Origin of the sequence: Nonomuraea sp. NPDC004580, from assembly GCF_040609855.1 — a bacterium.
Lineage (GTDB): Bacteria > Actinomycetota > Actinomycetes > Streptosporangiales > Streptosporangiaceae > Nonomuraea > Nonomuraea salmonea.
This window is the reverse complement of sequence record NZ_JBEXLH010000022.1, coordinates 57,672-112,979: the sequence shown is the minus strand read 5'-3', so window position 1 is coordinate 112,979 and position 55,308 is coordinate 57,672. Positions and strand designations below refer to the sequence as shown.

Below are 55,308 nucleotides of genomic sequence, written 5' to 3'. Positions count from 1 at the left end.
CTCATCAGCCCCGGGCAGTCGTCGGCCGGCATCATCCCCGCCGACATCACCTCCTCCGGCCGCATCGGGCTGGTCTCCAAGTCGGGCACGCTGACCTACCAGCTCATGTACGAGCTGCGCGACCTCGGCTTCTCCACCGCCGTCGGCATCGGCGGCGACCCGGTCGTCGGCACCACGCACATCGACTGCCTCCAGGCGTTCCAGGACGACCCGGGCACCGACGCCATCGTCATGATCGGCGAGATCGGTGGCGACGCCGAGGAGCGGGCCGCCGCCTACATCGCGGCCAACGTCACCAAGCCCGTCGTCGCGTACGTGGCCGGGTTCACCGCGCCGGAGGGCAAGACCATGGGGCACGCGGGCGCGATCGTGTCCGGGTCGTCGGGGACGGCGCAGGCCAAGAAGGAGGCGCTGGAGGCGGTCGGCGTACGGGTGGGGAAGACGCCGTCGGAGACGGCCCGGCTGCTGCGCTCGGCCCTGTCCAGGGCGGCCGCCTCGTGACCCGCCCCACCCAGCCCCAGGCGGGGCCCCGAACCGGGTCCCCGGCCACGCCCCAGGCCCGGCCGCCGGACGGCGGGCTCGCGTTCGACGTGAACCTGTCCATCCTCTTCACCGACCTGCCGCTGCTGGAGCGCCCGGCCGCGGCGGCCAAGGCCGGGTTCGACGCGATCGAGCTGTGGTGGCCGTTCGGCGGGCCCGACCCGAGCGGGGCAGAGCTGGCCGCGCTGCGGCAGGCCGTCGAGGACGCGGGCGTGCGCCTGGTGGGACTCAACTTCGACGCCGGCGACATGGCGGCGGGCGAGCGCGGCCTGCTGGCCAGACCGGACGGCTCGGCCCGCTTCCAGGCGAACATCGACGCCGCCGTTCGCCTGGCCGGCGAGCTGGGCTGCACGGTGCTCAACGCGTTGTACGGCAACGGCCCCGGCACCGACAGGGACCTGGCCGTGGTCAACCTGCGCAGGGCGGCCGACGCGGCGGCCGGGATCGGCGCGACCGTCGTCGTGGAGGCGCTCAACAGCCACGAGAACCCGCGCTACCCGATCACCTCGTCACAGGCCGCCTTCGAGCTCATCGAGCAGGTGGACCGCGCGAACGTGGCCTTCCTCGCCGACCTCTACCACCTGCACAGGATGGGCGAGGACGTGCTCGCGCTCATCGACCGGCACGCGGACCGGTTCGGGCACGTGCAGATCGCCGACGACCCCGGCAGGGGAGCGCCGGGCAGCGGGCGGATGCCGTACGGGGAGATCTTCGCCCGGCTGGCGGCGGCGGGCTACCGCGGACACGTCGGCCTGGAGTACCGGCACGAGTACCGGCACGAGTACCGGCACGAGGGGCCGGGCGCGTTCGACTGGAGGCGAGCATGAACATCGGCTTCATCGGCCTGGGGATCATGGGCAGCCCGATGGCGGCCAACCTCCTCAAGGCCGGATTCGCGGTGACCGGCTACGACGTCAGCGCCGAGCGAATGCGGCGGCTGGCCGAGCTGGGCGGCAAGGGCGCGTCGGGCGTGGTGGACGCGGTGGCGGGCGCCGACGTCGTGGTCACCATGCTGCCCGACTCGCCGCAGGTGGAGGAGGTCGCGCCGCTCGTCATCGAGTACGGCAGGCCGGACCTGCTCTACGTCGACATGAGCACGATCAAGCCGGAGACCTCCCGCGAGGTGGCGAGGAAGGCGGCGGCCGTCGGCGTACGGGCGGTGGACGCCCCCGTCAGCGGCGGCGAGCGCGGCGCCGTGGACGGCACCCTATCGATCATGGTCGGCGGCGCCCCCGAGGACGTGGAGGCGGCCAGGCCGGTCCTGGAGCGCCTCGGCACGACCATCGTGCACGTGGGCCCGGCAGGGGCGGGACAGACCGTCAAAGCGGCCAACCAGCTCGTCGTGGGCGGCATCTACGGCCTCGTCTCCGAGGCGATCGTGCTGCTGGAGGCGTCGGGCGTCGATCCGGCGGCCGGGCTCGACGTGCTCGCGGGCGGCCTGGCCGGCTCGCGGATCCTCGACCTCAAGCGGCACACCATGGTCAAGCGGGAGTTCTCCCCCGGCTTCCGCATCGACCTGCACCACAAGGACATGGGCATCGCCCTGGCCGCGGCCCGCGCCGCCGGGGTCAGCCTGCCGCTCACCGGGCAGGTCGCCCAGCTCGTCGCGGCGGCCAGGGCCCAGGGACACGGCTCGCTCGACCACTCCGCCCTGCTCAAGGTGATCGAAAGGCTCAACGCATGAAGCGAATGCCCTGCATGGAGGCCGTGGTCGCGGTGCTGGAGTCGGAGGGCGTGGACACGGTCTTCGGCATCCCGGGCGCGGCCATCCTGCCGCTGTACGCCGCGCTCCAGCACAGCTCGATCCGGCACGTCACCGTACGGCACGAGGAGGGCGGCACCCACGCGGCCGACGGCTGGGCGCGGGTGACCGGCAACGTCGGCGTCTGCGTCGGCACGTCGGGCCCGGCGGGCACCAACATGATCACCGGGCTCTACACGGCGCTGGCCGACTCGATCCCGCTGATCTGCGTCACCGGCCAGGCGGCCAGCTCCAAGCTGCACCAGGAGGCGTTCCAGGCGGTCGACATCGTGGAGATCGCCAAGCCGGTGACCAAGTGGGCGGTGCAGCTCAAGGAGCCGGCGCAGGCGCCGTGGGTGTTCAGGGAGGCGTTCAGGATCGCCCGCTCGGGACGGCCCGGGCCCGTGCTCATCGACCTGCCGATCGACGTGCAGCGCGGCACCTGCCTGTACGCCCGCGAGCTGGACGCGCCGCTGCCCGTCCCCGTGCCCGAGCCCCTGCCGCAGTCCGTGCGCGCGGCCATGGACCTGGTCGAGGAGGCCAGGCGGCCGATCATCCTGGCCGGCGGCGGCGTGATCATCGCCGAGGCGTGCGACGAGCTGCGCGCGCTCGCCGAGCACCTCCAGGTGCCGGTGCAGGTGACGCTCATGGGCAAGGGCGCATTCCCCGAGGACCACCCGCTGTTCGCCGGGATGGCCGGCATCCAGACGCAGACGCGGTGGGGCAACGCCGCGTTCCTGGAGAGCGACCTGGTGCTGGCCGTCGGCGCCCGCTTCGGCGACCGGCACACCGGCGACCTCGACGTCTACCGGCGCGGGCGCAGGTTCGTGCACGTGGACATCGACCCGCTGCAGATCGGCCGGGTCTTCGAGCCCGATCTCGGCGTCGTCGGGCACGCCAGGCCGGTGCTCGCCGCGTTACGCGACGAGGCGCGCCGCCGTGGAGCGCCGCGCGGGCCGTCCACGTGGGTGCGCAGGGTCGGCGAGCTGCGCGGCACCCTGACCCGCAGGGACGACTTCGACGAGGTGCCGATCAAGCCGCCCAGGGTGTTCAGGGAGATCAACGAGTACTTCCCGCGTGACACCACGTTCGTCACCGCGATCGGGCTCTACCAGATCTGGTCGGGCCAGTTCCAGACGACGTACCTGCCGCGCCGCTACCTGGTCTGCGGGCAGGCGGGGCCGCTCGGCTGGGAGGTGCCCGCCGCCATGGGCGTCAAGCTCGCCCATCCCGAGCGGCAGGTCGTGGCCGTGGTCGGCGACTACTCCTTCCAGTTCCTCATGGAGGAGGTGGCGGTGGCGGCGCAGTACCGGGTGCCGTTCGTCATCGTCATGATCAACAACGAGTACCTCGGACTGATCAGGCAGGCGGAGCTGCCGTACGGGATGAACTACGCCGTCGATCTGCACTACGGGGAGGGCGGCATCGACCATGTCAAGGCGATGGAGGCGTTCGGCTGCCCGGCGCGCCGCGTGGAGCTGCCCGGCGACATCCGCGACGCCCTGGCCTGGGCGAGCGCCGAGGCGGCGCGCGAGCGGCTGCCGGTGCTGGTGGAGGTGATGGTGGAACGCGAGGCGAACGCCGCCATGGGGCCCTCGCTCGAAGCGATCAAGGAGTTCGAGCCGCTGCCCGAGCTCATCACCGCCGACTGGTCGGACTAGGGGGGATGGACATGCGGCTCAAGCCGGGCACGTCGTGGCGGGAGGCGTACGAGCGGTGCTGCTCCGCTGCCCCCGAGGCCTTCCACGACGACCGCGTGCTGAACCACTGGGGCGGCATCTGGCACCGTGACGGGCGGCCGGTGCCCGGCTTCTCGCCCCTCGACGGCACCGCCATCGCGGGGCCGCCGAGGCTCGACAGGGCGGGCGCCGGCCGGGCGGTGGCGGGCGCGGTCGAGGAGCACCGGCGCTGGCGGCACACGCCGCTCGCCGAGCGCAGGGCCATGGTGTCGGCGGCCGTCGAGTCGATGGCCGCCCACCGCGACCTGCTCGCCCTGCTGCTGGTCTGGGAGATCGGCAAGCCGTGGAAGACGGCCTGCGCCGACGTGGACCGCTGCCTGGACGGCGTGCGCTGGTACGTCGAGGAGATCGACCGCATGGTGGACGGGCGCACCCCGCTGCCGGGCCCGGTCAGCAACATCGCGAGCTGGAACTACCCGATGAGCGTGCTCATGCACGCCATGCTCGTGCAGGCGCTGGCCGGCAACGCGGTGATCGCCAAGACGCCCACCGACGGCGGCCTGTGCTGCCTCACCCTGGCCTGCGCGCTGGCCGTGCGGGAGGGGCTGCCGTTCACGCTGGTCAGCGGGGGAGGGGCGGAGCTGTCGCCGGTGCTCGTCGGCTCGACGTCGCTGGGGTGCGTGTCGTTCGTCGGCGGCAGGGACGCCGGGGCGAAGGTGGCGACCTCTCTGGCCGGGCTCAGGGGTCTCGGCCGGCGGCACGTGCTGGAGCAGGAGGGGCTCAACTGCTGGGGCGTGTGGGAGTACGGCGACTGGGACCTGCTCACGAGGCAGATCCGCGCCTCCTTCGACTACGGCAAGCAGCGCTGCACCGCCTACCCGCGCTTCGTCGTGCAGCGCTCCCTCTTCCACGAGTTCCTGGCCGCCTACCTGGAGGCGGTGGGGTCGCTGCGCTTCGGCCATCCGCTGGCCGTGGCCGATGCCGACGATCCGCTGCCCGAGCTGGACTTCGGGCCGCTGATCAACGCCTCGAAGGCCAAGGAACTGACCGACCAGGTGGACGAGGCGGTGGCCAGGGGAGGGGTGCCGGTCCACCGGGCATCGCTCGACGACGGACATTTCCTGCCGGGCCAGGATATTTCGGCGTATTTCGCGCCGACGGCGCTGCTCAACCCGCCGCCCTCCTCACCGCTGCACCACGCCGAGCCGTTCGGCCCCGTGGACACGATGGTGCTGGTCGACACCGAGGCCGAGCTGCTGGCCGCGATGAACGCCAGCAACGGCGCCCTGGTCGCCACGCTGTCGTGCGAGGAGGAGACGACGTTCCGGCGGCTGGCCCCCGAGGTGCGCGCGTTCAAGGTCGGTCACAACCGGCCGCGCTCGCGCGGGGACCGCGACGAGCTGTTCGGCGGGCTCGGCGCGTCGTGGCGCGGCGCGTTCGTCGGCGGCGAGCTGCTCGTCCGCGCCGCCACGAGCGGCCAGGACGGCGAGCGCCTGCCCGGCAACTTCCCCGGCTACACGCTGCTGCCCGGGGAGGGCTAGAAGGCTCCGAAGCGGGTCGCCGCCAGCAGGACGAGGAACGTCAGCATGGCGACCCGCAACAGCTTCCCTCCGGCGCCCAGCGACGGCCACGACAGGTAGGCCAGCCAGCCGATGAACGCGATCACCGGCAGCACCGCCAGGCCGCCCAGCGGGTTGGTCACCGCGAAGCCGGCCAGCAGCAGGAGCACCATCAGCGCCGGCGCCACCCACCGGGGCAGCTGGGTGAACATCCAGGCCATCGGCACCGCGCTGCGCCGCTCCACCGCCTTGCGCAGGCCGGTCGCACCCGGCGTGAAGAACTGCTCGCCCGGCGGGAGCGGGCGCTTGCCGCCGGGGACGTCGTCGCGCTTGTCCGCGCGCCTCTTCTCAGGGGCCACGCCGCGAAGCCTACGGGAGTTCGCGCGACTCGTGGGGCCCGCGCCTCTAGGCTGGTCGGGTGCTCGCCGTGATCCGATACACCGTTCCAGAGTCCCAGTCGCAGGACTTCGTCAAGCAGGGCCACACCATTCTCGACACCTTCGCACAGCAGCCGGGCTACCAGCGCGGCCGGCTGGCCCGCTCGGTCGACGAGCCCAACCTGTGGGCGCTGGTCACGGAATGGGAGGGCGCCGGCTTCTACCGCAGGGCGCTGTCGGCCGCCAAAATGGTGATGTATCCGCTGATGATCCTCATGCTCAACGAACCCAGCGCGTTCGAGGACGTCTACACCCACGACGCCCAAGACGCTCATGAGGCCCGTGACACCCCGGACGGGACGTAGCGATCAGACGCGCGCGAGGGCGGCCGACCGTGCCCTAAGCTGGGAGCTCATCGAAATTTCTTTCGCCGACCTCCAGCCGGAAAGAGAACCAACCAAAATGGCACGACGCACCGACGTCATGGACACCATCGTCAGCCTCGCCAAGCGCCGCGGGCTCGTCTACCCGTCGAGCGAGATCTACGGCGGACTGCGCGCGTCGTGGGACTACGGTCCACTGGGCGTCGAGCTGAAGAACAACGTCAAGCGGCAGTGGTGGCTGTCGATGGTCCAGTCCCGCGACGACGTGGTGGGCCTCGACTCATCCGTCATCCTGGCGCCCGAGGTGTGGCGCGCGAGCGGCCACGTCGACACCTTCACCGACCCGCTGACCGAATGCCTGTCCTGCCACAAGCGCTTCCGCGCCGACCACCTCCTCGAGGCCTACGAGGAGAAGAACGGCAAGGAGCCCGAGGGCGGCCTGGCCGACATCACCTGCCCCAACTGCGGCAACAAGGGCACCTTCACCGAGCCCCGGCAGTTCAGCGGCCTGCTCAAGACCTTCCTCGGCCCGGTCGAGGACGAGTCGGGCCTGGCCTGGCTGCGGCCCGAGACCGCGCAGGGCATCTTCATCAACTACCTCAACGTGCAGCAGTCGGCGCGCAAGAAGATCCCGTTCGGCATCGGCCAGATCGGCAAGTCGTTCCGCAACGAGATCACGCCGGGCAACTTCATCTTCCGCACCCGCGAGTTCGAGCAGATGGAGATGGAGTTCTTCGTCAAGCCCGGCACCGACGAGGAGTGGCACCAATACTGGATCGACGAGCGCTTCCGCTGGTACTCCGATCTGGGCATCAACAAGGACAACCTGCGCCTCTACGAGCACCCGCAGGAAAAGCTGTCCCACTACTCCAAGCGCACGGTCGACGTCGAATACCGCTTCAACTTCGCCGGCTCGGAGTGGGGTGAGCTGGAGGGCATCGCCAACCGCACCGACTTCGACCTGTCGGCCCACGCCAAGGCCTCCGGCGTCGACCTCAGCTTCTTCGAGCAGGACAGCGGCGAGCGCTACGTCCCCTACGTCATCGAGCCGGCGGCGGGCGTCGACCGCGCCACGCTGACGTTCCTGCTCGACGCCTACAGCGAGGACGAGGCGCCCAACGCCAAGGGCGTCATGGAGAAGCGCACGGTCATGCGGCTCGACCACCGGCTCGCGCCGGTCAAGGCCGCGGTGCTGCCGTTGTCGCGCAACGCCGACCTGTCGCCGAAGGCCCGCGACCTCGCCGCGCAGCTGCGCCGCCGCTGGAACGTCGAGTTCGACGACGCGGGCGCGATCGGCCGCCGCTACCGCCGCCAGGACGAGATCGGCACGCCGTTCTGCATCACGGTCGACTTCGACACCCTCGAGGACAACGCGGTGACGATCCGCGAGCGCGACTCGATGCGCCAGGAGCGCATCTCCATCGACGGGGTCGAGTCCTACCTGCGCCAGCACCTCAACGACTGATCCACGAGGTCTCGGAAGGGCCGCTCGCCGTTCGGCGGGCGGCCCTTCGCGCTGTCCAGGGGGCTTCTGACCTGGGGGTTTCCGCCGAAAAATCGTATAAAGGCGACGGTTACGCTGGTTTTCGCGGTGACTTGATGACATTCGTCCTAAGCCGATCACGGCCGATCCGAGGGACGAGGAATTCATGCGTACACCACGTTTCGCTCTTGTCTTGCTCGCCGCCGCCGCGCTGATGATGACGGGCGGCGCCGCGTTCGCCGACCCCGAACCGTCCGCCCTGGAGCTGCGCGTCGTCGTGGACGACTGCCTGCACGGAAGCGTGCAGCCATGACCGACCCCACTCTCCTGGAACGCGCCCTGTTCGAGATCAAGCGCGTCATCGTCGGCCAGGACCACATGGTCGAGCGGCTGCTCGTCGCCGTCCTCGCCAAGGGGCACTGCCTGCTCGAAGGCATGCCGGGCATCGCCAAGACGCTGGCCGCCGAGACCACCGCCACGGTCGTCGGGGGCACGTTCGCGCGCATCCAGTTCACCCCCGACCTGGTGCCCGCCGACATCGTCGGCACCAGGATCTACCGGCCCTCCAGCGAGACCTTCGACGTCGAGCTCGGGCCCGTCATGGTCAACCTGCTGCTCGCCGACGAGATCAACCGGGCGCCCGCCAAGGTGCAGTCGGCGCTGCTGGAGATCATGGCCGAGCACCAGGTCAGCATCGGCGGCACCACGTACGAGGTGCCCCGGCCCTTCCTGGTGCTGGCCACCCAGAACCCCATCGAGTCCGAGGGCGTCTACCACCTGCCCGAGGCGCAGCGCGACCGCTTCCTCATGAAGATCGACGTGGACTATCCCAGCGAATCGGAGGAGCTGGCGATCGTCTACCGCATGAGCGTGGACCCGCCCGCGCCCCAGAGCGTCCTCGGCCCTGAGGAGGTCGTCGCGCTGCAGCGCAGGGCCCAGGAGGTCTTCGTGCACCACGCGGTCGCCGAGTACGCCGTCCGCCTCGTCTACGCCACCCGCGACCCCGACCGGTACGGCATCCCCGACGTGGGCCGGCACCTCGCCTTCGGCGCCAGCCCCAGAGCCACGCTCGGCCTGCTGGCCGCCGGCCGCGGGCTCGCCCTGCTGCGCGGGCGCGACTACGTGCTGCCCGAGGACGTACGCGACCTCGCGCACGACGTCATGGCACACCGGCTCGTGCTCTCCTTCGACGCGCTGGCCGACGGGGTCATGCCCCGCCAGGTCGTGGACCGGGTGCTGGCCGCCGTGCCGCTGCCGGTCATCGCGCCCCAGCAGCGGACGGACGCCGCATGAAGCCGTACCTGATGGCCGAGCCCGCCCTGCGCAGGCTCGAGCTGACGATCACGAGGAGACTCGATGGGCTGCTCCAAGGCGAGCATCTGGGACTGGTGCCCGGTCCTGGCAGCGAGCCGGCGGAGTCGCGGGCGTACCGGCCGGGCGACGACGTGCGGCGCATGGACTGGAACGTCACCGCGCGCACGAACGAGCCCCACGTCCGTGACCTGGTCGCGGACCGCGAGCTGGAGATCTGGGCGCTGCTCGACGCCACCGCCAGCATGGACTTCGGCACCGTCGCCATGGAGAAGCGCGAACTCGCACTGTCGGCCCTGGCGGCGATCGGCTTCCTCACCCAGCGCACCGGCAACCGCATCGGCGTGCACCTTCTGCACGGCGGCGGGGTCAGGACGCTGCCCGCCAGGACGGGCAGGCCGCACCTGATGGCGCTGCTGCAGGCGGCGTTCGCGCTGCCGCGCACCCCGCCGGGCGTGGCCGAGCCGCTGCTCGGGGTCGCGGCCGAGCAGCTCGGCCGGGTCACCAGGCGGCGCGGGCTGGTCGTCGTCGTGTCGGACTTCCTCGACGCGCCCGAGACCTGGGAGCCGCCGCTGCGCCGCCTCACCGCCCGTCACCAGGTGCTGGCCGTCGAGGTGATCGACCCGCGCGAGCTGACCCTGCCGGACGTCGGCATCCTCACGCTGATCGACCCCGAGTCGGGGCGGCGGCGCGAGGTCGCCACCGGCAGCGCCCGGCTGCGCCGCAGGTACGCCGAGGCCGCGCTCGCGCAGCGGGACGCCGTCTCCGGTGCGCTGCGCCGGGCCGGGGCCGCGCATCTGCGGCTGCGTACCGACCGGGACTGGGTGCGCGACCTCGTCCAGCACGTCATGCGGCAGCGCAGGATGGCCTCGCTCGCCGCAAGTCCCACCCGGCACGGCTCCGCGCCCATGGGAGCCCCCACAGGAGGAGGTGGGGCGGCATGAGCCTCATCGCGCCCCTCTGGCTGCTGCTGCTCGTCCCGGTGGCGCTGCTCGCGGTCGCGTACGTCGTCATGGCGCTGCGCAGCCGCACCTCCTACGCCGTCCGCTTCGCCAACTACGACCTGCTCGACAAGGTCGCGCCGCGCCGGCCCGGCTGGCGGCGGCACGTCCCCGCGGCGGCGCTGCTGCTCATGTTCGCGCTGCTCGTCATCGGCTTCGCCCGGCCGACCGCCGAGGTGCGGGTGCCCAGGGAACGGGCGACGATCATGGTGGCGTTCGACGTGTCCGCGTCCATGGGGGCCACCGACGTCGCGCCCAACCGGTTCGAGGCGGCCAAGGCGGCGGCCACCCAGTTCGTCCAGGGGTTGCCGGAACGCTTCAACCTCGGGCTGGTGTCGTTCTCCGGCTCGGCCTCCGTCGCCGTGCCGCCCACCACCGACCGGCAGGCCGTCCTGTACGCGCTGGAGCGACTCGGCACCGACTCGGGCACCGCCATCGGCGAGGCCGTCTTCACCTCGCTGGAGGCCATCGCGGCGCTCGACACCGAGGAGGAGGCGCCGCCCGCGCACATCGTGCTGCTGTCGGACGGCTCCAGCACCACCGGCCGCACGGTCGGCGACGCCGCCACCGAGGCGTCGTCCCGTGGCGTCCCCGTCACCACCATCGCCTACGGCACCGCGGACGGCGTCATCAGCCTGTCCGGCCGCGACGTGCCGGTCCCCGTGGACGGGCCCGCCCTGCGCGGCCTCGCCGAGTCCGCGGGCGGCGGCTTCTACGAGGCCGCCAGCGGGGACGAGCTGCAGGCCGTCTACGAGGACATCGGCACCTCGGTCGGCTACCGCACCGAACGTCAGGAGGTCTGGCAGTGGTTCGTGGCAGCGGGCCTGATCTTCGGCCTGACAGCGGCGGTGACATCCATGCTCTGGTTCTCGAGGCTCCCATGAGAGGCCTCGGCACCCCCAAAGGCCCCTCCTTCACCACCCCGCCCTCCGCCGGCACAGGACCCGGCGAGGCGGGAAGCACCGTCTCAGGGGTCACCGGCGCGGGAGGCGGGCCGAGGGGAGGGCCCGCGCCGGGCACAGGAGCAGGGCACCTCCTCAGCTCCGCGCCGCCCCCGTCCAGACGCCGCGCCTCGGGGGAAGGCGCGGCGCCGACCGGTTCCGCACCCAGCGGCACGGCTTCCCACGGCGCGGCGCTGGCGGGCTCCTCGACCATGGGCGGCGCTTCCCGTGGCTCGCTGCCCGCCGGGGGCTCCCCTGTGACGGCGGGTGGGCCGTCTGGAGGCGGTCCCTCTCGGGGACGGGTGCTGGCGGCGGCGGCGTTGGTCGCGGTGGTCGCCGGGGCCGTGGCCGGGATGGCGGGTGGGGTGGCGGGGGGCCTCACGGGGGCGCGGATGGGTGAGCGACCCGCTGCGCCGGCGGCGTTGCCCCGGGTGGGGCCCGCCCCGTCCGCGCCGCTCACCGGGCTCAGCGCGACGGCGGCGCGGGTGCTGCCGAGCGTGGTGTCCATCGAGACGGGGACCTCAGGAGGGTCCGGGTTCGTGGTGGACGGCCAGGGGCACATCCTCACCAACGCGCACGTGGTAGCGGGCAGTACGCAGGTGACGGTGGTGCTCGCCGACGGGAGCCGGCTCACCGCGCGGGTGGCCGGGGCGGACCGGGGCGAGGACCTGGCCGTCCTGGAGGTGGATCATCCCGGCGAGTTGACGCCCGCGACGCTGGGCCGGTCGTCCGAGCTGGCGGTGGGCGACCAGGTGCTGGCGATCGGGTCGCCGCTGGGCCTGTCGGGCACGGTCACGTCCGGCATCGTCAGCGCGCTCGACCGCGAGGTACGCCTGGGCGACTCCCGCCGTACGGCGGTGCAGACCGACGCCTCCATCAACCCCGGCAACTCGGGCGGCCCCCTGGTGAACGCCCAGGGCGAGGTCGTCGGCGTGAACACGGCGATCGCCGCGAGCCGGGGCGGCGGCAACATCGGCATCGGCTTCGCCATCCCGATCGACAGGGCGGCGCCCATCGCCGAACGCATCATCCGAAATTAGTGTGCAGGACATGCGACTGCTGGTGGTGGAGGACGAAGAGGACCTGGTCGACGCCATGCGCGTCGGCCTGGTCCGGGCCGGGTACGCGGTGGACGTCGCCTTCGACGCCCTCGCCGCGCACGAGAAGCTGCAGGTCAACACCTACGACCTGGTGCTGCTCGACCTCAACCTGCCCGGCGGCGACGGCTTCCAGCTGTGCCGGTCGGTACGCGCGGCGGGCCAGGGCGTGCGGATCATCATGGTGACCGCCCGCGACCGCCTGGACGACCGGGTGCGGGGCCTGGACGAGGGCGCCGACGACTACCTGGTCAAGCCGTTCGCGTTCCCCGAGCTGCTGGCCAGGGTGCGCGCGCTGCTGCGCAGGGACGCGACGGGCGGCACGGCGGTGCTGGAGGTGGGCGGCCTGCGCATCGACACGGCCAGGCTGGAGGTGTCGCTGGACGGCCGCGCGCTGGCGCTCACACCGAAGGAGTACGGCGTGCTGCACTACCTGATGACCCGCCCGGGCCACGTCGTCTCCACGGAGGAGCTGCTCGAACACGTCTGGGACGAGCACGCCGACCCGTTCACCAACACCGTGCGGGTCACGGTCGGCAACCTGCGCCGCAAGCTCCAGGAGGACGGTCTGATCGAGACCGTGATCAGCCGGGGCTACCGGCTCAAGGAGCCGGCGTCATGATCCACACCATCCGCTTCAGGCTCACGGTGCTCTACTCGGGCCTGCTGTTCGTGCTGGCCACGCTGGTCCTCGGCGGCATCTACCTCGCCGTGTCGAAGACGACCGAGCAGCGCCCTGTCTCGACGGAGTTCGCGAAGACCTACAGCGGCAACCAGTACCTCGGCAAGCGCGAGGTGGTGTTCGTGGAGGAGGTCGAGAACGCGGTCAACGTGGAGACGATGGCGGCGCTGCGCAACTACTCGCTGCTCACCCTGGCCGGCCTGTACGTCGCCAGCCTGGGCATCGGCTGGGTGCTGTCGGGCCGGGTGCTGCGGCCGGTGCGGTCGATCACGCGGACGACGGAGGAGATCCAGGCCACCGACCTCAAGCGGCGCATCAAGCTGGACGGCCCGCGCGACGAGCTGAAGGACCTCGCCGACACCATCGACACGATGCTCGACCGGCTGGAGGAGGCGTTCAGCGCGCAGCGGCAGCTCATCGACGACGCCTCGCACGAGCTGCGCAACCCGCTGACCATCATCAGGGCGAACGTGGACGCCGTCCTTGCCGCCCCCGACGCCAGCGAGGAGGAGCGTACGCGGGCGGTGGCCATCGTGGACCGCGCGACGACCCGGATGACGACGCTGGTGGAGGACCTGCTGGCGACGGCGCGGCGGCAGGGCACGGCGTTCGCGGACACGGAGGTCGACCTGGCCTGGGTGGCGGGGGAGGCGTGCGAGGAGTACGCGGCCCCGGCCGCCGCCCGCGACGTGACGATCGTCAGGGAGCTCGGGACGGGCCTGGAGATGATCGGCGACGCCGACGCACTGCGCCGCTCGGTGGCGAACCTGCTGTCGAACGCCGTCCGTCTCTCGCCCCCGGGCGGCACGATCAAGGTGGCGGCCGGCCGCGCGGGCGGATGGTTGTGGGCGGCGGTCCGCGACGACGGCCCGGGGCTGCGCGAGGCGGACCAGGCGCGGGTGTTCGACCGGTTCTGGCGCGGCGAGGCCAGCCGCCGCGACCGGCACACGGGCCTGGGCCTGGCCATCGTGCGGCAGATCGTGGAGTCGCACGGGGGCAGGGTGGCGGTGTTCTCCAGGCTCGGCCAGGGAGCCACGTTCGTGCTCTGGCTGCCGCCCCGCGAAGGCGCCGGAGACGCCCCGCCGGAGATCAACCCTCTGAGCGCCGCCGGCACACCGCGCGGGTGACAAGGCCGGCACGGGCAGCACGAACACGGCGATCCGCAGTGGGGGTGTGACGTGATTCCGCACCGGCTGCCCGCCTTTCTCAAAAATTGGTGTAAACCAATTGGTCTAATCCAATTTTCTGACTATGGGTCTTAAAATTGGATTAGACCTTTTGTGCCGTGTTCACCAGCACAAACATCGACTTAACGGAGGGGTGCAGTTTCATCATCAATTTCACCGGTAGAGTCCGGTTCAGAGGCGTTCGATTGGAGCTGTGGTGGCCAAGTACGTTTACGATTTCACCGAGGGCAACAGGAATCTCAAAGATCTGCTCGGCGGTAAGGGCGCGAACCTCGCCGAAATGACGAACCTCGGGCTGCCGGTTCCCCCTGGATTCACGATCACCAGCGACGCGTGCCGCCACTACCTGGCGGAAGGCTCCCTGCCGGACGGGCTGGAGCAGGAGGTCGCCGGGCACCTCGCGGCGCTGGAGTCGACGATGGGCAGGAAGCTCGGCCAGGCCGATGACCCGCTGCTGGTGAGCGTACGTTCAGGGGCGAAGTTCTCCATGCCCGGGATGATGGAGACGGTGCTCAACATCGGGCTCAACGACGAGTCGGTGCACGGCCTCGCCAAGCAGGCGGGCGGCAACGACCGCTTCGCCTGGGACTCCTACCGCAGGCTCATCCAGATGTTCGGCAAGACCGTGCTGGGCATCGACGGCGACCTGTTCGAGGGCGCGCTCGACCGGCTGAAGGGGCGGCGCCAGGACACCGACCTGGACGCGAGCGAGCTGCAGCAGCTGGTGGAGACGTACAAGGGGATCGTGCGCGAGCAGACGGGCGCGGACTTCCCCGCCGACCCGCGCGAGCAGATGCGCCTGGCCGTCATGGCCGTCTTCGACTCGTGGAACGCGCCGCGCGCCATCCTCTACCGCCGCCAGGAGCGCATCCCCGCCGACCTCGGCACCGCCGTCAACATCATGGCCATGGTCTTCGGCAACTACGGCGACGACTCCGGCACCGGCGTCGCCTTCACCCGCGACCCCGGCTCCGGCCAGCAGGGCATCTACGGCGACTACCTGCAGAACGCCCAGGGCGAGGACGTCGTCGCCGGCATCCGCAACACCATCCCGCTTCAGGACCTCGAACGCATCGACCCGAGCTCCTACCGCGAGCTGCTCGCCATCATGGAGACGCTGGAGAACCACTACCGCGACCTGTGCGACATCGAGTTCACCATCGAGCGCGGCAAGCTGTGGATGCTCCAGACACGGGTCGGCAAGCGCACCGCCGCGGCGGCGTTCTGCATCGCCACCCAGCTCGTCGACCAGGGCCTGATCACCATGGACGAGGCCGTCACCCGGGTCACCGGCGACCAGCTCGCGCAGCTCATGTTCCCCCGCTTCGACGGCGGCGCCGAGAAGAAGAAGATCGCCAAGGGCATGAACGCCTCCCCGGGCGCCGCCGTCGGCAAGGCCGTCTTCTCCTCCGAGCGCGCGGTCGAGCTGGCCGAGCAGGGCGAGGACGTCATCCTCGTCCGCCGCGAGACCAACCCCGACGACCTGGCCGGCATGATCGCCGCCAGGGGCATCCTGACCAGCCGCGGCGGCAAGACCTCGCACGCCGCCGTCGTCGCCCGCGGCATGGGCAAGACCTGCGTGTGCGGGGCCGAGGAGCTGGAGGTGCTCCCCGCCGAGCGGCGCTTCACCGCGCCCGGCGGCGCCGAGGTCTCCGAGGGCGACGTCATCTCCATCGACGGCCGCACCGGCGAGGTCTTCCTGGGCGAGGTGCCGGTCGTGCCGTCGGCCGTGGTCGAGTACTTCGAAGGCGCCGCCGAGCCCGCCGACGACCTGGTCAAGGCCGTGGACCGGATCATGCGGCACGCCGACGGCGTCCGCCGGCTCGGGGTGCGCGCCAACGCCGACACCCCCGACGACGCCGCCCGCGCCCGCCGCTTCGGCGCGCAGGGCATCGGGCTGTGCCGTACCGAGCACATGTTCCTCGGCGAGCGGCGGCAGCTCGTGGAGGACCTGGTGCTCGCCACGACCGACGAGGAGCGTCAGGTCGCGCTGGACGCCCTGGAGCCGCTGCAGAAGTCCGACTTCATCGGCATCTTCCAGGCCATGGACGGCGCGCCCGTGACCATCCGGCTCATCGACCCGCCGCTGCACGAGTTCCTGCCCGACCTGGTGGAGCTGTCGATCAAGGCCGCCACCCAGGAGGCCACCGACAAGGACCGGCGGCTGCTGAGCGCCGTCAAGCGCCTGCACGAGCAGAACCCGATGCTGGGGCTGCGCGGCGTGCGGCTCGGCCTGGTCGTCCCAGGGCTGTTCGCGATGCAGGTCAGGGCCATCGCCCAGGCCGCCGCCGAGGTGCCCGGCGCGCGTCCCGAGATCATGATCCCGCTGGTGGCGGCGGTGCAGGAGCTGGAGTCCGTACGCGAGGAGGCCGTCAAGATCCTCGCGGAGACCGGCGTGGAGGCGCTGATCGGCACCATGATCGAGGTGCCGAGGGCGGCGCTCACCGCGGGCCAGATCGCCGAGGCCGCCGAGTTCTTCTCCTTCGGCACCAACGACCTGACGCAGCTGGCGTGGGGCTTCTCCCGCGACGACGTGGAATCCTCGTTCTTCCACCGCTACCTCGACCTCGGCATCTTCGGCGTCTCGCCGTTCGAGAGCATCGACAGGGAGGGCGTCGGCCGCCTCATCGAGATCGCGGTGGCCGAGGGCCGCGCCGCCCGCCCCGACCTCCACCTCGGCATCTGCGGCGAACACGGCGGCGACCCGGAGTCGGTCCACTTCTGCCACGACGCCGGCTTGGACTACGTCTCCTGCTCCCCGTTCCGCATCCCGGTAGCCAGGTTGGAGGCCGGCCGCGCCGCCCTGGCAGAAAACGAATCCGACACCCGCTGAGACCACCGGCGCCGGCGCCCGCCCTTCCCCGGCCGACCACCGGGGAAGGGCGGGCGCCGGAGCACGTTGCGGAAGGGCTCCGACTCCCTCCCTCGCCAAGGAGCCGCACTTCACGCCCGGTGAGCGGGTGCCTCAGAGGGAGTCGATGAAGTCGTCCAAGACCTTGTTGTAGGCGTCCGGACGTTCCATGTTCGGGTAGTGCGCGGCGCCGTCGATGGTCACTGAGCGGCCGTTGGCGACCGTGGTGGCGAGGCGTTCGGCCATTCCGATGTGGTCGGGGGAGTCGGCGGCGCCGTGGATGGCCAGCACCGGGACCTCGATCTCCCTTATGCGGTGCCAGGTGTCCTGCACCGGTGTGACGTGGTGGGGTTCGTCCGCCGTGTGCTTGCTCATCGTGGTTCGCGCCATCGCTCGAAGGCGTCGCGGCACCTCCGGGTCGAGCTCCGTGAGGTCGCGGGACGGGCCCAAGCCGACCGTCAGGAAGCCCTCGATCGAGCCTTCCAGGTCGCCGGCGGCCATTGCGGCGTGCCAGACGGTCATGGCCTGCCGGGTCCACGGGTCCTCGAAGTACGGTTCGCTCGTTCCCGCCCCCGTCACCACCAGGGCGCTGACCAGCTCAGGGTGCTCCAAGGCCGTGTCCACCGCGAGTCCCGCCCCCATGGAGACTCCCACCAGCACGGCAGGCCCGGTGCCGAGGTGCCGCAGCAGACCGGCGAGGTCGTCGGTGAGCCGGTACGGCCCCGTGGCGTTGGCGGAGCGGCCGTGGCCGCGGGCGTCGTACGCGATGACCCGGTAGCGATCGGAGAGCACCGGGATCTGGTCGTTCCACATCGTGTGGTCGAGGAAGCCGCCGTGCAGCAGGACGACGGGCTTGCCGGTGCCGTTCTCGGTCCAGAACAGATCCTTCATGACAACCAAGGTGTCATGTTGGCGAGTGAATGACAACTCAGGTGTCATGATGGAGGGGTGAGCGAGACACGAGGAACGCCACCGACCGACCGTCTCACCGAGGTCTTCGACCTGGTGGGCCCCCTCTACCGGCGCGCCCAGCGCAAGGTGGAGCAGGACGCGCCCATCGAGGGCCTGTCGGTCGGGGTGCGGGCGGTGCTCAACATGCTGCGCGAGCACGGCCCCATGACCGTGCCGCAGATGGGCAGGGAGCAGGCGCTGAGCCGCCAGTTCGTCCAGCGCATGACGAACGACGCCGCCGCGCGGGGCCTGGTCGAGACCGCGCCCAACCCGGCGCACAGGCGTTCGTCGCTGATCCGGCTGACGGAGGAGGGGCGGGCCGCCATCGAGGCGGTGATCGAGCGCGAGCGTACGGTGCTCCGCCAGGCGGGCGGCGACCTCACGGAAGCCGAGATCGAGACCTGCCTGCACGTCCTGGCACGGCTGCTCAGGCTGCTCGACGACATCGACATGGACTGAACCGCCCGCCACCCGGAGGACGTCGTCGAGAAGCGCTCTGCGTCCTACCGGCTCGTCGTCCCCGGCAAGCGGGTCAGCGGCGTACGGGCTCGTCGTCCCAGACGAGCGGGGTCACCGTGCCGGAGACCCAGTCGCGGCGCAGGATCGCGTAGGCGATCGAGTCGTGGGCCGACCCGTCGGGCGCCGGCCACGCCTCGCGGTAGTGGGCCTCCTTGACGTAGCCGCAGGCGCGGAAGACGGCCCGCATCGCCACGTTGTCGCCCCGCGTCTGCCCCTCGACCCGCTGGATCCGCGGGAAGGCGTCGAACAGATGAGCCGTGAGCCAGCGCACCGCGTCCTTGCCCAGCCCGCGTCCCCGGAAGCGGGGCAGGATCCGCAGGTCGAACATGGGGGTCGGGTCGCTGAGGTCGGTCAGCCTGACCAGCCCGGCCCGCTCCCCGCCGGCGATCTGCCAGAACGTGCGGTTGTCATCGTCGTCGTAGACCCCGTCCGCGACCCGCCTCCTGATCGCCTCGGGATCCTGCACCCCGGCGTGGAACGGCCAGGGGTCGGCCATCAGGAAGGCGACCAGCGCCTCGGTGTCGTCGGGCGAGAGCCGCACGTACTCGATCCGCACCGGGCCATCGTGCTGACCACCCGGGCGCCCGGTCAACCGAATAAGCAGCGCCGCCCTCCCCGACCAGGGAAGGGCGGCGAACGAAGGATCAGCGCACGGTGACGGTGTGCAGCAGCCTGTTCAGGCCGGTCGTGGCCTCCCAGGTGCCGTCGTTGGCCAGCCGGATCGCGTACTCGGCCCGCGAAGGCCGCAAGGGATCGGGCAGCCCGAGCAGCAGCGCGTAGCTGCCGGCCGCCAAGGACGAGGGCAGCGTGACCGTCTGCGCGACAGTCGTCGTCCCGCCCGCCTGCCACTTACGCGGGTCGGCGGACAGCGGGATGCGGGTGACGGCGGAGGTGGCGGTGTTGCGCAGCACCAGCTCCAGGCCGCGCGGGTTGACGGGGGCGGCGTACCCGTCGTTCCTGACCGTGATGCGGATGGGGAGCCGCCCGCCGCGGGTGGCCGTGCCCGGGTAGGTGCCGGAGACGAGCGAGAGGCGGTAGCCGAGGCTGCGGCTGACCGCGTCCCAGCAGCCGCCGGTGCTCCAGCTCTGGAGCACGCCGGTGTGGTAGTCGGCGTTCAGGTACGACCAGTGGAAGCGAGCCAGCTCGTCCTGGGCGGTGGGGCAGTCGGAGCGCGGCGGGTTGGGGTTGCAGGTCTCGCCGCCCATCGCGACGTGAGCGGTGTCGGAGGAGAGGTACGGGTACTCGACCGCGGCGTCCTCGTAGGTGCCGTAGTCGTCGGGGCCGGCGAGGAAGCAGTCGTTGTGATGCCCGATCCGCGCCACGGCGGAGCCCCCGTGCGCCTGCCCGGGGGTGACCGGCGTGGTGGAGTAGAGGGTGCGCTTGAACTTGGGGGTGCGCAGCTGCACCATCCGCGTCGAGGGCAGGACGCTCAGCAGCTTGTCGACGACGGCCTTGCGGTTGGCCCAGTCGGCGGCGGTGACGTTCCCGGCGTTGCCGAAGTTCTGGGTGTAGTACCACTCGCCCCAGGCGCCGATGAAGCCGGCCTGCATCACGGAGATGACGTCCTGGTTGGCCCGCAGGTAGGGGGCGAGCTGGTCGAGGTGAGCCAGCACGCGGTCCTTCGGCGCGTCGGCGCCGTCCTCCGAGGCGGTGTAGGCGAAGCGCAGGATCATCTTCAGCCCGGCCTGCCGTACGGTGTCGAACTGCTGCTGGAGCTGGGCCAGCGCGGCCTGGCTGAGCGGGCCGCCGGTGAACTCGGCGAGGTAGAAGACGCACATGACGAGCGAGATGTTCTCGTTCGTGCGGTAGCTCCGCAGGGTGCCGGCGTCGAAGTCGTTCTTGTCGCAGTCGCCGGTGTGGTGGTAGAAGCCGCGCTCGGGGTTGGCCACGTCGGCGCCGCTCTGCGCGTACGTCACCGTGGCCGCCTTACCGGTGGCCCCAGCGATGGCCCCACCGATGGCCAGGGCCGGAGGCGCGGTGAGTAAGGACGCGCAGAGGAGGAGCGGGAGGGCGAGGGTGCGTGCGAGCTTGGGCATGGGGCTCCCTAGGCATGCCGGGGGTCTCGGGCTTGCGCAACTAATCATGGATTCCATGAGAATTAAGTCAAGACCTTGCCATCAAGAACCCAGGAAGGAGCCATGCAGTCCCACGCTTAACGGTGGACTCCCCGGTATTGTCAGTCGTCCGAAGGAACCACCAGCCGCATCGCCGCCCGGTCGTTCCCACCGACGATCACCGCGCCGGGCCGCGCCTGCGCCGCCCACCTGTCGGGCATGACGGCCGGCGCGAGCACCCGGTCGTACGGCGCCCGCTCGGGGCACCCCCGCGCCGTGTCACCGACGATCAGATGAGGACGCACCCCGGCCGCCACCAGGTTCCGCCACGCCTCCTCGGCCACCGTCGCGTCACCCTCGACCGACGTCACACTGCCCGACTCGCCCGTCAGCCGGCACAGCAGCGCGGTGATCCACCCGCTGCCCGTGCCCACTTCCAGGATCCGCTGCCCGGGACGCGGATCGAGCAGCTCAAGCAGATCGACGACGCAGCTCGGCGCGAGCACCACGCAGCGGTAGGAGCTCGGGTCGCGGCTGCTCGGCGTGGCGATCGGCCGCCCGGAGTAGACGGCGTCCCACCAGGCCGTGGGATCGTCGTCGCGGTCGATCGGCCGCGCGCCGTCGTCTTCGAGCACGAGCCCGCGCGAGGGCACGAACCAGTGGCGCGGCACCTTGCGCAGCGCCTGCTCGATCGCGCCCGTGGCGCGCGGCCTGCGCTCGGCGATGGCCGCGAGCATCTCCTCCAGCCGCCAGGCGATGTGCGGAAGCATCGCCCTGGCCCCGCCGTCCTGCCTGCTCACATGGCCTCCTCCAGGCCGTCGTTTGCTAACGGTGACCGTAAGGCCACGGATCGCAACCTGGCAAGGGATCGCCGATGTTTCGTCCGCGTTCTCCCTGTGAGCGAGCGTCCTCGTCAGTGCAGGGCGGCCGGGCTGGGCACGTCGAGCGGCACGTAGTCGTGGCGCATCCCGTGGTCGCCGAGCCACTGCCGCAGCCCCGCGACGGCCGCGGGGTTGGTCGCGACCTGGGCGGCGTACTCGGTCAGCGCCACCTCCTCGCCGTCGTCGAACAGCAGCCGAGCGGGCCCCGACCACGACAGCGTCCACTTGGCCTGGCCGAGCTGGATCAGCACCGCTTCCAGCGCCTGCCCGAGCACGCCCGACAGCAGCGTCGGGGACGGGTTCCAGCCCTGCTCAAGCAGCTTCGCCTCCAGCTCCGCCTGCCGGCCCCGCGCGATCGCCTCGAAGGCCGCGTCGAGGTACGGCCGTGAGGCCCCCATCACCTGCTGGCCCGCCACCGCCAGGTCGTGCAGGGCGTCGGCGTTGCGGCCGGCGTACATGCCGTGGGCGACCAGGTCCTCCCACGGCACGGGACGCAGCGTCGCCAGCGCCTCCTGGCTCCACATCGACTGCTCCACGGCCTGCACCGCCACGTTGGCGTCGATGAGCAGCGTCAGCGCCGAGCGCGGGTCGGGCACCTGCTGCGGCTCCGGCAGGTGCTCGATGGCCGCGAGGCGCTCGGACAGGCTCGGGTGGGAGTCGTAGGGCGAGACCTCCTCGGGCTGCTCGGCCAGTTTGGCGAGCTGCGTCTGCCGCTCGGGGTCGCTCATCAGCGCGTGGAAGCCGCCGAACACGGTCGCGGGCCTGGCCCCGCCCGCGCCGGTCAGCACGAGGTAGCTGTTGACGTACAGGTCCCAGCCCGCCGCCGTCGAGTGGATCTTGCGCAGCGCGCCTGCCATGGCCTGCCGGCCCCCGATCGCCACCGCGAACCGGTCGGCCTCCAGCTCCTGCCGGCGCGAGACGGCCTGCGAGATGCGCAGGTAGAGCTTGGCGTACCAGGTGAACAGGCGCTGGACGAACGGGTGGTTGCGCAGCCCCTGGACCGTCGCGATGAGCGAGACCCGCCCGCGGTAGACCGGCGCGCCCAGCCGGGTGTGCGCGCCGCTGTAGTGGCCGAGCTCGTGGCCGAGCACCGCGCGCAGCTCGTCGACCGTGAGCGTCTGCAGCAGCGGCAGGCCGATGAACATGCGCCGCCTGGTCGCCTTCATGCCGAGGAACCTGGTGTCCTCGGACACCGCCGCGTTCACCTCGGGCACCAGCCTGATCTCGTCGGGCGGCGCCGTACGGACGCGCTGGGCCAGCTCCTCCACCGTCTGCCACAACACCGGCTCGTGCTCGCGGCCGACCGCCACGCCCGGCTGCTCGCTGTCGCCGCGCCTGCTGACCATCACCAGCGCACGGACGAGCGCGCCCGCGGCCAGCGTGAACACGACCGCGAACTTGACCAGGTTGGCGTGGAAGTCCACCACGAGCAGCACGTCGAAGAAGACCGCGGCTGCCAGAATGAGGCCGACCAGCACGTAGAAGCCGGCGAGCAGGGTGAAGGCCAACACCGCTCGGAATGCTGTCGTCATGGGGGAGGGCTCCCGGGGAAGGGGTTCTCGCGAGGCTTGACACTAGCGGAGAGACGAAACTGGATAAAATCACCGTACAAATGCCGTACTACAACGAGCACGATCAGGAGCGTTGGGTTCCGGAACCACCCGGCAATCCCGAACGTTCCGCGTTCGAACGTGACAGAGCACGCGTGCTGCACAGCGCCGCCCTGCGCAGGCTGGCCGCGAAGACGCAGGTCGTGGGCCCGGGGGAGACACCGGGCGGCGGCCAGCACATCCCGCGTACCCGCCTGACCCACTCGCTCGAATGCGCCCAGGTGGGCCGCGAGATGGGCGCCACGCTGGGCGTCGATCCCGACCTGGTGGAGACCGCCTGCCTGGCGCACGACCTGGGGCACCCGCCGTTCGGGCACAACGGCGAGGTGGCGCTCAACGCGCTGTCGGCCTCCTGCGGCGGCTTCGAGGGCAACGCGCAGAGCCTGCGCCTGCTCACCAGGCTGGAGGCCAAGGTGCTCACCGAGGACGGCCGCAGCGCCGGGCTCAACCTCACCCGGGCCGCGCTCGACGCCTCCATCAAGTACCCGTGGACGTGCGACGTCTCGCCGAAGTTCGGCGTCTACGACGACGACCTGCCGGTGTTCGCGTGGATCAGGGAGGGCGCGCCCGAGGGCCGGGTGAGCTTCGAGGCGCAGATCATGGACTGGGCCGACGACGTCGCCTACTCCGTGCACGACCTGGAGGACGCCCTGGCCTCGGGCCACGTCACCCCCGAGGCCCTGCGGTCGCCGATCGAGCGCGCGAACGTCTGCGAGACCACCCGCACCTGGTACGCCCCCGGCGCCGACCTCGGCGAGCTGGAGGAGGTCTTCGCCCGGCTGATCGACGACCCGCTGTGGCCGCGCCACTTCGCGGCCACCCTCGGCGACCTGGCCGGCCTGAAGGCGCTCACCAGCGGCCTCATCGGCCGCTTCTGCCGCTCGGCGCAGGCCGCCACCAAGGAGGTGTACGGCTCCCGCCACCGCGCCGACCTCGTCGTCCCGCGCGCCACCCGGCTGGAGTGCGCGCTGCTCAAGGGCGTCACCGCGCACTACGTGATGACCACGGAGGACCACCACGCCAAGCAGGCCAGGCAGCGCGACCTCATCACCGAGCTGGCCTCCCTGATCACGCTGGGGGCGCCGGAGACGCTGGAGCCCGCCTTCCGTCCCGCGTACCTGGAGGCGGCCGACGACGCCGCCCGCGTCCGGGTGGTGATCGACCAGATCGCCTCGCTCACCGACACCTCGGCCGTCGCCTGGCACCGCAGGCTCTCCCGCTGATCCCGGGACGCGGGCGGGCGCCTGGCGCGATCCGCTTTTCCGGGGACCGCGCCGGGCGGATACTGCGCCCATGGCCACATTTGTGATCGTCGGCGCCGGGCTCGCCGGGGCCAAGGCCGCGCAGACGCTGCGCGAGGAGGGCTTCGACGGCGAGATCGTGCTGGTCGGCGCCGAGGCCGAACGCCCCTACGAACGACCGCCGCTGTCCAAGGACTATCTGCAGGGCAGGAGCGAGCGGGAGAGCATCTACGTCCACGAGCCGGCCTGGTACGCCGACAACGACGTGGACCTGCGGCTCGGCCTGCGCGCCACCCGCATCGAGCCGGGCCACCACGTCGTACGCCTGGCCGACGGCTCCCGGCAGCCCTACGACAAGCTGCTGATCGCCACCGGAGCCGTCCCCAGGCGGCTGCCGGGCCCCGCCTACTACCTGCGTACGGCCGAGGACAGCGAGGCGCTCGGGCGGCGCCTCGCCGAGGGCGGGTCCGTGCTGGTCGTCGGCGCCTCCTGGATCGGCCTGGAGACCGCCGCCGCGGCGCGGGCGGCCGGCTGCGAGGTCACCGTCGTCGAGCCCGAGCCGACCGCGCTCAACCGGGCGCTCGGCCACGAGCTGGGCGAGCTGTTCGCCCGCCTGCACGTCAGCAAGGGCGTCGACATGCGCTTCGGCACCGCCGCCGCGGAGGTCACGGAGAGCGGCGTGCGGCTCAGCTCGGGCGAGCGGCTCACCGCCGACCTCGTCGTGGCCGGCATCGGCGCGGCCCCCGAGGTCTGGCTGGCCCGCGACGCCGGGCTCGACGTCGGGCAGGGCATCCGTACGGACGCGGCCCTGCTCACCTCGCACCCCGACATCTACGCGGCCGGCGACGTCGCCGAGTCCTACCACCCGCTGTACGGCCGCCACGTCCGCGTCGAGCACTGGGCCAACGCCCTGCACGGCGGCCCCGCCGCGGCCAGGTCGATGCTCGGCCACGAGGTCGTCCACGACCGCGTCCCGTACTTCTCCACCGACCAGTACGAGCTGGGCATGGAGTTCTCCGGCGACGTCTCGGGCCACGACGAGATCGTCTACCGGGGCGACCCCGACGGGCTGGAGTTCATCGCGTACTGGCTGCGCGAGGGCCGGGTGATCGCCGGCATGAACGTCAACGTCCGGGACGTCGCGGACGACATCCAGGAGCTGATCAGGTCGGGGGTCACTGTGGACGCAAAGGAGCTATCGTCGGGTTGAGCGTGACGACGTCCTCCTCGCTGGCCGTCCTGCGCGGCTTGGGCTTCCTGGTCGGCTTCGGGGTGCTGCTGGTCGTCTGCGCCGGCACCACCTTGCCGAGACACTGCACGGTGCAGCGCGGGGTCTCGCCCAGCTTGCCACGCAGCTTCATGGTCTCCTCGCGCGGCGAGAGCGTGCGGTTGCCCTTGCGCCAGGCGTCGAGATAGTCCCACGGCTCGACCATGCCCCTGCGCACCCACCAGTAGGCGGGGCCGGTCTTCCACGAGATCGCGAAGTACAGGTTCGAGCCGGTGTCGCGGGCGTTGCCCGACCTGCCCACCTTCCCCAGCACCTGGCCGCCCTTGACCTTCGTGCCGGGCTTGATCCCGCCGGCGACGGAGTCGAGATGACCGCCGAGGTAGCGCACGCCGTCGGCGCCGATGATGGTGACGAACCTGCCCCCGCGCGCCGCTCCCGCGTCCGTGGCGGGCGACCACGTGTCGGAGGTGTTCACCTCGTCCACGACGCCGTCCACGGGCGCCACGTACGAACAGCCCTGCTTGGCCCAGATCGTCGTCTTGGGCAGCACCAGCAGCTTGCGCTGGTAGGTGGTCTTACAGCCCTTCACCGGGAAGGTGTAGGTGTACTTCGACAGCTTCGGCGGCGGCACCTTGACCGGGTCGTCGCCCTCGGGCTTGCCGGCCGCCTGGCTGGGCGAGGGCGACGGGGAGAGGGTGGGCGTCGGCTCGGCCGCGCCGCCTCCGGCGGGTCCCGAGGCCGGCACGGTGGCGGGTGCGACCGGCCGGTTCGCGCCGACTCCCGCCAGGCCGGCCTGGCTGCAGGCACCGGTCAGCAGCACGGCGCCCGTGACGGCCGCCCATCGTCCGATATGCCCCGATCGCATGTTCTCCACCCGTGTCACCGTTTCCACCGACAACCTTTACCTTTGTAGCCGACCGGGGGCCCCCGCATTGCCGCTTTCCTCCTTTAGCAGCCGTGCGGATACCCTCCGCTACCTCCCCGTTCCCATGCCGTGTATCCATGCCGTGCACCCATGCCGGGACACCCGCGGTGAGCCGAACCGTCGGTGGGGCGGAATAGACTCACCGGCGTGGCTGGCCGGATCCGTGACGTCGACATCGCGCTCGTGCGCGAGCGTTCCCCCATCGCCGATGTGATCGGCGAGCACATCCAGTTGCGCAACGCCGGAGGCGGCAACCTCAAGGGGCTGTGCCCGTTCCACGACGAGAAGACGCCGTCGTTCAACGTCACCCCCGAGCGCGGCATGTTCTTCTGCTTCGGCTGCTCCGAGGGCGGCGACGTCATCACGTTCGTCGAGAAGATCGAGCACCTGTCCTTCGGCGAGGCGGTCGAGCGGCTCGCCCAGCGGGCCGGCATCCAGCTCCAATACGAGCAGGGCGGCTACGCCCCACGCCGCGACCACGGCGAGCGGGCCAGGCTGATCGAGGCGCACAAGGCGGCGGCCGAGTTCTACGCCGACAAGCTCATGAGCCCCGACGCGGCCCCAGGGCGGCGCTTCCTGTCCGAGCGCGGGTTCGAGCGGGCCGACGCCGAGACGTTCGGGGTGGGCTACGCGCCGGCCGAGTGGGAGGCGCTGACCCGCCATCTCCTCGGGCGCGGCTTCACCGTCGACGAGCTGGTCAAGGGCGGCCTGTCCAGAGAGGGCAGACGCGGCCCCATCGACCGGTTCAGGGGGCGGCTGATCTGGCCGATCAGGGATGCCACCGGCGATGTGATCGGATTCGGCGCGCGGAAGTTGCTCGATTCCGATGACGGGCCGAAATATCTGAATACGCCTGACTCGCCGCTTTACAAGAAGAGCCAGGTCCTTTATGGAATCGATCTTGCGAAGCGCGAGATCTCCAAGCGCGCGCAGGCCGTGATCGTCGAGGGCTACACCGACGTGATGGCCTGTCATCTCGCCGGCGTGCCCACCGCCGTGGCCACCTGCGGCACCTCGTTCGGCGAGGAGCACATCAAGATCCTGCGGCGTTTCCTGCTCGACCAGGCCGAGTTCCGCGGCGAGGTCATCTTCACCTTCGACGGCGACGCGGCGGGCCAGAAGGCGGCGCTGCGGGCGTTCGCCGACGAGCAGAAGTTCGTCACGCAGACCTACGTCGCCGTGCAGGGCGACGGGCTCGACCCGTGCGACCTGCGCGTCAAGCAGGGCGACGCGGCGGTGCGCGACCTGATCGCGAGCCGCGAGCCGCTGTTCCAGTTCGCGATCAGGAGCACGATCTCCCGCTACGACCTGCGCAGCAACGAAGGCAAGATCGCCGCGCTCGACGCCGCCGCGCCCATCGTGGCCGGCATCAAGGACCCGGGGCTGCGCAAGCGCTACGCCATCGACCTCGACCGCTGGCTCGGGTTCATGGACGAGCGGTTCGTCATGCAGCGCATCTCCGAGGTCTCCGGCGCCCAGCAGGGCCGCCGCCGGCGCGCCCCCCAGGCGGCTCCGGTCGATCCGAGCATCCGGGTCGAGGGCGAGCTGCTCAAGCTCGCCGTGCAGCGGCCCGCGCTGCTCGGGCCGCGCTTCGACGCGCTCGACGCGCAGGCGTTCACCACGCCAGAGCACTCGGCGCTGCACCAGGTCATCGTGGCCGCGGGCGGCGTCGTCTCGGCCGGTCACGGCGGGCGCGAGTGGGTCGACCGGCTGATGGAGCAGGCCCACGAGGAGAGCACGCGCGCGCTGGTGACCAGGTTCGCGGTCGAGCCCATCCACGCCGACGCCCACGCCGAGCAGCGCTACGCCAACGACATCATGGCCGCGGCCGAGGCGATGCCGGTCGATCGGGCGATCGCCCAGGTCAAGTCCCGCATCCAGCGGCTCAACCCGGTCGAGGAGCAGCAGGAGTACAACAAGCTGTTCGGCGAGCTGGTGGCGCTGGAGCAGCAGCGCCGGGTGCTGCGCGACCGCGTGGCGGGCGGCTGAGCCCGGCTCGCTCAGGTAACAGTTCGGCTGCGATCAACGCCCTTGAACAGGGTGGTTGACCAGGGAATGTGGCGCGGTCCAAAGCCGGACAAAGCAGATGGACAACGTGACGAAGGCAGCGAAAGAGATGCGTCCGGCCAGACGGCGACGCCGGGCGCGTGATTCCAGACCGCGTAATTGACTTTACTTTCCTGATCAAACTCGGGCCAAACCTTATAGCGATCTCAATTCGGCAAAGACGATGGCCTTACCTTCGGTGACAAAAATGGGTCTGCCATTTGATGGAACCAATACTGCAGACTGTCCTTCGTGGGTGCATCGGTGCTGCCAAGTGGACCGCCATCCGTAGATCAGGTGGCGGACCTCGTCGCGAAGGGAAGGGAGCGCGGGAGCGTAACCGTCGATGACGTCGCAGCCGCGCTTGACCGATCCGAGTTGCCGTCCGACGCGCTGGAACGCGTCGTACGCATGCTCGCCGAGAACGGCGTGGAGGTCCTCGAGCCGCAGGGCGACGAGGAATCCACCCGCGCCGATGAGGAGGACGTAGGCAAGCGGGCGCCGACCAGCGATCTCGTCCGTATCTACCTGAGGGAGATCGGCCGGGTGCCCTTGCTGACCGCTGAGGAGGAGGTGGAGCTCGCCAAGTCGATCGAAGCCGGTCTGTTCGCCGAGGACAAACTGGCCAACGGGGTCTCGCGTCTGGCCTTCCCTGAGTTCAGGGAGCTCGTCTGGCAGGGCACGCGGGCCAAACAGCGGCTCATCGAAGCCAACCTCAGGCTCGTGGTGTCCATCGCCAAGCGGTACGTGGGCCGCGGCATGTTGTTCCTGGACCTGATCCAGGAGGGAAACCTCGGCCTCATCCGGGCGGTCGAGAAGTTCGACTACACCAAGGGTTACAAGTTCTCCACCTACGCCACCTGGTGGATTCGCCAGGCGATCACGCGGGCCATCGCCGACCAGGCGCGGACCATCCGCATCCCCGTGCACATGGTGGAGACCATCAACAAGCTCGTCAGGGTGCAGCGGCAGCTCCACCAGGATCTCGGCCGCGAGCCGATCCCCGAGGAGATCGCCAAGGAGATGGACCTCCCGGTCGACCGGGTGGTCGAGATCCAGCGCATCGCCCAGGAGCCCGTGTCGCTGCAGTCGCCGATCGGCGAGGAGGACTCCGACCTCGGTGACTTCATCGAGGACGCCGACGCGGTCGTGCCGATGGAGGCCGCGGCCTTCATCATGCTGCAGGACCAGCTCGACGACATCCTGGCCACGCTCTCCGACCGGGAGCAGCGCATCATCCAGCTCCGCTTCGGCCTGGCCGACGGCCATCCGCGCACGCTGGAGGAGGTGGGCAGGGAGTTCGGCGTCACGCGGGAGCGCATCCGCCAGATCGAGTCGAAGACGCTGGCCAAGCTCCGCCACCCGACGCGCGCGCAGATGCTGCGGGATTACCTGGATTGATCACGGGTCAAAGGGGACGGCCACGGCCGTCCCCTTTCCCCTGCTCAGGAGCAGCCCTCGAACTGCGGCACCGCGACCGTGCCCAGCTGGAGCCCGGACTTGCCGAACCACTTCTTCAGCAGTTTCGCGGCGGTCCCGTCCTGGTACATCGCGGTGATCGCCCGGTTGACCGCCTCGCAGCCCGGCACGTCACCCTTCGGCAGGCCCACCCCGGTGCGCTGCTCGTTGAACTGCGCGTTGTTCAGCCGCAGCCCCGAGCCGTCCTGCTCGGCCAGCCCGGCCAGGATCACGTCGTTGGTGGTGACCGCGTCCACCTGGCCGCCCTTGAGGGCCGTCAGGCACTGCGCGTAGTCGCGTACCGGCACGACCCGCGCGGCCACGCCGCGCTCGGTCACGACCCGCTGGGCCGCGTTCGAGCCCTGCACCTCGCAGATGCGCCGGCCCTCGAGGTCGCGCACGTTCGCGATCCGCTCGTCCTTCCTGCTCAGGATGTCCTGGTAGGAGATGTGGTACGGCCCGGCGAACAGCACCCGCTGCTTGCGGTCCTGGTCGATCGTGAACGTGGCCAGCACCATGTCGGCCCGCCCGCTGCTCAGCGCCTTCTCCCGGTCGGCGGCCAGCACGCCGACGAAGGAGGACTCCTTGCCCAGCTTGCCCGCGACGTAGCGGGCCACGTCCACGTCGAAGCCGTCGTATCCGCCTTCCGACGTCTTGAACCCGACCGACGGCAGGTCGGAGCGCACCCCGATGACCAGCTTGTCCTTGTCGAGAATCGACTCCTGCCCGTTCATCCCGCAGCCCGTGACCGCCACCGCGGCCAGGAGCAGCACCACCGCCAGCGCCCGCTTCACCGGTACTCCTTGAGTCGTGGCCACACCCCGGCGACCACCAGCAGCCCGATCGCGCCGATGGCATACGGGAGCAGCCGCCACAGGTTGTCGAGCGCGCCCTCGCCCGCCGCGATGGCCTGCCTGAACACCTTCTGATGGGTCTCGGTCAGGCCGACCAGTGCCTTGTCGTAGGCGTTGAACGCGTCCGTGACGGGCCCGATGCGGGCCTCGACGGCCTCGCTGGGCGTGGCGTGCCGGGCCAGCGTGCGGAACCTGTCGTCCTGCGCCTGGAAGGCCCGGTAGGCGTCGAAGACCGCCGCCCCCTGGGAGCCGACCAGCTCGGGCCCCAGCAGGCCGAGGAAGTCCTTCGAGCCGGTGCGCATCTCGTCGTGGTAGCCGGTCAGGTTGCCCACGTCGTAGTAGAGGACGGTCAGCGACTTGTCCAGATACGTGTGCTCGTAGGTGTCGGCCCGCTCCTTGTCCAGCAGGAAGCGGCTCTGGTCGCCCTGCATGCTGTTGCTGATCGCGCGCGCCTTGGCGAGCGTCAGCACCGAGTCGAACCCGGCCGACTTGGCGGTCCGCAGCGCCTGCTCGTCCTGGCCCAGCACGTGCACCCCGAACCCCAGCGCCACCGCGGTCGTCACGGTCGCCACCACGAGCGCGGGACCGAACACCCGGCGGAAGCGCCGCGCCAGGAACACCTGCATCCAGATCAGGCAGCCCAGCGCGACCAGCCCGGCCACCACGACCGCGACGCGCAGCAGCGGCACCATGACGGCCTTGTCGTCGTAGGTGGCGCGCACGATCGTGCCGCTCTCCAAGGTCAGGTTGTACGCCTGCGGCAGCAGCACCTGCCGCATGAGGTCGGTGGCCTGCCGGTAGGTCCGCACCACGTTCCCGGGCGGCGCCCCTGGAGTGTGGCCGGCCTGCTGGTCGAGCAGCAGCGCCTGCCCGGCGAGCCGCTCGTAGCGGCCGAGCCCGTCCAGCACCGACTGCACGGTGGTGCGCTCGGCCGCGTTGTCGCCCGACAGCTCGAACGCCTTCAGCAGCGCCTGCCCCGCCTCGGCCCGCCGCGCGTCGTAGCGGGCCAGCGCCGCCCGGCGTTGCTCCGGATACTCCTTGCCCATCACCAGCACGTTCGCGATCTGCGCGTCCATGTCGCTCAGCGCCAGGTAGAGCCCGGCGGTGGCGACGACCTGCGGGCCGGCGTCGCGGCCGATCACCCGCAGGCCCTCGCGGGCGGTGGAGCTGCCGACGGCGAGCGCGACGAACAGCAGCGCCAGCGAGGCGACGGTGACGCCAGAGATGACGCGGATGCGGCCGGGCACGCTGCGCCGCCGTACGGGCTTCGACACGGTGACCGGCGCGAGCGCCCCCGGCGGGGTCTGCACCATCGTCATGGCGTGCCCTCCCTGATGGTGATCACCGTCCACGCGCCCAGGTGGATCCGGTCGCCGGGACCGATCCTGGTCGGCACGTTGACCTGGAGCGTGCGGCCGTTGACCTGGGTGCCGTTCGACGAGCCGGGGTCCACCAGCAGCCACGAGCCGTCGGGCTGCGCCAGCAGCACCGCGTGCAGGTGGGAGACGCCGGGGTCCTCGGGCGGCCCGGTCAGGTCGATCTCGGGCACCAGGTTCCTGGCGCGGCTGCGCCGCCCGATGCGTACCTGGTCGCCGTGCAGCGGGAACGAGCGCTCGGGACAGTACGGCGGGAACGCCATCGCGGCGGCGTCAGGCCCGCCCTCGGCGACCACCTTCTCGTAGTACGTGCGGTCGGCGGCGGTCACGGCCTCCCACCTGACCCCCGTCACCGGCGCGGGGGCGGGCGCGGCGCCGGTGAAGTCGTGGCCGCACACCTCGCAGAACTGCCCGGCACGCGGTGTCCGGCAGACCGGGCAGTCCTCAGCAGGCTGGGACGGGGACGGGGACTGGGGCCGGGGTTGCGGCTGAGGGGCCGGTCGGGACGCCGGCCGGGCCGGTCCTGCCATCTGGATGCCGCAGACGTCGCAGTAGTCGTCGGCCCCCGACGGGTGCCCCTGCGGGCAGGTCGCCATCAGCTTCCTTCCTTGCGCAGCCGGCTCGTCCGCACCGACCCGGTGTCCAGCTCGATCTCGTCCGCCTTGTCCACGGCGCGCCGCAGCCGCGCGGTGCCGGTGGCCGGATCGACCTCCACCACCTTCTCCAGCAGCCGGGCGGTGTCCTCGCGGCCCGACTCGGCGGCCAGCCGGTGCGCCTTGGCCAGCCGCGCGGTGGCGGTGTCGGTGTCGCCCATCGCGCGGGCGCTCAGCCCGTCCTGGATCAGGTCGTGCAGCTCGGCCTGGCCGGTGTAGTGGGCGACCTTGCCGTTGATGCGGGTGGACTGCGCCAGGTCGTCCGTCCACTGCGCCAGCACGTTGCCGCTGGCCACGACCTCCTGCGTGTCAGGACGCACCAGCTTGACCCAGCCCGCCCTGATCTCCTGGCCGATCTGGCCCTGCGGCACCTCGACGCAGATGTGGTACTCGCGCTCCTCCTGCCCCCACGAGCCGGTCGGGTAGTCGCCGGTCAGCGGGTTGACGTCGGTGCGCTTGCCGGTCAGGTCGAGCAGCGTGGGCGAGACCTGTTTGACGAACTTCAGCCGCGCCGCCTGCGGCACCCACACGCGCAGTGCCAGGCCGGGCACGGTCTTGCTCATCGAGGTCTGCGTGAGCCTGCGGAAGTACTCCGGCAGGTCCCCCTGGTCGCGTACGAAGTCGAAGGTGCCCAGCATCGCCTCGGCCACCTTGCGCAGCTCGGCCGGCACCCAGTCGTCGCCGACGCCCAGGCTGTCGACCACGAACGTGCCGCTCCAGGCCGCCAGCACGTCGGCGAAGGTGTCGTCGCTCTGGTTGTTCTGCCCGTCGGTCATCAGCAGCGCGTGCTTGATCGCCGAGGGGTGCGCGGTCAGCAGGTGACCGGCCAGCTTGATCCACTCACCGATCGCGGTGCCGCCGTGAGCGCTCAGCCGGGCGATGGCCCGCTCCGCCTCGGCCCTGGTCGCCGGGCTCGCCATGGCCAGGTGGTCACCGGACGGGGGATAGACGACTTTGGCCCGGTTCGTCCCGGAAACCACGGCGAAGTGCACCCCGTCGCGCAGTGTCTGCACGGCCGTCACCGCCGCCATCCTGGCCTCGCGGATCTTGCTGCCGCTCATCGACCCCGACGTGTCCACGATGATGACCTCGGCCGCCTCCGTCGCCGACGTCTGCACGGTCGCCGTGCCGGTCGCGCCGACGGTCAGGATCGCGTGCACCTCGCGGCCGTCGAGAGACAGGTACTTGTTCTGATCGATGGTCAGCGTGAAGGCCGGCTGGTCACTCATGGGGGTCTCCTAGGGGGATCACGACAATGGTCACGTTGTCCTGGCCGCCGGAGTCGAGCGCGTGGCGCAGCATCTCGCGCGCCATCTCGACCGGGGTGCCGGACGCGGGAAAGGCGTAGCCGTCCAGATAGCGCCACAGGCCGTCGCTGCACACCAGCAGCAGGCCGGGCCCTTGGGCGGACAACGTGCGCACATGTGGGCCCGCCGTGTCGGCGTCGGCCCCGAGCCAGGCGGTGATCTCGCCGGTCGGCACCACGTCGTCCTCGGTCAGCAGCTCGCCGCCGGGCAGCAGGTACGCCCGCGTGTCCCCGGCCCACGCCAGCCGCACCCTGCCGCCGGGCTCGGCCACGACCGAGACGTACGTGCAGGCCGGGGCGTCGTCCAGCGAGGTCGCGAGCTTGGTCACCGCGCGCCCGGCCAGCGCGAACGCCTCCTCGTCCGGCAGCCCCCTGGCCAGGGCCGCCGCCGCGGTCTCGACGGCCACCGCGGACGCCTCGTCGGCCCTGGGCGAGCTGCCCACGCCGTCGCACACCACGCTCACGATCGAACCGCCGGCTTCGCGCAGCGCCATCGCGTCCTCGTTGCGGGCCCGCCGCAGCCCCCGGTCGGTCACCGCCGCCGCGCCGCCGGGCAGCACCAGCTCGGCGTGGTCGCGGCCGGTCGGCTGGCGCACCCCGCACCGCTCGCAGTAGCCGTCGGCGTCCACTGCCGCCGCCCCGCAGCCCGAGCAGGCGGGCGCGCCCAGCGGATGCCCGCACGCCTCGCAGTACGTGTCGCCGGCCACCACGGGCCGCTCACAGACCGGACACATCACGCCCATCACCACCACGTCCTCGGCCGCACGGAGTTGGCCAGGTCGATGAACGCGTGCCGCTCCTGCCGGGAGTCGGCCTGCACGGCCAGCCTGCGGTAGATCGACTCCAGCCGTCTTCGCAGCCCCTGCGCGGTGAACGGCGCCCCGCCGAGCCGCATGCCCTTCGGCGGTGTCGGTGGATCGGTCTCCAGCCAGGCCAGCGCGCCGCCCAGCAGCTCGGCGGTGAGCACGTCGCGGTGCCGCGCGTCCAGGCCCTTCTGGTTGTCCACCCGATCGACCGCGGCCACCAGGTCGGAGGGCTGCAGCCCGGTCAGGTCCGGCCGCCGTACGACCGAGGCCGCCAGCGCCACCTGGGCCGCCACCCGGTAGACCGACGTCGCCGGCACCTCGTCCAGCACCTCCATCCGGCCCGACCTGGCCAACCCGAAGGCCGCGCTGACGTAGGCGCGGTCGGTGCGCCAGACGACGTCGTACCAGGTGGCCGCCGGCCGGCCCGCGCACTCCAGCGCGAAGGCCAGCGCCAGCTTCGGCGCGAGCTCGCCGGGCAGCGCGGACAGGCACGCGTCGAAGCACGCCACCGCCAGGTCCGCCTGGCCGGCGGCCAGCGCCAGCACCCCGCGGTACCAGGTGACCCGCCAGTCGCCGGAAAGCTCGCGTTCCAGCTCGTCCAGCACCGCAGGGGCCTCGGCGGACGCCTCCTCGGCCAGCAGCCGCACCCGCATCAGCTTCGTCTCCGGCGTCTGCGGCATGCCGGCGAGCTGCGCGATCAGCTCAGGCCCCTCGCTGCCGAGCAGGCCGGCCAGCGCGCCCGCCGCCGGGTCGCCGGGGTCCGTCAGCGGCACCGGCAGCGCCGCCGCGGCCGCCACCGGGTCGAGCGGCCCGAACACCCGCTCATCCGACTCCGACAGCGCCGTGCCGACCGCCGTGCGCTCAGGCCCGAACAGCGTGGAAGGCGCCGGGTACGGCACCCCGTCCTCCAGCGCGCTGACCTCCCGCAGCACGCCGACGAGCTGCTCCTCCATCTCCCACGCGCTCTGGAACCTGGCGGCCGGATCCGCCGCCGTCGCCCGCCGCAGCAGCCGGGTGAACGACGGATGCCCGCAATCCTCGGGCAGCGGGTTCGGCACGCCGCCCGACGCCGGGCTGAATCCCGAGATCGCCAGCACCGCCAGCGTCCGCGCCACCGTGTAGAGGTCGGAGGCCACCGACGACGGCCGCGACTCCAGCTCCGGCGCGTGGTAGCCGGGCGTCACCCACGACGAGCCCACCGGCGAGCCGAACGGCTGCACCGCGCCCAGGTCGATGAGCTTGAGCCGCTTGCCGACCCTGATCACGTTCGCCGGCTTGAGGTCGCAGTAGACCAGTCCCTGCTCGTGCAGGTAGCCGAACGCGTGCAGGATCTCCCTGCCGTACATGAGGACCTCGCGCAGCGGCAGCGGGCCCTGGCGGCGCAGCTCGTGCAGGGACTGGCCGCCGACGTACTCCATGACGATGTAGCCGAGGCCGGCCGAGCGCTGGAAGTTGAAGATCTTGACGATGTTCGGGTGGTCGACCGTGGTGAGGAACTTCCGCTCGGCCTCCGCCGCCGCCAGCGCCTCCGCGTCCATGGTGTTGAGCAGGCCCTTGAGCACCACCCAGCGGCCGTCCAGGTTCTCGTCGGAGGCGAGGTAGATCCAGCCGAGCCCGCCGTGCGCCAGGCAGCCCAGCACGCGGTACTGGCCCGCCACCAGGTCGCCCTTGGCCAGCTTCGGGGTGAAGGAGAACTGCGTGCGGCAGTGCGGGCAGAACCCGTCGGTCAGCCCTGGACGTCCCTCGCGGGAGCGGCCCACCGGCTTGCCGCATGCCGGGTTCGCGCAATACCGCTTCTCCTCCGGCACCTGCGGGTCGGCCATCACCGCGGTCGCGGGGTCGCGGTAGGGGATCGACGGCAGGTCCGCGATCGTGGCCAGCACGCCCGCCCGCGACCTGCCGCTGCTCGACGGCGAGCTGACCGACCTGCTCACCGGCCTCGTCTGTAAGGGGACGGACGCGGGGCCGGTGGGGATGGGGGACGGGCTCTCCGCGGTGCCGCAGAGGTCGCAGTAGCCCTCCTCGATCGTTCCAGTGCAGCCGGGCTGCGCGCAGCGGCTCATCACTTACCTCCGTGGATTGCGCGCTGGTAGTCGTCGACGGCCGCGGCCGCCCTCGTGAGATCGCACGGGGCGCTCCAGAGCAGGGCGCGCGCCCGCTCGTACCGCTCCGCCGCGGCGGGGTCCTCGGCCAGCCCCTTCCGTACGGCCATCGCCTGGCACGCGCCGAGCCGCCCGCGCAGCTCATCACGCCGGCCCACCAGGCCGTACAGGGCCTTGGCAGTGGTCCGCGCCCGCTCCTCGGCGGCACGGACGTCGCTCTCCAGGGCCGTCAGCCGCTTGGCCCGCAGCACCCAGGGGTCGGCCGAGACGTCCAGCGCGGCCAGCTCAGCCGCCAGCGCCTCGACCCTGCTGCGCGGCTGCGCCTGCGGCGGCAGGGCGATCTTCACGACGACCGCGCCGTGGGCCAGCCGCTCCTCGCTCTCCGCCGCGCGTACGTGGTCGAGCGCGGCCACCAGGGTCTCGCGGCGCATGGCGTACTCGGCCTTGACCACGATCGCCTGCTCGTGCTCCGCCCGGCCGGCGGCCAGCAGGCCCGCCACCCGGTCGAGCTCAGGACCGGCGGCGGAGCCCAGCGGGTCCTCGACGACCGCGGACCGCAGCCGCGCCAGCTCCGCCTCCTCGGCGGCGAACACCGTCTCGGGGTCCGCGCTCTCGCCCAGCTCGCGGGCCAGCTCCCTGACCCGGCGCAGGTCGGCGGCGGCCTCGTCGAGCCGGGGGAGTAACGCGTTCCACACCGCGTCGATGTCGTTGAGCGCGCCCGTGAACTCCTGGAAGGCGGCGTCCATCCGGCTCACGGTCGCGTCGAGCGTCAGCCGCTCGTCGGCCTCGGGACGCAGCGAGCGCCGCTCGACCGGCTCGGCCGCCGGGCGCAGCACCACCGACTCGCCCGCCAGCAGCTCGGTGAGCCGCGCGAGCTGGTCCGTTCCCAACCGGCCGCGGCTCGCCCTGACCTGCTCAGCCTCGCGCAGTACCGCGCGGTAGGCGTCGTACAGGGACCACAGACCGGCCAGCGACTCCCGCGCCGCGGCCCAGCGCCGCTCGGTGGCGCCGCGTAACGACGCGTCCTTGAGCAGCCGGTAGGTGGTGTGGGATTCGAGGTCCAGCAGGTCGCCGGAGATGCGGTCGCGTTCGTCCGCGCGGGCACGCAGGGCATGATCGGCGCCCTCGCGGCTCATTGGTGGTCCCAGGCTCATCACGCTCCCCGTGAGGAGGCCCCCCGATGCCCCGTTTATACCGCCACAATGGCGGGTTCGACGGCTTTAGTTCGTTTAGCTAGGGAGACCCCTGACTTGTCCCTGATCTAACCCCATGTCGCCTGCAATTGACTTAACGATCTCCTAGCGTTTCAGGCATGGGACGTGTACTTCTGATCATCGCGGCCGTCGTCGCCGCGCTCCTGCTGCTCGGCCCCCTCGTGGGCTTCGTCTTCACCCTGCTCAAGTGGGCGCTCGTCATCGCCGCCGTCCTTCTCGGCGTCGTCTTCCTGTCGAAGGTGCTCAAGAGGACATAGCGTCAGCGGGCTTCCGCGGTCATAGTTGGATGATGGAGGCGCGGCCGGCAGTCGACGACGCCGCGCTCGGGCGCGAGGCCCTGGGCGTGCTCGAGGCGAACTGGACGGGCACCGGCACCGTGCCCGCACCAGGGCTCTATCCCCACCAGTGGAGCTGGGACTCCGCGTTCATCGTGATCGGCCTGGCCAGGCACCGGCCGGACCGGGCCCGAGACGAGCTGCTCAGCCTGCTGCGCGGGCAGTGGGCGACCGGCATGGTGCCGCACATCGTGTTCCACACCCGCGAGGCGTACTTCCCCGGGCCCTCCGTCTGGCGCTCCCAGGAGCACGACGCCGCGCCCGGCGTGCTCACCTCGGGGCTCACCGCGCCGCCCCTGCACGGGCTGGCGCTGTGGTGGCTCTACCGGCACACCGGCGACGCCGCGTTCGTCCGGGCGGCGTACCCGGCGATCGCCGCCCAGCACGACTACCTCGCCGCCACCCGCGACCTCGGCGGCGCGGGCCTGGCCGCGATCGTGCACCCGTGGGAGTCGGGCATGGACGACAGCCCGGCCTGGGACGAGCCGCTCGCCGCCGTCCCCGCCCTCCGGTACGGCAACCGCCCCGTCGAGATGGCGGAGCGCCACCCCGGCAGCGACCACGACCGCTACGTCTGGCTCGCCCTGCACTACCGCGACGCCGGCTACAGCCCCGGCTACCTGCGCGACGAGCATCCGTTCGCGGTCGAGGACCCGCTGTTCAACGGCATCTGGCTGGCCTCCTGCCAGGCCATGGCCGAGCTGGCGCCGCTCGCCGGCGCCGACCCCGCACCCCAGCTCGAACGGGCGGAACGCATCAGGCGCGGGCTGCTCGACCGCCTCTGGGACGGCTGCTTCTTCGCCAGGGACCTGCGCGCGGACCGGCTCATCAGGGTGTGCACGGTCGGCGCGTTCGGCCCGCTGCTCGATCCAGGGCTGCCCGCCGAGCACGTCCAGGCGGCCGTCGAGGTGCTCGAATCGGCCCGGTTCATGGGGGCCACCGGCTATCCCGTGCCGAGCTGCGAGATCCGCGCCGCCCAGTTCGACCGCACCCGCTACTGGCGCGGCCCCTCCTGGGTGAACACCAACTGGCTGCTGCGCAGGGCGGCCACCGTGCACTCGCTCGACCACCTCGGCCGCCAGCTCGCCCACGGCACCCTCCGCCTCGTCCGGCAGGCCGGGTTCCGCGAATGCTTCGACCCCTTCGACGGCAGCGGGCGCGGCTGCCGCGACTTCTCCTGGAGTGCGGCGCTCACCCTCGACCTGCTCGCGGATAACGTGGTGCAATGAGCCTTTTCCGCCGGTTGCCCGCCGACGTGCGCACCTCGCTGAAGACGGAGCGCGGCGAGCGGGTGCTGACCTTCGCCGCCTCCGCCGACGGCCACGTCGTCGCCACCAACCTCGCCCTCCACCTGTCCGACGGCACGCGGGTGCCGTACGAGGAGATCGACCGGGCGTCGTGGGACGAGACGGGCGTCAGCGTCCTCACCACCGGCGGCGAACGCCACGTCGAGCACATCGCCGAGCCGCGGCTGCTGCCCGAGACCGTGCGCGAGCGGGTCAACTCCACGATCGTGGTCAACAAGCACGTCAGCCTGCCGGGCAGGGGCGGCGTGCGGCTGGTGGCCAGGCGCCCGCCCGGGGGCGAGGTGCTCGGCTGGACGCTCGTCTTCGACGACGGCCTCGACCCCACCGACCCCGGCCTGCGCGCCCAGGCCGAACAGGCCCTGGAAGGCGTACGGCGGAGCATGGGGGTCTGAACCCCTAGGGGTTCTCAGGGGTCCGTCGGTACGGGCATGGGCGAGCGGGGGTGTACGGCCTCACGCCCATGCCGTCCCTTCAGTCAGTACGGGATGCCGCTTTCGCGGGGTTTCTGCTCGACGCCCTCCTCGTCGGGCCAGCCGGTGCCCGAGTCGGGCTGGTGATCGTGCGAGCCGAGGAACGGGATCCGCTGCTGGAGCGTGTCACCCACCCTCGTCCTGGCCTTCCCGGCGATCTTCGACGCCTGCGCACCGACGACCCCGGCCACTTCCTGCACCCGGGGGTTGTCGGCGACACGCTGCGCCGTCTGCTTGATCTGCTCGTAGCGCTCGCGGCCGGCCCGGCTGCCCAGCACGTAGCCGACCGCCAGACCAACAGCGAATGTCATCCGATAACGCATATTGCACCTCCGCTGTCACGGGCCTACCCCGCTCACGATGCGACACGCACTCCAGGAGTGCGCTAATCTATTCATGCGCACCGCGACGGGGCCCGAAAAGCCCCGACGAAGTGGGCAAACGGTTCGATCCCGCGTAGCTCAACGGCAGAGCAGCCGGCTGTTAACCGGCAGGTTATTGGTTCGAGTCCAATCGCGGGAGCTTCCTCCAACCAAGAGGTTGGCAGCTCAGGCCCTCTCACCGAGATCAGGTGAGGGGGCCTGAGTCGTTCAGGGAGCCAATAGGGGAGCCATCAACCGGTCGGCTCGTCGGTTCCGAACACCGCATCCATGGTCTCCGCACCGTGGACGATGACCGGCCTGATCTGGTGCCGGTAGACGGTCTGGGTCGTGCTGGGCGTCGAGTGGCCGACGAGGTCGGCGATGCGCTCCACCGAGACGTTGCCGTCGCTCAGGATCGACACGAATGAGTGCCGCAGCTCCCTCACCTTCCAGTGGGTCCCTAGGCCGGCCTTCTTGGTAATGGCTCTCAGACCGCGCAACACACGCATGGGGTCGAGCACGGTCCCGTCATCTCGGGTGAAGACGAGACCGTGTTCCTGCCACGCCTCGGCGGCCTCCAGGCGTTGTCTGTCCTGCCGGGTTCGATGGCGCTTGAGCTCTTCGACCACGAGGGTCGGCAAGGCGAGCGCCCGCCGCGACTTCGGGGTCTTGGTATCCCCGCCGACCCGGTCAGCACGCAGCACCGAGATGGACGGAGGCTTTCCCTTCAGGTCCACGGCCTCCCAGAGGAGCTTGCGGGCTTCCTCAGGCCGGAGGCCGGTGAGGAGCGAGGTGATGACGTACGCGCCGAACTTCTCGCCCTCGCATGCCTTGATCAGCGTGACGGCCTGGTCCAGCGTGAGGGAGGTGCTCGACCGTCCTTGCTGCCCATGGGGTGTCTCGCAGAGAGCCGAGACGTTGCGGCCGACGAGTTCGCGCTTCTCCGCCATGCGGATAGTACGAGTGAGCAGGTTGTGCACCTGGACGATCGTCTTGGTGGCGAGCTTCTCGGCGAGTTCATCGAGCCAGAGATCGACGTGTTCGGCGCGCAGGTCCTTGAGCCGGTAGTTGCCGATCTTCGGTTTGATCTGGTTGTCGGCCAGAGACCGGGCCTGGGTGATCGTGCCAGGACTGCGGCCCTTGAGCCCGTGGGCAAGGAAGTCGTCCACAGCATCGCTCACGCGGTAGTTGGTCCTGGTCTTGATGCCTTTCTCGGCTTCCTCCCGAAGCTTCTTGACCTTGGGATTCAGCAGCTTGATGGCCTGGGCGCGTTGCTCCTCGACCGGCCGGTCTCGCCACTTACGGGGGAGAACCGCAGACACCTTGCGACGGACACGCCGGCCCGCGCCGTCGAAGCCAAGGGACACAGCTGCGACCCAGGAGTTCTTGCTGGCGTCGAAGTAGAGCGAGTAGTCGAGATCCTCCTTGCTCATGCTGCTTGTCCTTCGAGCTGCTCAATGAACTCCGTGAGAGCGGCGGCCGGGATGCGGCGGCAGCCATCGATCTTCACTGAGCGAATGGCTCCGCTCCGAAGCAGCGCATAGACCTTCGTCCGGCTGATCCGGAGCTGGACTGCGGCCTCCTCAGGCTTGTAGAGCAACGGCGTGATCGTGGTCTGGCCGGGAGGCGGAACAGAGGTGGGCATGGTGGTGCTCCGTTCGCGGTCTGAGGGTTGGTCAGGCGACGAGCGGTGTGGACGAACTGCATGCCTGCTCGTGGGCGAGTTCTTCGCGTCCTGCTCGGGTGCGTTCGCGGGCTTGAGCCGCAGCCGTGTTGGCGAGGAGTTGGTCACCGGTCGTGTGCCAGCCGGTGCCTGCGTAGGTGAGGAAGGCGATGACGAGTGTGGTTTCCTCCGTTTTGGCGTCAAGCTGCTCTTGACGCTGAAATCGCGTTGCGCCGGGGTGTCTCTCTGGCCCTTGGTGGGTCTGGTTGAGGGCGTGTGCGCGTCTGTAGGCGGCTCGTTGTTCGCGGATGGAGCCGAAGGTGATCGAGTAGCGCCGGGCTTTGGTGAGGAAGTGTCCGCCGAAGCCGAGCATGTGTGCCCACCTGCGGAGTCCTCTCCATTGTGGAGTGTTGCCGAGGTTCCAGGCGGCGGCGATGAGGCGTTCGGGGTGGGTGCCGTGCGGGTTGGCGTACAGGCCGATGGTGTCGGGGGTGAGCCGGCGGGAGGTGTGGCCGGTCGCTTCGGTGCCTTTAGTGGAGTACTTGGCGAGGTAGGCGGCGACGGCTTGGTCGTCGAGGGCGTCGCCGGAGGCTGACAGGGCGATGGGCCGGATCTCATGCTGGGTGCCCCAGGCGATGTGCCAGCCTTCGGGGCATTCGGGGTGGGGCTGCGTTGTGTGGGTGATGGTGGTGGCGGCCAGGGTGATGGCGGCGGTGATGTCCTCGGTGGTGATGCCGTCCGGGGGAGGAAGGATGGCGTCGGGCATGTCGGGGTCGTGGCCGTCGAGGCGGAGCAGGATGTGGAAGTGGACGGCTCCGCGTGCTTGGTATTCGGCGGCTTTGCCGTGGGAGAGCCGGACCTTGAATAGGCCGCGTTGGCGGGCGAGCTGGTTGAGGTGGCGTTCGGCGTGTTGCTTGGTCCGGCGCCAGAGTTCGCCAGCGTGGTGGTTCCAGACGACGTGGTGGGCGTAGTCGTAGCAGTCGGGGCAAAGGGGCTGGCCGAGGTGTCCGTCACCGGGGGTGTGGCGTTGCCAGCAGGCCAGGGTGCGGCCGTGGGGGCAGGTGGGTGCGTCGCGGCGGGCGTGGCAGGGCACGGAGCGGCAGATGCAGCGGGTTTTGTCGCGGCAGGCGCAGTGGCGGACGTCGCGGGTGTGGACGGGGCCAAAGGAGGGAGCGGTGAGGGTGGCGAAGACGGCGGGGTGGGTGCGGACGGTGTCGGGGACGGTTTTGCCGCCGACGAGTCCGGCGCGTACGAGGTGGTAGGCGTCGTGCTGGTAGGTAGTGGCGCAGGAGGGGCAGACGGTGTGGCGGCGGTTGCCGCAGGCTTTGTAGATGACGCCGTCGGGCAGGGCGGAGGTGTGCCGGACGGTGAGGACTTCGCCGGTTCGGGTGTCGATGGTGGCCAGGTTGCCGTGCAGCCGGACGGGCTGGGTGCAGGCGGCGGCTGATTCGACGTGACCGAGCCAGGCCGAGTAATCGGGACGCGCGGCGCGGTCCAACGCTGTGCGGAGGCATTGAGTGAGGGCACGGGCGACGGGTGTTTCGGTGTTCGCCCCCACGCCCGGGGCCGGAGAAGCGGTCCCGGGGGTGAGAGCCAGCGCCGAAGCGGTGTCGAGCTGGAGGGTCATGGGTTCAGTGCTGTCCTTCCAGGGCGGGGGTGGTCAGTGACAGGACCGGCAAGGCCGGGATCCGCTCCTGGGGCGTGGGATCGGTGTGCGTGTGGTCCTGGTGCTCAGGGACCTCAGGTTCCGGTACGGAGACCGGCATGGGGGCTGTCTCGTTGGCCGCTGGTCGGGTGATGGGAGCGCGTGAGAGCACGAGCTTGGTGAGGGCCAGGAAGGCCAGAGCGGGGATGGCGGCTATCAGCCAGCCAATCGGGTGGGGCCGGGCGACGGCGATCTGAGCCGCGATGGACAGACCGGCCGAGGCGATGAGGACGATCATCGGGTAGGTGATGGATTGGCCGTTGCGCTTGCGTCGCCGGACTTCCAGGCCGGAGGCGGTAGGGGTGAGTTCGGAGATGACGGCGTTGGCCCAGCCGAACCATTCACCGGTTCCTTCGGGGCTGTTGGCCATGGTCCAGTCGTGGACGTGGGTGAAGGAGGCGGCGCCGGCCATGAGCCCGACCACGAGCAGGATGGAGAGCTGAACGCCGGATTCGATGCGGTTAGCGGGTGAGGACATGGTGTTCCTCCGTCGCGTCGTGTCGTGGGACAACGGGTTGGTGGCAGTCGAGGCAGGTGATCGAGGCGCTTGCCACGAGTGCGGCCACGTGACGAGTGATCCGGTTGCACGCACAGATGCAGGCGACGAGGTCGGTGTCGTACGGCGTGCTTGGTCCTGCTGAGGCATAGGCGCTGTCGGGCGGGTCCCAGCCGGTGACGCGGGGCGTGATGCCGCACAGGGGGCAGCAGCGTGATGCTCCGCCGCGTCGTTTCAGGGAGCGTTCGAGGTTGCGTCCGCCGGTCCAGGTGCGGGCGACGGTGAAGTCGATGCCTTCGGCAGTGATGACGGCCAGGAGGCGTGCTCCGGTGCCGTTACGGTGCTGGCGCAGGCGGCGGCTCAAGTCGCCGGGGGTCCAGCCGATGTAGTGGCGAGCGTGCTTGTAGGGGCGCTGGAAGTGCAGCAGGTAGACGGTTCCGGTGATGTTCATGGACGCTCACCGCCCCAGCGCTGTTGGGCGGCCTGGCGGGTGATGCCGAGGGGGCGGGCGATGTCGGCCCAGGAGTAGCCGTAGTTGGCGCGTAGCTGGGTGATGGCCTGGGCGATGGCGTGGTCGAGTTCGGTGACGACGCCGGCGAGGTCGGCCAGGGCTTCGATGTCGCCTTCCGCGATGCGCTTGCTGTACGCGCGGATGATGCGCTTGAGGAAGGCGGCGTAGTCGGGGGTTTCGATGGAGCGGCTCATGAGGCGCTCCGCTTCATACGGCGTACACGCTGGGCCTTGTCGAGAGCGGCGAGCTGCTTGCGCGTGGGCGTGCGCTTCGGCAGTGCGCGGGTGACGTCGTAGAGGTAGGCGACGCGGCCACCACGACGCCACAGGATCTGGGCGACGGGAGCTTGACCGCCGGGCCGGAGGCCGAGGGCGGCGAGTTGACGTCGGGTCTTGAGGTTCTTGGGCGCCCACTTCCAGGGATAGGTGGGCAACTTGTACTGACTGCCGGTGGGGTCGTAGAAGAGGACCCGGGTTCCAGGGGTGGCGTTGAGCCGTTCGAGCTGCGGTACGCGGGCAGCCGAGACGGGCATAGAGTGCATGACGGTTCTGCTCCTTTGCCTGATCGCAGGGAGTGGAATTGGTGAGGCGGGGGCCGGAAGTCTTTGGCGAGAGGTCCGGCCCTCGCGCGTGTTCAGTCGGTGCCGTCAGGCGAGGCGATGGGGTCACCGCAACAGGTGCAGTGCCAGCCGTCGTCGATGAGGTAGGTGGAACGGCACTGTCCGTCGCACAGGACGAACTCAGTGGTGCCGCGGCTGTCGGTGCCGAAGATGAGCCAGGGGGACTGGCAGGCCGGGCAGGTCAGCGCCCAGGAGATGAGCCCCATGGCGAGGGCTTCGATGCAGGCCGGGCAGTAGACGCGGCCGTTCTCGCGTCGGCCGATGAACCAGCCGGCGGGGCTCGCCTCAAGCAGGGCGACGGTGTTGTGACATTGGTTGTCGCACTGGACGGTCCAGTTGCGCAGGTCGGGGCTGCCGTCCGAGTGGTAAGCCTTGCGGATCACAGCGGCCTCCATGAGGGATCGTCGTAGGCAGAAGCCGGGACCGTCATCGCGGTCAGATGCTCACCGGCGTTGATGTCGTTCTTGAGCCAGAACATGGGCAGCTGCCAGGTGTAGGGGCGGCTGCGCTGATCGCAGGAGCGGATGTGCTGGATGATCGAGGGGCTTTCCAGCCAGGAGATGACGGGGTTGCTCTCAGGGAGCATTGAGGTGCACCTCCCCGCACCAAGTGCATTCCAGGGCGTTCTCGCGGCCCTGGTCGGTGGTGATGGTGATCGGGGCGAAGTAGGTGTTGCTGCACTCGACGCAGCTCAGGGGCAGCGTTTCCACGGTGAGCGCAGGAGGTGATCCGTCGGGCCAGGGCACCTCATCCGGTGCCGAGACCGTGGTGTGGTCGTGGGACATGACGGCTTCTCCGTTCATGCGGCGAGAGGTACGGGGGCCTGGTCGCCGTTACGACGGCTCCAGGTGACGTAGTCGACGAGCTGGTGGATTTGCTCGTCGGTGAGGTAGGCGGCTTTGACCAGGTACGGGATGCCGCCTTCGGCGATGAGGTAGAACACGCCGGGGGTTTGGGGGCTGATGGCTTGGGCGTTGAAGCCGGCCGAGGCCCAGCCGTGTCCGAGGATGATGTCGGAGCTGTTGGGGGTGGTGCAGCGGAAGGCTGCTCGGTAGCCGAACAGGTCGCGCAGCGACGTGGGGATGATGTCCACGCTGGGGCGCTGGGTGGCGGCGATGACCGGCATGGCGCAGGCCCGGCCTCGTGCGACCAGGTCACGCACCAGGGCGATGAACTCTTTCTGCTGCTCAGGGGTGCCGGTAGTGGTGGTGTAGTAGGCGAGTTCGTCGATGAAGACGCCGATGACTTTGATGGCGTCGCTGGCCAGGAACTTGCGGCGGCCGTGAGCGACCAGCCAGGCGTAGCGACGGTCCATGACCTTCTGCAGGCGGCGCAGAACGCGGAGGCCCTTGTCGATGTCGGGGCCGACGAAGATGCCGCCCGTCGCTTCGGCGGCTTCCATCCACATCCCCAGTTCGACCCACTTGGGGTCGAGCAGAACGGGGGTGAAGTCGTGGCACAGGAAGGCGTGCCCGACGAGGTTTTGGATCAGTACGGACTTGCCGCCGCCGGGCTCTCCGGCGTCCAGCAGGTTGTGATACACCAGGTCGAGGTAGACCGGGTTGCCGAATTCGTTGATCCCGATGAACACCGGGTCGAACATGGACAGCGACGGCGCTACCGGGATCGTGGCCGAAAGGTCGGGAAGAGCCGCGTGCATGGCAGCGTCACCTCTTGAGAGTCAGGCGTAGGTGAGAGGTGCTACCGGGAGGGACATGGGTTCTCCCGGTAGCGGACGACGCCTCAGATCCAGTCGAGGTCGGGGTTATCCGTAGCCGCCGGAACAGGGGTGCCGGTGGCGGCCGGGGTTCGGCCGTTCTTGCGAGTGGCCGGACGCTCGCTGGGAGCGGTGTCGTCGGTGTCCGGCACGTCAGCGAGATCGAGCTGAGCCGGAACAGGCGAGACCGGCCGCGTGCTGGCCGGTACTTCGGTCGGGAGGTCCTCCGTCAGAGGAGAGCCGACCAGGCCGCCGAGGACATCACGCCGTTTGATGTCCAAGTAGATGAGGGCGGAGTTGGTGGAACGGGCCTTGGTCACGGTGACCGAGGCGGCCCAGCAGGCGACGGCGATTCTGCCGAGCTGGGATTCGATCTGATCGACGGACAGGCCGGGACGTAGCCAGACCCAGACACGTTCCCCGACCGGGATGGGCTTGGCCAGGCCGATGAACGGCAGGTGGCCACGTCGGTCGGAAGGAAGGAACGTGGTGAAGCAGGTGCGCAGCCGGTGCCGGACGATGAGGCACCACACCAGAGCGATGGTGTATCGGCGTGAGGCGGGCACAAGGCCGCATCCGGCGATGACACCGGCGTAGGCGGCGCCGGTGATGAGCGGATTGGTCTGCTCTTGCAGGAACACCCACCCGCCGATGATGAGCAGGGCGAGGGTGATCTCTGGCAGCCACCACCAGATGGCGCGAAGCACGGGCCAACTGGCGATGAGGGCGGCGGCCAGGCCGCCGGCTACGGTCCCGGCCGCGAGGCCGATCGGGACTGCGGCGAGCGAAGGAAGGTAGTAGGTGGAGATGACGGCGGCGAAAACGCCGACAACCGCCAAGACCACATAGAAGGTGATCTTCGCGGTACGCAGGTAGCTGTGCTGAACATTGGTCTGAATGACGGTGACGGAGCTACCACGACGGCCATGGCCGCCTCTGTTGTTCTGATGCGTGCCAAAGGTACGCTTGGACATGGCTCTCTCCTCCTGCTGGGGGATGGGAGTTGAGAGCGGGACCGTGACGTGTAGGAGCTGAAACGGTCCCGCTTTTTGCGTGGGTGTGATTGTTAGAGGACGTCGACTTCGAGGCTGAAGTGCAGGACGCAGAAGTTCTGAGTGCCGTAGTGGCGCTTGACGTAGTTCTCGACGATTTGATTAAAGACAGCCAATCGGCTGGCTCCGGGCTTGACGTCGATGTTTCCGGAGACGGTGGCTTGCGACTTGCCGATGAGCACGGTCATGAGGAACATGTACCGAGTTGTCGTGGTGGCGTTGGCAGTCATGAGAATGGTTCTCCTGTCCCGAATCAGCGGGAAGAGGAGCGGGATCAGCTCATCAAGCTGATCCGCGCCCAGGATTTCCGGAGAGATGTAGGAGCGATCTCTCCGAACATCGTGTTGCCGCTGGGCAACGCGTTTGAGGTAAGGACTGCGATCTACTTGCTGGCCGGAGCGCCAGCGGGCTTGATGTCAGCCGCGCGGAAGGCGACGCCGCTGCGACCGTTGGTCGCCCAAGGCAGAGCCTCCAGCTTGAACAGGGCGACCTGGGAACCAACGCTCACCGTGGGCCTTTCCCCGGCCGTAGTGACGTTGATCATCTCGCCGCCCGTCTCGTCCAGCGCCATGACCTGCGTGACCCACATCGGTCGGCCGGTCTCCCGCTCGGACTTCTGACGCCCGTTCTGGTCGGCCTTCTCGACCGCTTCCTTCGTCACCATGAACGACTTGCCGGTGACGTCGATGAGGAGCTTCATAAGCTCACCTCCGAATCGAGGGCCGCACCCTTGTGGTGCGAACTCCCTGTGAGCTTCATGAAACTGTCGGAGCGCCGGGGTACGGTAGCGGACAAAGCCCAACAGCCTTAACAAAACGTGTTAACCTCGCGCGAGCAGCACGTTTGTGGGGCATCATGGGTTAACCAGGGGATACGACCTAGGCCGGACCATTGCGAGGTGCGATGGACTTCCCGAACTTGCTCAAGCAGACCCGGAAGCAGCATGGCTGGTCCCAGGAACAGGCCATCGTTCGCTTTGAGAAGATCGGCCATGCTCTCAAGATCGAGACACCCTCTCGGGCCAGCTTGCGGACTCTGTTCTCGATGTACGAGAACAACCGTCGCGAAGTGCCGGAGGCTTACCGAAAGATATTCTGTGAGCTGTACCGAGCGTCCGAGACTGACTTAGGACTGACCGGCAAGGCGTCTATAACAGCGATGCCGCTAACCGCAATGCCTCAGGCATTGCCGGAAAGCCCATCGCCTGAGATAGTCACCTATCTTTCCAATGTATTGGCTGAGCACACTCGCGCAGACGCACTACTCGGCCCGCTCTATCTGGTGCCAACTGTGCAAGCTCAGCTTCCGCTCATAGACCGTCTTGTGCAGGCAACTCGTGGGCCAGACCGCCGTCAGATGCTCGAAGTAGCTACACAGTTCGCCGAATTCTGTGGCTGGCTCTACCAGGATTCCGGCGATCCCGACTGCGCAATGAACTGGACCAACCGAGCGCTCGATTACGCACAAGAGCTGGATGATCCGCAGCTTGTCGCCTACGTCCTGATGAGAAAGAGCAACATCGCGACAGAGGCCGGCCACCCCGGACAGGGACTCGGCTTGGCTAACGCGGCTCTCAAAGCGGCACCTGATCTCACCCCTCGACTCCGCGCGGTATCGCTGCGACAGCTCGCCAACGCACACGCTCTTCTCGCCGAGCCACGAGAGTTCGAGTCAGCGGTAGACCGGGCGATCCAGCAGGCGACCGAGGGCCTGGGCCAAGTCGCAACAGACAAGGCCCGCTACTGCACGCCGTCATACGTCCAGATGGAGGCTGGGATGTCATGGGTACTTCTCGGCAACCCAAGCGCTGCCTTGTCCATCTTCGAACGAAGCCTCACGCAATGGCCCGAAGCCGCCCAGACCCGCGACAAGGGTCTCTGCTTAGCTCGGTTGGCTACCGCAGCAGCTGCTCAGGGCGAGATCGAGCGCGCCGTTGAGGCTGGCAGGGAAGCCTTAACGATCGCCCAGCGAACTGGTTCAGCTCGGATCCGGACACAGCTCAAAGCTCTCAGCGATCACTTGACGCCTGTCGCCAAACTGCCTCTCGTGCGAGACTTAACGAAGAACTTGGCCCAGCTCACACGCCGTGCGGGGTGAGCGACGCACGCCAGCAAGGAGCGTACGTGAACCATCTGCTGCCAACTCAAACAACGAAGGATGAAGACGCGCGAGACGCGCACGTCGCCATTCTGCCGATTGGCAGCTTCGAGCAACACGGCCCATATCTGCCGCTAGCCACAGACGCAGCGATCGCATCGATCATTGCCCGCGAACTGGCACAACTCTACCCAGTGCGCCACTTGCCGCCCATCACTATCTCTTGTTCTCATGAACACAAAGCTTGGCCTGGAACAGTAAGCATCTCGGCTAGGACGCTCTTCTCTCTCATCACGGACATCCAGCAATCCCTACGGGCATCCGGCATTAACAAATTGGTGCTGATCAACGCCCACGGTGGCAACTACACACTTTCTAACGTTGTCCAGGAAGCCACCGTCAGCGAGCGATGCATGGCACTCTTCCCAACTAGTACTGACTGGAAGGGCGCACGTGCAGCGGCCAACATGGAAACCAGCTCACACGAGGACATGCACGCCGGCGAACTCGAGGTGTCCATCCTTCTGGCTGCCAATCCCGAACTTGTGCGAGACGGCTACGACACGGTGGACCACATAGCGAACGACCGCAAAGACCTTCTGACGGTCGGCATGGAGGCATACACCAAGTCAGGCGTCATCGGCCGGCCTTCGCTCGCTACCGCAGAAAAGGGCCGAGCGGTCCTCGACTACCTCGGTGAGACATTCCGCTCCTGCCTGCGCAGCATCGACGTAGTCGTGTAGTCCGGCGTGTGAGAACTTTCTCTACAAACTTAAAGCGGCCCTGACCGGGCCGCACGCGCCGCCGACGCGACGCGGGCCGGGCACTCCACTGGGGCTCCATGCCCGACCCGCAGAACGCCGGTCGGCTGACGCGGACGAGGACAGGGCCGCTTTTGGGGCGCACGGTTCTGCTCACGGGGTCGAGCTGGCCAGCGCAAGCGGAGGCAGTCACGGGGCTGGCCTTACTACGTGCCTCCGGCGGGGGCACTCCGGCTCCGAGATGGCGCCGCACGCCTGTGCCGGTGGTGGGGTGGCTGGGGTGGAAGCCCATCCCGTCTGCCATCGACCCAGGCAAGCCCAGCAGACCGCCTCCTCCGCCGCAAGCCCGGCCGTGACCGTTGGGAGTCCCATGACCGTGGAATGCGTCCAGGCGCAGGGACACGCCAGGCCGGGCTTGCACCTCCGTCGCCGGCCCGCTGCCGCTCCGCGGTGGGTCGACGGCAGACGGGATGGACAAGTTGATCGGCACCGCTTGTCCGGTATGTATTAGCCTGAACTTAGGTCGAGCTGAGCTGAGCAACTCCTGTAGTGGTCAGGTGTTACAAGCAAGCAACGGAAGGAACCAGCATGAAGGATGACAGCCTTTGGAACGCTGAAGTGAACTTAAGTGATTATGCGACAGAGAAGCAGGCATATCAGCAAGCCATTATGGAACAATATAAGCTATACGTTGAGATGGCGGACCGCATCAGCGGAAGGCGAAACGTTACCAATACCTTCTTCTTGAGTTTTAATGCTGCATTTCTCGCCATATCAGCTACCATCCTTGGGTCGCGCCAGATTGCTATCGGATGGCTACTCTTTCCCATAATAGCACTAATAGTGCAATGCGTTATATGGTTCTTCTTGATAAGGTCGTATAGGCTTCTGAATTCTCGAAAGTACAGACTGATTGGACAGCTAGAAGAGAAACTTCCTGCGCTTCTCTGGAAAGCCGAGTGGATCCCTATGACTCAGCAGGCCGGACTGCTGCGGTTTTGGAGGTTTAGTCTTTTGGAACAATGGACGCCCGTCTTGTTTGCAGTAATATATAGCTCCGGCTATCTGGCTTATGTCTTGGCATAACCTTATGTAGGCCTATCAATGTTCCCGTTTCGTGTTATCCCAAGGAAAGCGTGAAACGCTCTATTGATGCGAAACCTTTGCTGTTCTGGGCTCGCAAAAATCTTTGCTGCTTGAGCGTAAGCTTTTTTCATGCTACTGCCAACATCTGGATAAGTAAAAACTCCATGGCGTATCTCAAGGCCTAGAAACGACACGGAGACCAGTTTTTTCAGTACGTATTCGTGTGTCTCGGATGACAGGCCGGCTGTATTGAAACTTGCAAAAATTTCCTCTCGAGTGATTATTTCAGGAGAGTCCAAGAAGCCTAGTAGAGCATCTTCCATCTCGGGTATAGTTATTCCGTTTTCCACAAGAAGTGCTTCGTAGGCGTATTGGGAATAGGTCTCCTCGGCCGAGAGGAAGTCTGCAGGCTCCACGCGTGAATGGTGACGGTCAATGGCTCGCCCGACAGCCTCATTGCAAAAGTATACGATGTCACGTGGTCGTGGCAGAACTACAGACGTAATATACGCTCTAGTAGGTACCCCTTCCACTTCTTGACAAAAGTAGTTTTCCCACAGGAGGCGGAGAGCGCGGTCCTTTGTGTCTCCTGCGGTGAAACGATTCTCAATGACGCCTAGTAGCGTTTCTGGATCCCGCCAGGTAATCGTTGCGATAGGTAGCTTATCGGGCTCTCTGGCCTCTTTTTGGAGATAATCGAAGATGTCGCTTCTTAGAAAGATCGCTAGAGACAGCTTGATGCGATCGCGCCAGAAGTCCTGCTTTTCAAAATCCCGCACAAGCTGCCCACGAGCTGTTAGTAGACCAATGATGAGCCGTGCAACAAGTCTAAAGTCTGCACCCTTCTCCCAGCCCTTATCCAGGTTGTCAACGAACACAGCAACGCGCTTCTTGTCCTTGAGTAGAGGCCCTAGGTGACCACGAAGCTCAGCAAGGGTATTTGCGTGAAAAGCTTCATTGATCAAATTTCGTGTTGCTTCCGCCGTGTCTTGAATCGGGTTCAGAGTTGCGACCAAGTGGTTAAGTGCTTGCTCTACTCGAATAGACATGTCTGATCTTAGATCGAACGAAACACTCTTCGTATAACTAAGAAATTGTTCTTCGGCATCTTCATGCGGAACATAGACGGATTTGCTCTCAATGCGAGCAAGAACTGAGGCCGCGATCTCGGTTTGAATTACGAAACGCCAAAGCGAGTCAAGGAAATAGTCCTTTTGGGCTTCAGGAAGCTTGGCGATGACAGCGAAGAGCCCTGCAAACTCAAAACCAGGAGGCTTGATAAGTACTGCAAGGTTGGTCTTATTGGCGGAGACTTGGTTGAAAGCCTGGGTTGCGTTCGCCGTTTTACCAGTACCGCGATGGCCGACAAAAAGTGTATCCCGAGCCGATACGACCGACTCGAAGGCAGCGGTTTCAACGAAATAGTCAGGCAAGTCTAGAAGCTCGTTTTCGGCGACATGCTCCCCGAAACGAATACCTGAAAGTGAACTGCGATGACTACCCCTCGGGCTCGACCAATTGATTTCCTCATACGCCAGGCTATCCAACCAGTTGCGGGCTATAGCTACGCATTCTTCTGCGGTCTCATACTTATATAGAAGTGATTGATAATCGAACGGTGCCGTATATTCTCCTTCGGCCAACATGAGGATCGGTACGTCGAATCCATATGCCATTCCAGCAACGAAAGCATGTCTACGATTATGGAGAGATGCGCGGTTCCTATGAGGCCCAGCAAAGTGAACGAGAACACCCGCCGACTTAAGAATATTAGGAGCAAACCAGGTTAGGGGATCAAGGGTCGACTCACGGGGATCTGAAACCTTCATGTTGAGACCGCGATCTCGACGACTGTTGAGAAACAAAGAAAGGCGATTGGACGCCTCAAAAGGCTCGAACGTTAGACAGTATAGTAGTGAATCACGAACAATGCCTTCATCAAGGCTCGGTTCGATTAGGGCGTCGTATATGGGCGCCAACGTCGCCAGGGGATTGACATTGGCAAATTGCTCCGCCAGATCATTGCTATTGCGATATGCGGTGTACCCTATGACATTAAGAAGGGCAAGCTCTTTCCAGCTAGCTTTGGCCTTTGAGACCGTTGAATCAAACGTAAGCCATACGGGCTTTGCGCGCGCAACAGCATATCCGGCTTCAAATAGTACGTTCTCTGTTTGATCAGTTAGGTCAAATATGCACATCTCGGCGTCGTCGATTGCTCTTAGAACCTCGCTTATGACCACTGTCCCGTCAACAAGCATGTCCTCCCACAGAACGGGAGTTACCCCTGACTCCTCGCCGATTCGGATTGCAGCCGTCCGGATCGTCTCTGTAGCGGACCTTCGCTCGGCTGCATACCCAAAGAAGATCGTCAACGCCGCCTCCTCGCGCGGAAACGTGGAAGAGTAACGAAGAATACTCCAGATCGAAGGTTCGTTGCCCATGGATTCATTTGATCAATGACACTAATGGTAGAAACGTCCGCGTTTCGTCCTATATGTACGGATTGAACGATCTCGGCTCTGGATCACAAGGAATCACCAGCGAGATGTAAGGGACGGCCCACTCCGGTCCTGCCGCTGAGGACTCATGTTGGAATCCAGTGCCGGCAACGATGGTGTCTTGGGCACATCCGGGACATGACCACGCGATCATCCGAAACGATGAGAAGTCCTGTGCGTGAAACCGCAGGTCACAGGGTGTGGACCGCGAATCTCAGCAGCTCATTCCAGGCCTGAGAAAGGAACCCGGCCTACAGGCCTGGCCGCGGGGACGTGCGCGACCTCGTTCTTTGTGTGCGGGCCACAGCGCCAGTGCCCCGGCTCGGGCAAGTCACCAGGTTCGGCGATCTCGACGGGACGGACCACAGCCAGCGGAACAGTCCGTCGACCGCTCGAGTCCACCAACGAACGGGCATCTGATCCGGAGAACCTGATCACCATGCGTTGCGCCTCACCGCCCGCGATTGGCTGAGCCCCCGGAGGGGAGCCAACGCGGGAGCCATACCAGATGAACGGTCCTGCACGGATCTGGACTCGGCTGGCTGGGCCGACACCGCGTTCGGACCGCCG

The 55,308-nt window shown here is 68.9% G+C and carries 56 protein-coding genes and 1 tRNA gene (1 of these 57 cut by a window edge); 27 read left to right on the top strand and 30 right to left on the bottom strand.

The window, feature by feature from the left end; translation table 11 throughout:
• The 5 genes in view from sucD to ABZW11_RS23280 are tightly spaced (at most 5 nt apart) and all read left to right on the top strand, a layout consistent with a single transcriptional unit that may run on beyond the window.
• Nucleotides 1–501 carry the 3' portion of a succinate--CoA ligase subunit alpha gene (sucD, locus tag ABZW11_RS23300; RefSeq protein WP_355420511.1) on the top strand. Its footprint begins 387 nt before the window's first position, so 501 of the gene's 888 nt are visible here — the last part of the coding sequence; its start codon lies beyond the left edge, outside the window; the stop codon is at nt 499–501.
• The gene (locus ABZW11_RS23295) at nt 498–1,367 is read left to right on the top strand and encodes a TIM barrel protein (RefSeq protein ID WP_355420509.1); all 870 of its coding nucleotides are present in this window, start codon (nt 498–500) and stop codon (nt 1,365–1,367) included. The genes sucD and ABZW11_RS23295 overlap by 4 nt, the downstream gene beginning before the upstream one ends.
• Nucleotides 1,364–2,224 (top strand): NAD(P)-dependent oxidoreductase, encoded by an 861-nt coding sequence (locus tag ABZW11_RS23290; RefSeq protein WP_355420506.1) that lies wholly within the window; start codon nt 1,364–1,366, stop codon nt 2,222–2,224. Before ABZW11_RS23295 ends, ABZW11_RS23290 begins: the two co-directional genes overlap by 4 nt.
• The gene (gene gcl, locus ABZW11_RS23285) at nt 2,221–3,942 is read left to right on the top strand and encodes a glyoxylate carboligase (protein ID WP_355420504.1); all 1,722 of its coding nucleotides are present in this window, start codon (nt 2,221–2,223) and stop codon (nt 3,940–3,942) included. The genes ABZW11_RS23290 and gcl overlap by 4 nt, the downstream gene beginning before the upstream one ends.
• Before the next feature lie 5 nt (nt 3,943–3,947).
• Nucleotides 3,948–5,501, top strand: a complete 1,554-nt coding sequence (locus ABZW11_RS23280; protein WP_355420501.1) for an aldehyde dehydrogenase family protein — start codon at nt 3,948–3,950, stop codon at nt 5,499–5,501.
• On the opposite strand, the gene ABZW11_RS23275 is transcribed toward ABZW11_RS23280, so the two are convergent.
• The gene (locus ABZW11_RS23275; protein WP_355420499.1) at nt 5,498–5,878 is read right to left on the bottom strand and encodes a DUF6703 family protein; all 381 of its coding nucleotides are present in this window, start codon (nt 5,876–5,878) and stop codon (nt 5,498–5,500) included. The genes ABZW11_RS23280 and ABZW11_RS23275 overlap by 4 nt on opposite strands.
• Nucleotides 5,879–5,937: 59 nt before the next feature.
• Here ABZW11_RS23275 and ABZW11_RS23270 point away from each other — a divergent pair, with 59 nt between their 5' ends.
• From ABZW11_RS23270 to ppdK, 10 genes are all read left to right on the top strand, one after another.
• Nucleotides 5,938–6,261 (top strand): antibiotic biosynthesis monooxygenase, encoded by a 324-nt coding sequence (locus tag ABZW11_RS23270; RefSeq protein ID WP_355420496.1) that lies wholly within the window; start codon nt 5,938–5,940, stop codon nt 6,259–6,261.
• Between the two features lie 97 nt (nt 6,262–6,358).
• Entirely contained in the window at nt 6,359–7,744 is a 1,386-nt protein-coding gene (locus ABZW11_RS23265; RefSeq protein ID WP_355420493.1) for a glycine--tRNA ligase, read from the top strand.
• Nucleotides 7,745–7,928: 184 nt separating this feature from the next.
• On the top strand, nt 7,929–8,075 hold the full coding sequence (locus tag ABZW11_RS23260) for a hypothetical protein (RefSeq protein WP_355420491.1): 147 nt from the start codon (nt 7,929–7,931) through the stop codon (nt 8,073–8,075).
• The gene (locus tag ABZW11_RS23255) at nt 8,072–9,055 is read left to right on the top strand and encodes a MoxR family ATPase (RefSeq protein WP_355420488.1); all 984 of its coding nucleotides are present in this window, start codon (nt 8,072–8,074) and stop codon (nt 9,053–9,055) included. The genes ABZW11_RS23260 and ABZW11_RS23255 overlap by 4 nt, the downstream gene beginning before the upstream one ends.
• Nucleotides 9,052–10,017, top strand: a complete 966-nt coding sequence (locus tag ABZW11_RS23250; protein ID WP_355420486.1) for a DUF58 domain-containing protein — start codon at nt 9,052–9,054, stop codon at nt 10,015–10,017. The genes ABZW11_RS23255 and ABZW11_RS23250 overlap by 4 nt, the downstream gene beginning before the upstream one ends.
• Entirely contained in the window at nt 10,014–10,958 is a 945-nt protein-coding gene (locus ABZW11_RS23245; protein ID WP_355420483.1) for a VWA domain-containing protein, read from the top strand. The genes ABZW11_RS23250 and ABZW11_RS23245 overlap by 4 nt, the downstream gene beginning before the upstream one ends.
• 449 nt (nt 10,959–11,407) lie before the next feature.
• Nucleotides 11,408–12,055 (top strand): trypsin-like peptidase domain-containing protein, encoded by a 648-nt coding sequence (locus ABZW11_RS23240; RefSeq protein WP_355420480.1) that lies wholly within the window; start codon nt 11,408–11,410, stop codon nt 12,053–12,055.
• A gap of 10 nt (nt 12,056–12,065) precedes the next feature.
• On the top strand, nt 12,066–12,734 hold the full coding sequence (locus ABZW11_RS23235; RefSeq protein WP_355420477.1) for a response regulator transcription factor: 669 nt from the start codon (nt 12,066–12,068) through the stop codon (nt 12,732–12,734).
• Nucleotides 12,731–13,921, top strand: coding sequence for a HAMP domain-containing sensor histidine kinase (locus ABZW11_RS23230; RefSeq protein ID WP_355420474.1), 1,191 nt, complete (start codon nt 12,731–12,733; stop codon nt 13,919–13,921). Before ABZW11_RS23235 ends, ABZW11_RS23230 begins: the two co-directional genes overlap by 4 nt.
• A gap of 256 nt (nt 13,922–14,177) precedes the next feature.
• The gene (ppdK, locus tag ABZW11_RS23225) at nt 14,178–16,814 is read left to right on the top strand and encodes a pyruvate, phosphate dikinase (RefSeq protein WP_355420471.1); all 2,637 of its coding nucleotides are present in this window, start codon (nt 14,178–14,180) and stop codon (nt 16,812–16,814) included.
• Between the two features lie 132 nt (nt 16,815–16,946).
• Here ppdK and ABZW11_RS23220 read toward each other — a convergent pair whose 3' ends face one another.
• Nucleotides 16,947–17,723 carry an alpha/beta hydrolase gene (locus ABZW11_RS23220; protein ID WP_355420468.1) on the bottom strand — a complete coding sequence of 259 codons (777 nt, stop codon included), beginning with the start codon at nt 17,721–17,723 and terminating at the stop codon, nt 16,947–16,949.
• 57 nt (nt 17,724–17,780) lie between these two features.
• Here ABZW11_RS23220 and ABZW11_RS23215 point away from each other — a divergent pair, with 57 nt between their 5' ends.
• On the top strand, nt 17,781–18,242 hold the full coding sequence (locus tag ABZW11_RS23215; protein ID WP_355420465.1) for a MarR family transcriptional regulator: 462 nt from the start codon (nt 17,781–17,783) through the stop codon (nt 18,240–18,242).
• Nucleotides 18,243–18,315: 73 nt separating this feature from the next.
• On the opposite strand, the gene ABZW11_RS23210 is transcribed toward ABZW11_RS23215, so the two are convergent.
• From ABZW11_RS23210 to ABZW11_RS23195, 4 genes are all read right to left on the bottom strand, one after another.
• A complete protein-coding gene (locus ABZW11_RS23210; protein WP_355420463.1) occupies nt 18,316–18,858 on the bottom strand; it encodes a GNAT family N-acetyltransferase in 543 nt (180 codons plus the stop codon).
• An 88-nt stretch (nt 18,859–18,946) separates the two neighbouring features.
• Nucleotides 18,947–20,338, bottom strand: a complete 1,392-nt coding sequence (locus ABZW11_RS23205) for a DUF4832 domain-containing protein (protein WP_355420460.1) — start codon at nt 20,336–20,338, stop codon at nt 18,947–18,949.
• A 140-nt stretch (nt 20,339–20,478) separates the two neighbouring features.
• A complete protein-coding gene (locus ABZW11_RS23200) occupies nt 20,479–21,156 on the bottom strand; it encodes a hypothetical protein (protein ID WP_355420457.1) in 678 nt (225 codons plus the stop codon).
• Between the two features lie 113 nt (nt 21,157–21,269).
• Nucleotides 21,270–22,748: a M48 family metallopeptidase gene (locus ABZW11_RS23195; protein WP_355420455.1), complete on the bottom strand. Its 1,479-nt coding sequence runs from the start codon at nt 22,746–22,748 to the stop codon at nt 21,270–21,272.
• 101 nt (nt 22,749–22,849) lie between these two features.
• Between ABZW11_RS23195 and ABZW11_RS23190 the strand changes: the two genes are divergently transcribed.
• Together ABZW11_RS23190 and ABZW11_RS23185 are read left to right on the top strand one after the other, a co-directional pair.
• Nucleotides 22,850–24,070, top strand: coding sequence for a deoxyguanosinetriphosphate triphosphohydrolase (locus tag ABZW11_RS23190; protein WP_355420452.1), 1,221 nt, complete (start codon nt 22,850–22,852; stop codon nt 24,068–24,070).
• A 70-nt stretch (nt 24,071–24,140) separates the two neighbouring features.
• Complete coding sequence (locus ABZW11_RS23185; protein WP_355420449.1) at nt 24,141–25,298, top strand: FAD-dependent oxidoreductase; 1,158 nt, start codon at nt 24,141–24,143, stop codon at nt 25,296–25,298.
• On the opposite strand, the gene ABZW11_RS23180 is transcribed toward ABZW11_RS23185, so the two are convergent.
• A complete protein-coding gene (locus ABZW11_RS23180) occupies nt 25,264–26,181 on the bottom strand; it encodes a M23 family metallopeptidase (protein ID WP_355420446.1) in 918 nt (305 codons plus the stop codon). The genes ABZW11_RS23185 and ABZW11_RS23180 overlap by 35 nt on opposite strands.
• A 207-nt stretch (nt 26,182–26,388) precedes the next feature.
• Here ABZW11_RS23180 and dnaG point away from each other — a divergent pair, with 207 nt between their 5' ends.
• On the top strand, nt 26,389–28,230 hold the full coding sequence (gene dnaG / locus ABZW11_RS23175) for a DNA primase (protein ID WP_355420443.1): 1,842 nt from the start codon (nt 26,389–26,391) through the stop codon (nt 28,228–28,230).
• Between the two features lie 321 nt (nt 28,231–28,551).
• Entirely contained in the window at nt 28,552–29,688 is a 1,137-nt protein-coding gene (rpoD, locus tag ABZW11_RS23170) for an RNA polymerase sigma factor RpoD (RefSeq protein WP_043627522.1), read from the top strand.
• Nucleotides 29,689–29,732: 44 nt separating this feature from the next.
• Here the strand turns inward: rpoD and ABZW11_RS23165 are convergent, their stop codons facing one another.
• The 7 genes from ABZW11_RS23165 to ABZW11_RS23135 are packed head-to-tail and all read right to left on the bottom strand — an operon-like array spanning nt 29,733 to nt 37,978.
• A complete protein-coding gene (locus ABZW11_RS23165) occupies nt 29,733–30,539 on the bottom strand; it encodes a transporter substrate-binding domain-containing protein (protein ID WP_355420440.1) in 807 nt (268 codons plus the stop codon).
• Entirely contained in the window at nt 30,536–31,918 is a 1,383-nt protein-coding gene (locus ABZW11_RS23160; RefSeq protein WP_355420437.1) for a hypothetical protein, read from the bottom strand. The genes ABZW11_RS23165 and ABZW11_RS23160 overlap by 4 nt, the downstream gene beginning before the upstream one ends.
• The gene (locus ABZW11_RS23155) at nt 31,915–32,571 is read right to left on the bottom strand and encodes an FHA domain-containing protein (RefSeq protein ID WP_355420435.1); all 657 of its coding nucleotides are present in this window, start codon (nt 32,569–32,571) and stop codon (nt 31,915–31,917) included. The genes ABZW11_RS23160 and ABZW11_RS23155 overlap by 4 nt, the downstream gene beginning before the upstream one ends.
• Nucleotides 32,571–33,857, bottom strand: a complete 1,287-nt coding sequence (locus ABZW11_RS23150; protein ID WP_355420432.1) for a VWA domain-containing protein — start codon at nt 33,855–33,857, stop codon at nt 32,571–32,573. The genes ABZW11_RS23155 and ABZW11_RS23150 overlap by 1 nt, the downstream gene beginning before the upstream one ends.
• Nucleotides 33,850–34,677: a protein phosphatase 2C domain-containing protein gene (locus tag ABZW11_RS23145; protein WP_355420430.1), complete on the bottom strand. Its 828-nt coding sequence runs from the start codon at nt 34,675–34,677 to the stop codon at nt 33,850–33,852. Before ABZW11_RS23145 ends, ABZW11_RS23150 begins: the two co-directional genes overlap by 8 nt.
• A complete protein-coding gene (locus tag ABZW11_RS23140) occupies nt 34,677–36,803 on the bottom strand; it encodes a tetratricopeptide repeat protein (RefSeq protein WP_355420428.1) in 2,127 nt (708 codons plus the stop codon). Before ABZW11_RS23140 ends, ABZW11_RS23145 begins: the two co-directional genes overlap by 1 nt.
• A complete protein-coding gene (locus ABZW11_RS23135) occupies nt 36,803–37,978 on the bottom strand; it encodes a hypothetical protein (RefSeq protein WP_355420425.1) in 1,176 nt (391 codons plus the stop codon). Before ABZW11_RS23135 ends, ABZW11_RS23140 begins: the two co-directional genes overlap by 1 nt.
• Nucleotides 37,979–38,154: 176 nt before the next feature.
• On the opposite strand from ABZW11_RS23135, the gene ABZW11_RS23130 reads away from it, so the two are divergent.
• The 3 genes from ABZW11_RS23130 to ABZW11_RS23120 are packed head-to-tail and all read left to right on the top strand — an operon-like array spanning nt 38,155 to nt 40,090.
• Nucleotides 38,155–38,313, top strand: coding sequence for a hypothetical protein (locus ABZW11_RS23130; protein WP_355420422.1), 159 nt, complete (start codon nt 38,155–38,157; stop codon nt 38,311–38,313).
• Nucleotides 38,314–38,342: 29 nt separating this feature from the next.
• Nucleotides 38,343–39,620, top strand: a complete 1,278-nt coding sequence (locus tag ABZW11_RS23125) for a hypothetical protein (protein ID WP_355420420.1) — start codon at nt 38,343–38,345, stop codon at nt 39,618–39,620.
• Nucleotides 39,617–40,090: a hypothetical protein gene (locus ABZW11_RS23120; RefSeq protein ID WP_355420417.1), complete on the top strand. Its 474-nt coding sequence runs from the start codon at nt 39,617–39,619 to the stop codon at nt 40,088–40,090. The genes ABZW11_RS23125 and ABZW11_RS23120 overlap by 4 nt, the downstream gene beginning before the upstream one ends.
• A gap of 83 nt (nt 40,091–40,173) precedes the next feature.
• Here ABZW11_RS23120 and ABZW11_RS23115 read toward each other — a convergent pair whose 3' ends face one another.
• Nucleotides 40,174–40,491, bottom strand: coding sequence for a YtxH domain-containing protein (locus ABZW11_RS23115; protein ID WP_355420415.1), 318 nt, complete (start codon nt 40,489–40,491; stop codon nt 40,174–40,176).
• 127 nt (nt 40,492–40,618) lie between these two features.
• Here ABZW11_RS23115 and ABZW11_RS23110 point away from each other — a divergent pair.
• A tRNA-Asn gene (locus ABZW11_RS23110) sits at nt 40,619–40,690 on the top strand.
• A gap of 91 nt (nt 40,691–40,781) precedes the next feature.
• Here ABZW11_RS23110 and ABZW11_RS23105 read toward each other — a convergent pair.
• From ABZW11_RS23105 to ABZW11_RS23040, 14 genes are all read right to left on the bottom strand, one after another.
• On the bottom strand, nt 40,782–41,963 hold the full coding sequence (locus ABZW11_RS23105) for a tyrosine-type recombinase/integrase (protein ID WP_355420412.1): 1,182 nt from the start codon (nt 41,961–41,963) through the stop codon (nt 40,782–40,784).
• Complete coding sequence (locus ABZW11_RS23100; protein WP_355420410.1) at nt 41,960–42,175, bottom strand: helix-turn-helix domain-containing protein; 216 nt, start codon at nt 42,173–42,175, stop codon at nt 41,960–41,962. The genes ABZW11_RS23105 and ABZW11_RS23100 overlap by 4 nt, the downstream gene beginning before the upstream one ends.
• A 31-nt stretch (nt 42,176–42,206) precedes the next feature.
• A complete protein-coding gene (locus tag ABZW11_RS23095; protein ID WP_355420407.1) occupies nt 42,207–43,691 on the bottom strand; it encodes a replication initiator in 1,485 nt (494 codons plus the stop codon).
• Nucleotides 43,692–43,824: 133 nt separating this feature from the next.
• On the bottom strand, nt 43,825–44,376 hold the full coding sequence (locus ABZW11_RS23090; RefSeq protein ID WP_355420405.1) for a hypothetical protein: 552 nt from the start codon (nt 44,374–44,376) through the stop codon (nt 43,825–43,827).
• Complete coding sequence (locus tag ABZW11_RS23085; protein WP_355420402.1) at nt 44,360–44,845, bottom strand: hypothetical protein; 486 nt, start codon at nt 44,843–44,845, stop codon at nt 44,360–44,362. Before ABZW11_RS23085 ends, ABZW11_RS23090 begins: the two co-directional genes overlap by 17 nt.
• Entirely contained in the window at nt 44,842–45,099 is a 258-nt protein-coding gene (locus ABZW11_RS23080) for a hypothetical protein (protein ID WP_355420400.1), read from the bottom strand. The genes ABZW11_RS23085 and ABZW11_RS23080 overlap by 4 nt, the downstream gene beginning before the upstream one ends.
• Nucleotides 45,096–45,446 (bottom strand): RRQRL motif-containing zinc-binding protein, encoded by a 351-nt coding sequence (locus ABZW11_RS23075; RefSeq protein WP_355420397.1) that lies wholly within the window; start codon nt 45,444–45,446, stop codon nt 45,096–45,098. Before ABZW11_RS23075 ends, ABZW11_RS23080 begins: the two co-directional genes overlap by 4 nt.
• Nucleotides 45,447–45,538: 92 nt before the next feature.
• Nucleotides 45,539–45,907, bottom strand: coding sequence for a hypothetical protein (locus tag ABZW11_RS23070; RefSeq protein WP_355420395.1), 369 nt, complete (start codon nt 45,905–45,907; stop codon nt 45,539–45,541).
• Nucleotides 45,904–46,110, bottom strand: coding sequence for a hypothetical protein (locus ABZW11_RS23065; protein ID WP_355420393.1), 207 nt, complete (start codon nt 46,108–46,110; stop codon nt 45,904–45,906). The genes ABZW11_RS23070 and ABZW11_RS23065 overlap by 4 nt, the downstream gene beginning before the upstream one ends.
• Entirely contained in the window at nt 46,100–46,327 is a 228-nt protein-coding gene (locus ABZW11_RS23060; protein ID WP_355420390.1) for a hypothetical protein, read from the bottom strand. The genes ABZW11_RS23065 and ABZW11_RS23060 overlap by 11 nt, the downstream gene beginning before the upstream one ends.
• Nucleotides 46,324–47,184: an FtsK/SpoIIIE domain-containing protein gene (locus ABZW11_RS23055; RefSeq protein ID WP_355420387.1), complete on the bottom strand. Its 861-nt coding sequence runs from the start codon at nt 47,182–47,184 to the stop codon at nt 46,324–46,326. The genes ABZW11_RS23060 and ABZW11_RS23055 overlap by 4 nt, the downstream gene beginning before the upstream one ends.
• An 83-nt stretch (nt 47,185–47,267) precedes the next feature.
• Nucleotides 47,268–48,215 (bottom strand): hypothetical protein, encoded by a 948-nt coding sequence (locus tag ABZW11_RS23050; RefSeq protein WP_355420384.1) that lies wholly within the window; start codon nt 48,213–48,215, stop codon nt 47,268–47,270.
• A gap of 92 nt (nt 48,216–48,307) precedes the next feature.
• Nucleotides 48,308–48,523 carry a hypothetical protein gene (locus tag ABZW11_RS23045; RefSeq protein ID WP_355420382.1) on the bottom strand — a complete coding sequence of 72 codons (216 nt, stop codon included), beginning with the start codon at nt 48,521–48,523 and terminating at the stop codon, nt 48,308–48,310.
• A 152-nt stretch (nt 48,524–48,675) separates the two neighbouring features.
• Entirely contained in the window at nt 48,676–48,993 is a 318-nt protein-coding gene (locus ABZW11_RS23040; RefSeq protein WP_355420380.1) for a hypothetical protein, read from the bottom strand.
• 203 nt (nt 48,994–49,196) lie between these two features.
• On the opposite strand from ABZW11_RS23040, the gene ABZW11_RS23035 reads away from it, so the two are divergent.
• The 3 genes from ABZW11_RS23035 (at nt 49,197) to ABZW11_RS23025 (ending at nt 52,237) form a co-directional block, all read left to right on the top strand.
• On the top strand, nt 49,197–50,390 hold the full coding sequence (locus ABZW11_RS23035) for a hypothetical protein (RefSeq protein WP_355420377.1): 1,194 nt from the start codon (nt 49,197–49,199) through the stop codon (nt 50,388–50,390).
• 26 nt (nt 50,391–50,416) lie between these two features.
• Nucleotides 50,417–51,133: a creatininase family protein gene (locus ABZW11_RS23030; protein ID WP_355420374.1), complete on the top strand. Its 717-nt coding sequence runs from the start codon at nt 50,417–50,419 to the stop codon at nt 51,131–51,133.
• 606 nt (nt 51,134–51,739) lie between these two features.
• Nucleotides 51,740–52,237, top strand: coding sequence for a hypothetical protein (locus ABZW11_RS23025; RefSeq protein WP_355420371.1), 498 nt, complete (start codon nt 51,740–51,742; stop codon nt 52,235–52,237).
• Between the two features lie 2 nt (nt 52,238–52,239).
• On the opposite strand, the gene ABZW11_RS23020 is transcribed toward ABZW11_RS23025, so the two are convergent.
• Nucleotides 52,240–54,681 (bottom strand): hypothetical protein, encoded by a 2,442-nt coding sequence (locus ABZW11_RS23020; RefSeq protein WP_355420368.1) that lies wholly within the window; start codon nt 54,679–54,681, stop codon nt 52,240–52,242.
• Nucleotides 54,682–55,308: the final 627 nt, after the last annotated feature.

Bases quoted from the DNA above. Each gene is read 5' to 3' on its own strand.
- ABZW11_RS23105 (WP_355420412.1), bottom strand. From the start codon at position 41,963: ATGAGCAAGGAGGATCTCGACTACTCGCTCTACTTCGACGCCAGCAAG.
- ABZW11_RS23040 (WP_355420380.1), bottom strand. From the start codon at position 48,993: ATGAAGCTCCTCATCGACGTCACCGGCAAGTCGTTCATGGTGACGAAG.
- ABZW11_RS23065 (WP_355420393.1), bottom strand. From the start codon at position 46,110: ATGCTCCCTGAGAGCAACCCCGTCATCTCCTGGCTGGAAAGCCCCTCG.
- ABZW11_RS23115 (WP_355420415.1), bottom strand. From the start codon at position 40,491: ATGCGTTATCGGATGACATTCGCTGTTGGTCTGGCGGTCGGCTACGTG.
- ABZW11_RS23130 (WP_355420422.1), top strand. From the start codon at position 38,155: ATGGGACGTGTACTTCTGATCATCGCGGCCGTCGTCGCCGCGCTCCTG.
- ABZW11_RS23230 (WP_355420474.1), top strand. From the start codon at position 12,731: ATGATCCACACCATCCGCTTCAGGCTCACGGTGCTCTACTCGGGCCTG.
- ABZW11_RS23100 (WP_355420410.1), bottom strand. From the start codon at position 42,175: ATGCCCACCTCTGTTCCGCCTCCCGGCCAGACCACGATCACGCCGTTG.
- ABZW11_RS23055 (WP_355420387.1), bottom strand. From the start codon at position 47,184: ATGCACGCGGCTCTTCCCGACCTTTCGGCCACGATCCCGGTAGCGCCG.
- ABZW11_RS23060 (WP_355420390.1), bottom strand. From the start codon at position 46,327: ATGAACGGAGAAGCCGTCATGTCCCACGACCACACCACGGTCTCGGCA.
- ABZW11_RS23090 (WP_355420405.1), bottom strand. From the start codon at position 44,376: ATGTCCTCACCCGCTAACCGCATCGAATCCGGCGTTCAGCTCTCCATC.
- ABZW11_RS23190 (WP_355420452.1), top strand. From the start codon at position 22,850: ATGCCGTACTACAACGAGCACGATCAGGAGCGTTGGGTTCCGGAACCA.
- ABZW11_RS23135 (WP_355420425.1), bottom strand. From the start codon at position 37,978: ATGAGCCGCGAGGGCGCCGATCATGCCCTGCGTGCCCGCGCGGACGAA.
- ABZW11_RS23290 (WP_355420506.1), top strand. From the start codon at position 1,364: ATGAACATCGGCTTCATCGGCCTGGGGATCATGGGCAGCCCGATGGCG.
- ABZW11_RS23145 (WP_355420430.1), bottom strand. From the start codon at position 34,677: ATGGGCGTGATGTGTCCGGTCTGTGAGCGGCCCGTGGTGGCCGGCGAC.
- ABZW11_RS23120 (WP_355420417.1), top strand. From the start codon at position 39,617: ATGAGCCTTTTCCGCCGGTTGCCCGCCGACGTGCGCACCTCGCTGAAG.
- gcl (WP_355420504.1), top strand. From the start codon at position 2,221: ATGAAGCGAATGCCCTGCATGGAGGCCGTGGTCGCGGTGCTGGAGTCG.
- ABZW11_RS23255 (WP_355420488.1), top strand. From the start codon at position 8,072: ATGACCGACCCCACTCTCCTGGAACGCGCCCTGTTCGAGATCAAGCGC.
- ABZW11_RS23075 (WP_355420397.1), bottom strand. From the start codon at position 45,446: ATGCACTCTATGCCCGTCTCGGCTGCCCGCGTACCGCAGCTCGAACGG.
- ABZW11_RS23160 (WP_355420437.1), bottom strand. From the start codon at position 31,918: ATGACGATGGTGCAGACCCCGCCGGGGGCGCTCGCGCCGGTCACCGTG.
- ABZW11_RS23185 (WP_355420449.1), top strand. From the start codon at position 24,141: ATGGCCACATTTGTGATCGTCGGCGCCGGGCTCGCCGGGGCCAAGGCC.
- ABZW11_RS23155 (WP_355420435.1), bottom strand. From the start codon at position 32,571: ATGGCGACCTGCCCGCAGGGGCACCCGTCGGGGGCCGACGACTACTGC.
- ABZW11_RS23020 (WP_355420368.1), bottom strand. From the start codon at position 54,681: ATGGGCAACGAACCTTCGATCTGGAGTATTCTTCGTTACTCTTCCACG.
- ABZW11_RS23025 (WP_355420371.1), top strand. From the start codon at position 51,740: ATGAAGGATGACAGCCTTTGGAACGCTGAAGTGAACTTAAGTGATTAT.
- ABZW11_RS23125 (WP_355420420.1), top strand. From the start codon at position 38,343: ATGATGGAGGCGCGGCCGGCAGTCGACGACGCCGCGCTCGGGCGCGAG.
- ABZW11_RS23205 (WP_355420460.1), bottom strand. From the start codon at position 20,338: ATGCCCAAGCTCGCACGCACCCTCGCCCTCCCGCTCCTCCTCTGCGCG.
- ABZW11_RS23140 (WP_355420428.1), bottom strand. From the start codon at position 36,803: ATGAGCCGCTGCGCGCAGCCCGGCTGCACTGGAACGATCGAGGAGGGC.
- ABZW11_RS23035 (WP_355420377.1), top strand. From the start codon at position 49,197: ATGGACTTCCCGAACTTGCTCAAGCAGACCCGGAAGCAGCATGGCTGG.
- ABZW11_RS23220 (WP_355420468.1), bottom strand. From the start codon at position 17,723: ATGAAGGATCTGTTCTGGACCGAGAACGGCACCGGCAAGCCCGTCGTC.
- ABZW11_RS23180 (WP_355420446.1), bottom strand. From the start codon at position 26,181: ATGCGATCGGGGCATATCGGACGATGGGCGGCCGTCACGGGCGCCGTG.
- ABZW11_RS23080 (WP_355420400.1), bottom strand. From the start codon at position 45,099: ATGAGCCGCTCCATCGAAACCCCCGACTACGCCGCCTTCCTCAAGCGC.
- ABZW11_RS23150 (WP_355420432.1), bottom strand. From the start codon at position 33,857: ATGAGTGACCAGCCGGCCTTCACGCTGACCATCGATCAGAACAAGTAC.
- ABZW11_RS23280 (WP_355420501.1), top strand. From the start codon at position 3,948: ATGGACATGCGGCTCAAGCCGGGCACGTCGTGGCGGGAGGCGTACGAG.
- ABZW11_RS23260 (WP_355420491.1), top strand. From the start codon at position 7,929: ATGCGTACACCACGTTTCGCTCTTGTCTTGCTCGCCGCCGCCGCGCTG.
- ABZW11_RS23050 (WP_355420384.1), bottom strand. From the start codon at position 48,215: ATGTCCAAGCGTACCTTTGGCACGCATCAGAACAACAGAGGCGGCCAT.
- ABZW11_RS23250 (WP_355420486.1), top strand. From the start codon at position 9,052: ATGAAGCCGTACCTGATGGCCGAGCCCGCCCTGCGCAGGCTCGAGCTG.
- ABZW11_RS23265 (WP_355420493.1), top strand. From the start codon at position 6,359: ATGGCACGACGCACCGACGTCATGGACACCATCGTCAGCCTCGCCAAG.
- ABZW11_RS23245 (WP_355420483.1), top strand. From the start codon at position 10,014: ATGAGCCTCATCGCGCCCCTCTGGCTGCTGCTGCTCGTCCCGGTGGCG.
- ABZW11_RS23045 (WP_355420382.1), bottom strand. From the start codon at position 48,523: ATGACTGCCAACGCCACCACGACAACTCGGTACATGTTCCTCATGACC.
- ABZW11_RS23085 (WP_355420402.1), bottom strand. From the start codon at position 44,845: ATGAACATCACCGGAACCGTCTACCTGCTGCACTTCCAGCGCCCCTAC.
- ABZW11_RS23240 (WP_355420480.1), top strand. From the start codon at position 11,408: ATGGGTGAGCGACCCGCTGCGCCGGCGGCGTTGCCCCGGGTGGGGCCC.
- ABZW11_RS23235 (WP_355420477.1), top strand. From the start codon at position 12,066: ATGCGACTGCTGGTGGTGGAGGACGAAGAGGACCTGGTCGACGCCATG.